Annotated in this window: 56 protein-coding genes and 2 tRNA genes (1 of these 58 cut by a window edge); 46 read left to right on the top strand and 12 right to left on the bottom strand. The window is 67.7% G+C overall.

What is annotated here, in order from left to right; all coding sequences use genetic code 11:
- The 6 genes from C3942_RS13460 to C3942_RS13435 form a co-directional block, all read left to right on the top strand.
- Nucleotides 1–44, top strand: the final stretch of a protein-coding gene (locus C3942_RS13460; protein WP_104230874.1) for a MotA/TolQ/ExbB proton channel family protein. 601 nt of this gene lie to the left of the window's left edge; only the last 44 of its 645 coding nucleotides appear in the window; the start codon falls outside the window, past its left edge; it ends in the stop codon at nt 42–44.
- A 10-nt stretch (nt 45–54) separates the two neighbouring features.
- The gene (locus tag C3942_RS13455; protein ID WP_104230873.1) at nt 55–597 is read left to right on the top strand and encodes an ExbD/TolR family protein; all 543 of its coding nucleotides are present in this window, start codon (nt 55–57) and stop codon (nt 595–597) included.
- Nucleotides 594–1,073 (top strand): ExbD/TolR family protein, encoded by a 480-nt coding sequence (locus C3942_RS13450; RefSeq protein ID WP_104230872.1) that lies wholly within the window; start codon nt 594–596, stop codon nt 1,071–1,073. The genes C3942_RS13455 and C3942_RS13450 overlap by 4 nt, the downstream gene beginning before the upstream one ends.
- Nucleotides 1,070–1,990 (top strand): TonB family protein, encoded by a 921-nt coding sequence (locus tag C3942_RS13445; protein ID WP_104230871.1) that lies wholly within the window; start codon nt 1,070–1,072, stop codon nt 1,988–1,990. The genes C3942_RS13450 and C3942_RS13445 overlap by 4 nt, the downstream gene beginning before the upstream one ends.
- Before the next feature lie 210 nt (nt 1,991–2,200).
- The gene (locus C3942_RS13440) at nt 2,201–3,241 is read left to right on the top strand and encodes a DUF3034 family protein (protein WP_104230870.1); all 1,041 of its coding nucleotides are present in this window, start codon (nt 2,201–2,203) and stop codon (nt 3,239–3,241) included.
- Nucleotides 3,242–3,266: 25 nt separating this feature from the next.
- Nucleotides 3,267–3,737, top strand: a complete 471-nt coding sequence (locus C3942_RS13435) for a group I truncated hemoglobin (RefSeq protein WP_104230869.1) — start codon at nt 3,267–3,269, stop codon at nt 3,735–3,737.
- Nucleotides 3,738–3,849: 112 nt separating this feature from the next.
- Here the strand turns inward: C3942_RS13435 and C3942_RS22330 are convergent, their stop codons facing one another.
- Nucleotides 3,850–4,284, bottom strand: a complete 435-nt coding sequence (locus C3942_RS22330; protein ID WP_165797451.1) for an RrF2 family transcriptional regulator — start codon at nt 4,282–4,284, stop codon at nt 3,850–3,852.
- 166 nt (nt 4,285–4,450) lie between these two features.
- Here C3942_RS22330 and C3942_RS13425 point away from each other — a divergent pair, with 166 nt between their 5' ends.
- From C3942_RS13425 to C3942_RS13410, 4 genes are all read left to right on the top strand, one after another.
- The gene (locus C3942_RS13425) at nt 4,451–5,059 is read left to right on the top strand and encodes an ANTAR domain-containing response regulator (protein WP_104230867.1); all 609 of its coding nucleotides are present in this window, start codon (nt 4,451–4,453) and stop codon (nt 5,057–5,059) included.
- A gap of 645 nt (nt 5,060–5,704) precedes the next feature.
- Nucleotides 5,705–6,298 (top strand): FMN-binding protein, encoded by a 594-nt coding sequence (locus C3942_RS13420; RefSeq protein WP_104230866.1) that lies wholly within the window; start codon nt 5,705–5,707, stop codon nt 6,296–6,298.
- Between the two features lie 5 nt (nt 6,299–6,303).
- On the top strand, nt 6,304–7,194 hold the full coding sequence (locus tag C3942_RS13415) for a PepSY domain-containing protein (protein ID WP_104230865.1): 891 nt from the start codon (nt 6,304–6,306) through the stop codon (nt 7,192–7,194).
- Nucleotides 7,195–7,225: 31 nt separating this feature from the next.
- Entirely contained in the window at nt 7,226–8,242 is a 1,017-nt protein-coding gene (locus tag C3942_RS13410; RefSeq protein WP_243393602.1) for an FAD:protein FMN transferase, read from the top strand.
- An 81-nt stretch (nt 8,243–8,323) separates the two neighbouring features.
- Here the strand turns inward: C3942_RS13410 and C3942_RS13405 are convergent, their stop codons facing one another.
- Both C3942_RS13405 and C3942_RS22325 read right to left on the bottom strand, forming a co-directional pair.
- Nucleotides 8,324–9,772: an OmpA family protein gene (locus tag C3942_RS13405; protein ID WP_104230864.1), complete on the bottom strand. Its 1,449-nt coding sequence runs from the start codon at nt 9,770–9,772 to the stop codon at nt 8,324–8,326.
- Nucleotides 9,773–9,813: 41 nt separating this feature from the next.
- Nucleotides 9,814–9,978 carry a hypothetical protein gene (locus C3942_RS22325; protein WP_165797450.1) on the bottom strand — a complete coding sequence of 55 codons (165 nt, stop codon included), beginning with the start codon at nt 9,976–9,978 and terminating at the stop codon, nt 9,814–9,816.
- Nucleotides 9,979–10,249: 271 nt separating this feature from the next.
- Between C3942_RS22325 and C3942_RS13400 the strand changes: the two genes are divergently transcribed.
- Nucleotides 10,250–10,525, top strand: coding sequence for a DUF2798 domain-containing protein (locus C3942_RS13400; protein ID WP_104230863.1), 276 nt, complete (start codon nt 10,250–10,252; stop codon nt 10,523–10,525).
- Nucleotides 10,526–10,578: 53 nt separating this feature from the next.
- On the opposite strand, the gene C3942_RS13395 is transcribed toward C3942_RS13400, so the two are convergent.
- On the bottom strand, nt 10,579–11,007 hold the full coding sequence (locus C3942_RS13395) for a MarR family winged helix-turn-helix transcriptional regulator (RefSeq protein WP_104230862.1): 429 nt from the start codon (nt 11,005–11,007) through the stop codon (nt 10,579–10,581).
- 76 nt (nt 11,008–11,083) lie between these two features.
- Between C3942_RS13395 and C3942_RS13390 the strand changes: the two genes are divergently transcribed.
- The 5 genes from C3942_RS13390 (at nt 11,084) to C3942_RS13370 (ending at nt 16,301) form a co-directional block, all read left to right on the top strand.
- Complete coding sequence (locus C3942_RS13390; RefSeq protein WP_104230861.1) at nt 11,084–12,259, top strand: HPP family protein; 1,176 nt, start codon at nt 11,084–11,086, stop codon at nt 12,257–12,259.
- 165 nt (nt 12,260–12,424) lie between these two features.
- Nucleotides 12,425–13,846 (top strand): hypothetical protein, encoded by a 1,422-nt coding sequence (locus C3942_RS13385; protein WP_104230860.1) that lies wholly within the window; start codon nt 12,425–12,427, stop codon nt 13,844–13,846.
- A 122-nt stretch (nt 13,847–13,968) separates the two neighbouring features.
- Nucleotides 13,969–14,472 (top strand): carboxymuconolactone decarboxylase family protein, encoded by a 504-nt coding sequence (locus C3942_RS13380; protein WP_104230859.1) that lies wholly within the window; start codon nt 13,969–13,971, stop codon nt 14,470–14,472.
- Between the two features lie 106 nt (nt 14,473–14,578).
- Nucleotides 14,579–14,821, top strand: coding sequence for a hypothetical protein (locus tag C3942_RS13375; RefSeq protein WP_104230858.1), 243 nt, complete (start codon nt 14,579–14,581; stop codon nt 14,819–14,821).
- Nucleotides 14,822–14,885: 64 nt separating this feature from the next.
- On the top strand, nt 14,886–16,301 hold the full coding sequence (locus C3942_RS13370) for an aminotransferase-like domain-containing protein (RefSeq protein ID WP_104230857.1): 1,416 nt from the start codon (nt 14,886–14,888) through the stop codon (nt 16,299–16,301).
- Between the two features lie 51 nt (nt 16,302–16,352).
- Here C3942_RS13370 and C3942_RS13365 read toward each other — a convergent pair whose 3' ends face one another.
- Together C3942_RS13365 and C3942_RS13360 are read right to left on the bottom strand one after the other, a co-directional pair.
- Nucleotides 16,353–16,568 (bottom strand): DUF2970 domain-containing protein, encoded by a 216-nt coding sequence (locus tag C3942_RS13365; RefSeq protein WP_104230856.1) that lies wholly within the window; start codon nt 16,566–16,568, stop codon nt 16,353–16,355.
- On the bottom strand, nt 16,565–17,053 hold the full coding sequence (locus tag C3942_RS13360; RefSeq protein ID WP_165797449.1) for a DUF934 domain-containing protein: 489 nt from the start codon (nt 17,051–17,053) through the stop codon (nt 16,565–16,567). The genes C3942_RS13365 and C3942_RS13360 overlap by 4 nt, the downstream gene beginning before the upstream one ends.
- Before the next feature lie 201 nt (nt 17,054–17,254).
- Between C3942_RS13360 and C3942_RS13355 the strand changes: the two genes are divergently transcribed.
- The 3 genes from C3942_RS13355 to C3942_RS22320 are packed head-to-tail and all read left to right on the top strand — an operon-like array spanning nt 17,255 to nt 19,475.
- Nucleotides 17,255–17,944: a c-type cytochrome gene (locus tag C3942_RS13355; RefSeq protein WP_104230854.1), complete on the top strand. Its 690-nt coding sequence runs from the start codon at nt 17,255–17,257 to the stop codon at nt 17,942–17,944.
- Nucleotides 17,941–19,206, top strand: a complete 1,266-nt coding sequence (locus C3942_RS13350; RefSeq protein ID WP_104230853.1) for a cytochrome c — start codon at nt 17,941–17,943, stop codon at nt 19,204–19,206. The genes C3942_RS13355 and C3942_RS13350 overlap by 4 nt, the downstream gene beginning before the upstream one ends.
- Before the next feature lie 59 nt (nt 19,207–19,265).
- The gene (locus tag C3942_RS22320) at nt 19,266–19,475 is read left to right on the top strand and encodes a hypothetical protein (RefSeq protein WP_165797448.1); all 210 of its coding nucleotides are present in this window, start codon (nt 19,266–19,268) and stop codon (nt 19,473–19,475) included.
- Nucleotides 19,476–19,679: 204 nt separating this feature from the next.
- Here the strand turns inward: C3942_RS22320 and C3942_RS13340 are convergent.
- The 3 genes from C3942_RS13340 to dapA all read right to left on the bottom strand — a co-directional run bounded on the left by C3942_RS13340 (nt 19,680) and on the right by dapA (nt 21,079).
- Nucleotides 19,680–19,772 (bottom strand) — tRNA-Ser (locus C3942_RS13340).
- A gap of 69 nt (nt 19,773–19,841) precedes the next feature.
- Nucleotides 19,842–20,204: a hypothetical protein gene (locus C3942_RS13335; protein WP_104230851.1), complete on the bottom strand. Its 363-nt coding sequence runs from the start codon at nt 20,202–20,204 to the stop codon at nt 19,842–19,844.
- Nucleotides 20,201–21,079, bottom strand: coding sequence for a 4-hydroxy-tetrahydrodipicolinate synthase (dapA, locus tag C3942_RS13330; protein ID WP_104230850.1), 879 nt, complete (start codon nt 21,077–21,079; stop codon nt 20,201–20,203). The genes C3942_RS13335 and dapA overlap by 4 nt, the downstream gene beginning before the upstream one ends.
- Nucleotides 21,080–21,235: 156 nt before the next feature.
- Here dapA and C3942_RS13325 point away from each other — a divergent pair, with 156 nt between their 5' ends.
- The 17 genes from C3942_RS13325 to C3942_RS13245 all read left to right on the top strand — a co-directional run bounded on the left by C3942_RS13325 (nt 21,236) and on the right by C3942_RS13245 (nt 36,688).
- Nucleotides 21,236–21,778: a glycine cleavage system transcriptional repressor gene (locus C3942_RS13325; protein ID WP_243393601.1), complete on the top strand. Its 543-nt coding sequence runs from the start codon at nt 21,236–21,238 to the stop codon at nt 21,776–21,778.
- A 10-nt stretch (nt 21,779–21,788) separates the two neighbouring features.
- The gene (locus tag C3942_RS13320; RefSeq protein WP_104230849.1) at nt 21,789–22,259 is read left to right on the top strand and encodes a peroxiredoxin; all 471 of its coding nucleotides are present in this window, start codon (nt 21,789–21,791) and stop codon (nt 22,257–22,259) included.
- Nucleotides 22,260–22,567: 308 nt separating this feature from the next.
- Nucleotides 22,568–23,992, top strand: a complete 1,425-nt coding sequence (locus C3942_RS13315) for a PhoH family protein (protein WP_104230848.1) — start codon at nt 22,568–22,570, stop codon at nt 23,990–23,992.
- 45 nt (nt 23,993–24,037) lie between these two features.
- Nucleotides 24,038–24,361 (top strand): hypothetical protein, encoded by a 324-nt coding sequence (locus C3942_RS13310; protein WP_243393600.1) that lies wholly within the window; start codon nt 24,038–24,040, stop codon nt 24,359–24,361.
- Between the two features lie 130 nt (nt 24,362–24,491).
- Complete coding sequence (locus C3942_RS13305; protein ID WP_104230846.1) at nt 24,492–25,283, top strand: sulfite exporter TauE/SafE family protein; 792 nt, start codon at nt 24,492–24,494, stop codon at nt 25,281–25,283.
- Between the two features lie 206 nt (nt 25,284–25,489).
- Entirely contained in the window at nt 25,490–25,834 is a 345-nt protein-coding gene (locus C3942_RS13300; RefSeq protein WP_165797447.1) for an ATP synthase subunit I, read from the top strand.
- 3 nt (nt 25,835–25,837) lie between these two features.
- The gene (atpB, locus tag C3942_RS13295) at nt 25,838–26,635 is read left to right on the top strand and encodes a F0F1 ATP synthase subunit A (RefSeq protein WP_104230844.1); all 798 of its coding nucleotides are present in this window, start codon (nt 25,838–25,840) and stop codon (nt 26,633–26,635) included.
- A gap of 84 nt (nt 26,636–26,719) precedes the next feature.
- A complete protein-coding gene (gene atpE, locus C3942_RS13290; protein WP_104230843.1) occupies nt 26,720–26,983 on the top strand; it encodes a F0F1 ATP synthase subunit C in 264 nt (87 codons plus the stop codon).
- Between the two features lie 34 nt (nt 26,984–27,017).
- A complete protein-coding gene (locus C3942_RS13285) occupies nt 27,018–27,491 on the top strand; it encodes a F0F1 ATP synthase subunit B (RefSeq protein WP_104230842.1) in 474 nt (157 codons plus the stop codon).
- A gap of 11 nt (nt 27,492–27,502) precedes the next feature.
- On the top strand, nt 27,503–28,039 hold the full coding sequence (locus C3942_RS13280) for a F0F1 ATP synthase subunit delta (protein ID WP_104230841.1): 537 nt from the start codon (nt 27,503–27,505) through the stop codon (nt 28,037–28,039).
- A 77-nt stretch (nt 28,040–28,116) separates the two neighbouring features.
- Nucleotides 28,117–29,655 (top strand): F0F1 ATP synthase subunit alpha, encoded by a 1,539-nt coding sequence (gene atpA, locus C3942_RS13275; RefSeq protein ID WP_104230840.1) that lies wholly within the window; start codon nt 28,117–28,119, stop codon nt 29,653–29,655.
- Between the two features lie 20 nt (nt 29,656–29,675).
- Nucleotides 29,676–30,536: a F0F1 ATP synthase subunit gamma gene (gene atpG / locus C3942_RS13270; protein ID WP_104230839.1), complete on the top strand. Its 861-nt coding sequence runs from the start codon at nt 29,676–29,678 to the stop codon at nt 30,534–30,536.
- Between the two features lie 30 nt (nt 30,537–30,566).
- Entirely contained in the window at nt 30,567–31,964 is a 1,398-nt protein-coding gene (gene atpD / locus C3942_RS13265) for a F0F1 ATP synthase subunit beta (protein WP_104230838.1), read from the top strand.
- 20 nt (nt 31,965–31,984) lie between these two features.
- The gene (locus C3942_RS13260) at nt 31,985–32,407 is read left to right on the top strand and encodes a F0F1 ATP synthase subunit epsilon (RefSeq protein ID WP_104230837.1); all 423 of its coding nucleotides are present in this window, start codon (nt 31,985–31,987) and stop codon (nt 32,405–32,407) included.
- A gap of 143 nt (nt 32,408–32,550) precedes the next feature.
- Complete coding sequence (gene glmU / locus C3942_RS13255) at nt 32,551–33,924, top strand: bifunctional UDP-N-acetylglucosamine diphosphorylase/glucosamine-1-phosphate N-acetyltransferase GlmU (protein WP_207766084.1); 1,374 nt, start codon at nt 32,551–32,553, stop codon at nt 33,922–33,924.
- Between the two features lie 32 nt (nt 33,925–33,956).
- On the top strand, nt 33,957–35,786 hold the full coding sequence (glmS, locus tag C3942_RS13250; RefSeq protein ID WP_104230836.1) for a glutamine--fructose-6-phosphate transaminase (isomerizing): 1,830 nt from the start codon (nt 33,957–33,959) through the stop codon (nt 35,784–35,786).
- A gap of 2 nt (nt 35,787–35,788) precedes the next feature.
- On the top strand, nt 35,789–36,688 hold the full coding sequence (locus C3942_RS13245) for an AEC family transporter (protein ID WP_207766083.1): 900 nt from the start codon (nt 35,789–35,791) through the stop codon (nt 36,686–36,688).
- A 34-nt stretch (nt 36,689–36,722) separates the two neighbouring features.
- Here C3942_RS13245 and rimO read toward each other — a convergent pair whose 3' ends face one another.
- Nucleotides 36,723–38,078: a 30S ribosomal protein S12 methylthiotransferase RimO gene (gene rimO, locus C3942_RS13240; protein ID WP_104230835.1), complete on the bottom strand. Its 1,356-nt coding sequence runs from the start codon at nt 38,076–38,078 to the stop codon at nt 36,723–36,725.
- 226 nt (nt 38,079–38,304) lie between these two features.
- Between rimO and ahpC the strand changes: the two genes are divergently transcribed.
- Nucleotides 38,305–38,868 carry an alkyl hydroperoxide reductase subunit C gene (ahpC, locus tag C3942_RS13235; RefSeq protein WP_104230834.1) on the top strand — a complete coding sequence of 188 codons (564 nt, stop codon included), beginning with the start codon at nt 38,305–38,307 and terminating at the stop codon, nt 38,866–38,868.
- A 111-nt stretch (nt 38,869–38,979) separates the two neighbouring features.
- Nucleotides 38,980–40,560 (top strand): alkyl hydroperoxide reductase subunit F, encoded by a 1,581-nt coding sequence (gene ahpF, locus C3942_RS13230; RefSeq protein WP_104230833.1) that lies wholly within the window; start codon nt 38,980–38,982, stop codon nt 40,558–40,560.
- A 42-nt stretch (nt 40,561–40,602) separates the two neighbouring features.
- Here the strand turns inward: ahpF and C3942_RS13225 are convergent, their stop codons facing one another.
- Nucleotides 40,603–42,036, bottom strand: coding sequence for a DNA recombination protein RmuC (locus C3942_RS13225; protein ID WP_104230832.1), 1,434 nt, complete (start codon nt 42,034–42,036; stop codon nt 40,603–40,605).
- A gap of 76 nt (nt 42,037–42,112) precedes the next feature.
- Here C3942_RS13225 and C3942_RS13220 point away from each other — a divergent pair.
- Together C3942_RS13220 and C3942_RS13215 are read left to right on the top strand one after the other, a co-directional pair.
- Nucleotides 42,113–42,189 (top strand) — tRNA-Arg (locus C3942_RS13220).
- Between the two features lie 297 nt (nt 42,190–42,486).
- Nucleotides 42,487–43,509 (top strand): NADP-dependent oxidoreductase, encoded by a 1,023-nt coding sequence (locus tag C3942_RS13215; RefSeq protein WP_104230831.1) that lies wholly within the window; start codon nt 42,487–42,489, stop codon nt 43,507–43,509.
- 54 nt (nt 43,510–43,563) lie between these two features.
- Here the strand turns inward: C3942_RS13215 and C3942_RS13210 are convergent, their stop codons facing one another.
- Nucleotides 43,564–44,751: a lipid-transfer protein gene (locus C3942_RS13210; protein ID WP_104230830.1), complete on the bottom strand. Its 1,188-nt coding sequence runs from the start codon at nt 44,749–44,751 to the stop codon at nt 43,564–43,566.
- Nucleotides 44,752–45,002: 251 nt separating this feature from the next.
- On the opposite strand from C3942_RS13210, the gene C3942_RS13205 reads away from it, so the two are divergent.
- From C3942_RS13205 to C3942_RS13180, 6 genes are all read left to right on the top strand, one after another.
- On the top strand, nt 45,003–47,675 hold the full coding sequence (locus tag C3942_RS13205) for a winged helix-turn-helix domain-containing protein (RefSeq protein WP_104230829.1): 2,673 nt from the start codon (nt 45,003–45,005) through the stop codon (nt 47,673–47,675).
- Between the two features lie 487 nt (nt 47,676–48,162).
- Nucleotides 48,163–48,612: an acetone carboxylase subunit gamma gene (locus tag C3942_RS13200; RefSeq protein ID WP_104230828.1), complete on the top strand. Its 450-nt coding sequence runs from the start codon at nt 48,163–48,165 to the stop codon at nt 48,610–48,612.
- On the top strand, nt 48,609–50,741 hold the full coding sequence (locus C3942_RS13195) for a hydantoinase/oxoprolinase family protein (protein WP_104230827.1): 2,133 nt from the start codon (nt 48,609–48,611) through the stop codon (nt 50,739–50,741). Before C3942_RS13200 ends, C3942_RS13195 begins: the two co-directional genes overlap by 4 nt.
- 24 nt (nt 50,742–50,765) lie before the next feature.
- Nucleotides 50,766–53,030, top strand: coding sequence for a hydantoinase B/oxoprolinase family protein (locus C3942_RS13190; RefSeq protein WP_104230826.1), 2,265 nt, complete (start codon nt 50,766–50,768; stop codon nt 53,028–53,030).
- Between the two features lie 12 nt (nt 53,031–53,042).
- Nucleotides 53,043–53,864, top strand: coding sequence for a glucose 1-dehydrogenase (locus C3942_RS13185; protein ID WP_104230825.1), 822 nt, complete (start codon nt 53,043–53,045; stop codon nt 53,862–53,864).
- Between the two features lie 296 nt (nt 53,865–54,160).
- The coding region (locus C3942_RS13180) for an RND transporter family protein (RefSeq protein WP_494546242.1) at nt 54,161–54,991 on the top strand (831 nt) is incomplete at its 3' end.

The raw sequence follows: 54,991 nt of genomic DNA, 5'->3' as shown, positions 1-54,991 counted from the left end.
GCTTCGTCAGCAGCATCTGCAATCCGGCACGGGCTACCTACTGAGGCTGCCGCCATGAGCTGGTCCCTCGCCGAAGACGAACCCTCCCGCGCCAGCCGCCGCCGCGACCGGCGGCAGCAGCGCCTGCTGCGCCAGGGCGAACAGGAAGAACTGAACCTGGTGTCGATGATCGATGTGTTCGCGGTGCTGGTGTTCTTCCTGCTGGTGAGCGCCTCGGTCGGCGCGCTGAAGCTCAAGGTCTTCGGCATGGACCTGCCGGCACCCGGCGCGGTCGCCGCCGTGGCGCCGGCTCCCCCCATCGTGCGCCTGCTGCCGGACGCGCTGCAGGTGGAGGCCGCCCCTGCACCGCCGCGGCGCCTGCCGCGCACCGGCAAGGGGCATGACCTGGCGGCACTGTCCGCCCTGCTGGTGCAGGCGAAGCAGGCGGCTCCCGGCCAGCAGCAGGTGACGCTGCTGGTGGACGCCGAGGTTTCCTACGACGAGGTGGTGCAGGTCATGGAGACGCTGCGCCGCACGCCCGCCGCCGCCGTCCGCATCGGCCTGCCGGCGGAGCTGTTCCCGCAGATCGCCATCGGCGACGCGGAGCGGCACACATGAACGCGCGCCAGCGTCAGCGGCGCCAGTCCCGCGAACTGCGGGCCCGCTCGCGCCGCGCGGTGATCAACCTGGTGTCGATGATCGACGTGTTCGCGGTGCTGGTGTTCTTCCTGCTGGTCAATGCGCTGGTGGTGCAGGTGATTCCGACGCCGCCGGCACTTCAGCTGCCGGCGGCCGCGATCTCGCCGGAGCCGCGTCCGGCCCTGGCGATCACCGTCGGCACCGAGGAAGTGCGTCTGGGCGACCGGGTGGTGCAGGGCACCGCGCAACTGCTGCGCGGCGACAGTGCAGGCCTGCGCGCGGCCCTGGCCGAGATGCCGATGGCTACGGACCGGGATCGGGGCGAGGTCAACATCCTGGCCGACAGGCGTGTGTCCTACCGCGCGCTGCGCGAGGTGATGAATGCCTGCAGCGACAACCGCTATGCGCAGGTGTCCCTGGCGGTGGCGGAGCGCGAGCCCGGAGATGGGGCATGAGCGCGGCGATGACGCTGCGGCTGGGAGACCAGTGGGGCATCACCGCCGCGGCCGATCGCCGCTTCCGGAATCTGTCGCTGCTGTGCATCGCCATGGTGCTGGCCGCCATGCTGGTGCTGCAGCTCTGGGAGTTCGCCGGGACCCAGCCAGAGCCGGAACCGGTCCGTGTCACCCTGCTGCCGCCACCACCGCCACCGCCAGCTCCGCCGCCGCGCGTGGAGCGCACCGTTGCGGAGCGGCCCATCCCCAAGCCGCTGCCGAAGCCGGTGCAGAAGCCCGCCGAACTCGCAACGAAGCCGGCGGCCCCGGCGCCGCGCGAGCTCGCGGCGAAGTCGGGCCTGATGGCCATGCGCAGCCAGCTGGCCTCGATGCGCGACAGCACGCCGGTCGCCGGGCCGCAGGCGCTGCTGCGCGAGTCGGCAGTGTCCAGCAGCGACCGCCGCAGCGGTGAAACGCTCGCCGCCACGGCCGGAACCGGTAGCCGCGGCATCGGCGACGGCGGGCGCGGCGTCACCGCGGTGCAGGGCACGGGCTCGCTCGGTGCGCGGCGCACCGCGGAAGTACAAAGCACGCTGGGTGCGGGCAAGGCCGATTCCGGCAGCAGCGGAGAAGAAGCGGGCGGCTCGCGTTCGCTGAAGGAACTGCAGCTCGCCTTCGACCGGAACAAGTCCTCGCTGTTCTCGATCTTCAGCCGCGCGGCACGCGAGAGCGCCGACCTGGGATCCGGCAAGATCGTCGTCAGTCTCACGATCGCGCCCGACGGCTCGGTGACCCGCTGCGACCTGGTCTCCAGCAGTTTCGGCAATCCCGATCTGGAGCAGAAGATCCTGCAGCGCGTGCGCATGCTCAACTTCGGGGCGAAGAACGTGCCGCCCTACACCTACTCCAACTATCCGATCAACTTCCTGCCCTCGTGATGCAATGCATCATAAGTGGCATGGCGTTTGCTTGATTTGAAGCAGTGAGCCCACAGGGCTCGCAAACAGGGAGCGGACAGAGTCGCCCGCCCCGAACGGACAGAGACGTCCACGTTGTCGGCACCGCAGCCGGCCAACGTGGACGTTTTTTTTTGGGCGGTTGGGACGCCGGAACGATTCCGGCGGTACCACAAACAAGGAGTTTCAAAGATGAATGGGTCACAAGGGAGCAAGCTTCGCCTCTGGTCCTGCGCCGCGATCTTCGGCGCGGCCGCGGCCATGCACAGCGGGTTGGCGTCTGCCGGCTACAACGACGGCAAGGTATTCCTCACGGGCGGTGTGTTCACGGTGGACGGTGCGGGCGGCGGCGGTGCCGTGCCCTGGGCGACGATCACGGGCTATGAAACCCGCGATGGCATCAACGGCGGCATCGGCTACACCTATGCCAACCTGCCGGCGCTGCAGTTGAACGTGTTCGGCGGCGCGATCGGCTTCTACGACCGCTTCGAGCTGTCCTATGCCACGCACAAGCTGTCGCTGAACCTGTCCAACCTCGACACGGTGGCACTCGTGGCCGAGGCCCTGGGCGGCCTGGATCTGGGAACCGACCCCTGGAATTCCACGCTGCAGATGGACGTCTACGGCGCCAAGCTGCGCCTGTTCGGCGACGCGGTCTACACCTCGGACAGCTGGATTCCGCAGGTGGCGATCGGCGGCCTGTACAAGGAGAACAAGACCGGTGACCTGGTCCGCACGCTGGGTGCGAACAAGGCCAAGGACTGGGAAGCCTACCTGGCCGCCACCAAGGTGTTCTTCCCGCTCAGCACGCTGGTCAACTTCACCGTGCGCTACACCTCGGCCAACCAGATCGGCCTGACCGGTTTCGGCGAGTGCAGCGCCGACGGCTGCACCAACGACAAGGAGTTCCGCTTCGAGGCGTCCGTTGCCCATCTCCTGAGCAAGAACACCGCGATCGGCTTCGAGTACCAGCAGCACGGCGACAACCTCGACGGCAAGAGCGTCAGTCTCGCCGGCCTGCCGCTGGAGGGCCTGACCGGCCTGCTGGGCAACCTGCTGCCGGGTGTCGAAGATGCCCTGACCCAGGAAAAGGAAAGCGACTGGATGGACGTCTTCTTCGCCTATGCGCCGAACAAGAACCTGTCCTTCGTCATCGCCTACCTGATGCTCGGCAACATCTCGGTGGCGCAGGACCAGAACGGCTTCTACATGTCGATGCACGCCACGTTCTGACCGGACATCACACAGGAGACACATCATGAAGCTTTCTAAGATCGGCCTCAGCCTTGTCACCGGCGCGGCGCTGCTGGCGGCCTCCGCCCAGCCCGCCTTCGCCGGCGAGCAGAAGACCAAGCCCATCCTCGGCATTCCCAAGAGCGCGCTCGACGATTTCGGCGGCGCGGCCGGCGTGCATGCCTGGGTGGAGAGCCTGTTCTACTACATCATGCTCGACAACCGCATCAGCCACATCTTCCGCGAGTTCGGCAACGTGGAGCGCCAGATCGCGCTCAACACCCAGCTCGAGCAGATGGTGCTGGGCGGCGCGGTCGAGTACCAGGGTGCCAGCATGAGCGCGGCGCATGCCGACCTCGGCATCACCATGACGCAGTTCAACGCGGTGGTGGAAGCGGCCTACAACGCCTGCGAGCGCAACAACGTTCCGTACAAGACCTGCAATCACCTGATCGCGGCGCTGGCGCCGTTCACTCGGGTCATTGTCACCCGGTAGGATGCGGAGCCTCGACCGGCGCTCCTCTCCTCGTCCGGTTCAGGCCTCGCAAACTGAAGAACCCCGTTGGGCTGGCCAACGGGGTTCTTTTTTTCCAGCGATGCGGATGGGATCAGGCCGCGCGCAGCAGGCGCTGCAGGCGCACCAAAGTGGGGCCCTGCACCACGTCGGCGAGCGTGTACTTCTTCAGTTCGTCCAGGAAGCCGCGCTCGGCGGCATCCAGCGCGGACTTGAGCAGGCAGGCGCCGTTGAGCGAGCAGGGGCCGCGCTTGCAGTCGGCCAGCCGGCCGCTGCCTTCCATGGCCTCGACCACGTCGCCGATGCGCAGCTGGTCCATCGGCGTCAGCAGGCGCAGGCCGCCGAGGCGGCCGCTGACGGTCTCGACGTATCCCAGCTTGCGCAGGCCCTGTGCGACCTTGTGGAGATGGTGCGTGGAAACGCGCAGCTGCTCCGAGATGCGCGCCGTACCGACCGGTTTTCCGTCGGTATTGCCGCCGAGATAAACCAGCAGTCGCAGGGACAAATCGGTGTAGAGGGAGAGGCGCACGCCCGGCTCCGATGCAATCAGGTAGCCGGATTCTATCCGTAAAAAGCTTGTCAAGGGGGCAGGAGGTGATTCTTCCCTACAAACATCTGATGAACGTCGCTTTCTGGCTGAAAAGTGGCATCTGCCTTGCAACATATTTGGCGGGGATCGGGAGAAGGAACTACCCATGGTTTCGGAGCACACAAAACTACGTGTGATGCTGGTCGACGACGACCAGGAAAGGCTGGCCTTGCTGGAAAAGGCCTTGGAAACGGAAGGACACCTGGTCGTGGCCCGGCTGGACACGCATGCCGACCTGACCATGGCGGTGGCGCTGCACAAGCCCGAGGTGGTGTTCATCGACGTCGGCGCCCCGGGACGGGACATCCTGCAGTCCCTGGGCGAGATGTACCGCGAGCATCCGCGGCCCATCGTGCTCTGGGCGGAGCAGAGCGACGCCCAGACCACGCGGCGTGCGCTGGACGCCGGCGTCAGCGCCTATGTCGTGGACGACCTGCAGCATCGGCGCAATTTCAGTGCATTGCTGGATCTGGCGATCGCACGCTTCGAGATGCAGCAGGCGCTGCGGCAGGAGCTGGATCGGGCCAAGACGCGCCTGGCGGACCTGCGCGACATCGAGAAGGCCAAGGGCCTGTTGATGAAGCGGCGCAACCTCGACGAGGCCGCCGCCTACAACCTGCTGCGCCGCATGGCGATGGATCGCAAGCAGCGCATCGGTGACTTCGCGCGGACGCTGCTGAGCGCGGCGGATGTGTGGAGTGAGCTCGGGGGATGATCGCTGCCCCTCGGCGATGACCCGGCGTCATCGCCTGCGGCGGATCACGGGGGCCGGCGAACGCCGGCCCCCGCCGAGACCGGGCGCGAAACCGGGCCGACGCAGGCACCCAGGGTCATTCAGGAGTCCCCATGGACGGCGCCGCCGCGGGCCTCCCTCATCCCGCCCGCGGAAAAGTGCCGGGACGGGGGAGGCGCGAGAGGCAAAGCCTTCATGCCTGCCCATGAAGGCGGGTCAGGAGGGCGCCGGATGAGCGCCTGCCGGTCTCCCGGAACCCTTCGAGGCCCGCATGCCGAGACGGGTGCTCTCCTCGTCGGCGGGCCCTGCCATGGCGCAATCCCGCACCAGCACCGCGCGGCCGCGCCCATCCGCAGCGCGCCGAGCCGCCAAACCGATCCGCGCGTGCCGATGATTCCGCCCCGAAAAAGCACACCATGTCAGTCGCTTAAACATGGCATCCAAAATACTGGCATAGCGATTGCTACTTTTATCCCGCGGGCAGCGACGAGGCCGCCCGCATTCGAGGACACCGACGTCCACGTCACCGGCCAGAACCGGGGCGTGGACGTTTTTTTTGGCCTGCCCTCGGGACGCTTCGGCGTACGAGGCAGGCCGGTTCGCCCACCCATGAACGATCCGATAACGATGACGACTTCACCTGACAAGCTTGAAACTCCTGTCCATCCGGCGCCGGCAGTGGCGGCTTCGCGGCGCTCCTTCCTGGGTGGCGCGCTGGCGCTGCTGGCATTGCCGGTGACCCGGGTGGCCGGAGCCTTCGAGCTGTTCAAGACCTTCCAGACCCCCGAGGCCTTCCTGACCGAGGCGTTTGGCGCCACGGTGCCGCCAGCCTCGACGCTGGACCTGGACGATGCCAAGCAGTCGCAACTGTCCGCCGTCTACGGCCGCCGCTACCCGCAGGCCCGCCTGCGCTACTGGCGCGCGCCCAATGGACGCACGGCCTGGATCTTCGACGACATCGGCAAGGAAGGCTATGTCCCCACCACCTCCGGTTTCGTGGTGCAGAACGGAGCGGTGGAGTTCGGACGCGTGCTGATCTACCGCGAGTCGCGCGGCGAGCAGATCGCGGAGCGCTCCTTCCTGCAGCAGCTGGTCGGGGCCCGCGCCTCCGGCAACGGCATCGACAAGAAGGTCGATAACGTCTCCGGGGCGACCTACTCGGTGAAGATGATGCAGCGCATGGCGCGTACCGCATTGGCGCTCGATGCCCTGGCGAGGTGATTCCCATGTCCGAAACCCAGACCATCGCGGCGGAGGTGCCGCCGCCCTCCCATGGCGAGCATGGCGCCCGCTGGCAGCGCTGGCGCCAGCGTGTGCGCCTCGTCGCGGCGCGGACCCAGGCTCCGGCCAGGCCCAAGCGCAACCTCAACGTGATCCTGCGCGACTGGCACAAGCGCGCCGGCCTGTTCGCCTTCATCTTCATGATCTGGCTGGGGTTCAGTGGCTTCCTGATCAACCAGAGCGCCAGCTGGGGCTATGACACCAAGCGTGTCGACTGGGACTGGGTCATGCGGCTCTACAGCCTGCATCCGGAGCCGCCGCAGGCGGGCTTCCGCGCCGGCGACTACTGGCTGGCCTCCACCAGCGACTACACGCTGATCGATGCCCGGCCGCTCGAAACCCCGATCCGTGAGCTGCGCGGCTTCGTGCAGGGCGGCAGCGCCGAAAAGCCGCTGCTGTTCGTCGCGGCGGCGGAAAGCCTGCTGTTGCTGACGCCCAAGGGCGAGCGCATCGACGAACTGACGCCGCCGATCCTGCCGGTATCGACCATCCGCCGCATCGGCAGCGTGAAGGGTCACCCGGGCAGCATCGCGGTGCAGGACCTCGACGCGTTCCAGAGCCTGGACGAGGGCAACACCTGGACCTCCGTCGCGTCCACCGCGGTGGACTGGTCCGAGGTGCAGCCGCTGCCCGAGGCGGAGCGCTCGCGCCTGATGCCCTACTCCCGCCCCAGTGTTTCGCTGGAGCACGTGCTGGTCGATGCGCACAGCGGCCGCCTGTTCGGCAACTACGGGGCCTGGGTGATCAACTTCGTCGGCATCGCCGCGATGCTGCTGGCGATCAGCGGCATCTGGATGATGTACCGCACCAGCAGCGCGCGCCGGAAGAGGCAATAGGCTTCCTCCATCCGCCGTCCGGAGGCTTGGCATGATGATGGTGCGGCCGTTGCTGGTGCGCGGCCTGCGGTTGCAGACGCCGGCGATCGTGCGGCGGCGCTTCCTGGCCATGGGCACGGAGGTGCTGGTGACCGTGGCCTGTCGCGGGCGGCGCCACGATGCCGAGGCGGCGGTGCTGGCGGTGCGCCGCCTGATCGAGGACTTCGGCCGCGATTGGTGGGCCTGGGGTCCCGGTGCCCTGGGCGGCATCAACCGCCGCCTCGCGGACGGTGAGGCAGTGGCGATCCCCGAGGCGATGCGGCCGCTGTTCCGCCGTGCCTGGGACATCCACCTGCAGACCGGCGGCGCCTACGAGCCCCGCATCGGTGCACTGGTGCGGCTCTGGGGCTTCGACGACGTGGCGCGCATCCGCAGTGCGCCGCCGCCGCCCGGCGAGATCGCCGCGGCGCATGCCGCGCTGCGGGCCGCGCCGGGCTACGAGGAGAGCGACCGCTATGGACCCGCGCCCGGCATCAGCTGGGACTTCGGCGGTATCGCCAAGGGCTGGATCGTCGATGCGGCGCTGGACCTGCTGGCGCAGCACGGCTTTCCCGACGCCACGGTCGATGCCGGCGGCAATCTCGCGGTGCGCGGCCAGCGTCATGAGCGCGCCTGGCGCATCGGCATCCGCGACCCGCGCGGTCCCGCGGAGCAACCCGGCCTGCTGGCGACCCTGGATGCCCGGGGCGAGGCGGTCAACACGCATGGCGACGACCAGCGTTGGTTCGAATACCAGGGGCGCCGCTACTCCCACCTGCTGGACCCGCGCAGCGGCTGGCCGGCGCAGGGGCTGCGTGCCCTGACGGTCGTGCATCCCGACGGCAGCTGGGCCGAAGCCGCCGGCGCGGCGCTGTTCGTTTCGGGACCGCAGGGCTGGCAGCCGCTGGCGCGGCGCCTGGGCCTGGCGCAGGTGCTGGTGGTGCACGACGATGGCCGCGTGCAGGCCAGCGCCGCGCTGGCGGCCCGGCTCGAACCGGAACCCGGCGTGGAGATCGAGCCGCTGGACTAAAGGGGCGGGCCGCGGGCAAAAAAATCCCGCGGCGGAAGGGGAGGCATCCGCCGCGGGAAAGCACACCCCATTCGGTTCAGTTCACTTGACGATGACCTTGCCGGACATCGAGGCACCGTGGATCGAGCACTGGTAGGGATGCTCGCCCGGCGTGGTGAATACGCGGCTCCAGCTGGCGCCCTTGCGCAGGCGGCCGCTCTGCTGGTCGCTGAAGGCGACGTTGTGGTTGGAGCCGTCGTCGTTGAGCCAGGTCACCGTGCTGCCGGCCGTGACCGTGATCTCCTTGGGCTCGAACACCATCATGCCGATCGTGACCTGGGCATTGCCCCCCGCGGCGGCGGGGGCCGGCGGCGGTTCGGGGGCCAGCACGGTTTCCGGCACCGGCTCTTCCGCATGCGCGTGCGGTGCGGCAGCCGGCGCGGGTGCCGGTTCGGCGATCTGCACCTCGGTGCCGCCCTCCGGCGTCGGGGCGTAGGTCACCACGGCGGCGCCGTTGATCTCCACCACCTTGAGTTCGACGCGGCGATTGATCTCGCGACCCTCGTCGGTTTCGTTGGTGGTGATCGGCTTGCTCTCGCCGAAGCCCACGGTGGCCATGCGCGTCAGGTCCACGCCGCGGCTGCCGAGGTAGTCCTTCACCGACTGGGCACGGCGTTCCGAGAGCTTCTGGTTGTAGGCGTCCGAGCCCTTGGCGTCGGTATGGCCGTCGATCTCGACCTTGATGTCGGTGCGCGCCAGCAGGGCGTCCGCCACCATGTCGAGCAGCGTCTTGGCATTGACCGTGAGCTTGGACTTGTCGAACTCGAAGTTGACCCCCCGCAGCACGATCACGTCCCCGGCCTTGCAGCCTTCCAGCGTCATCGGCTGGCCGGGACCCGGCAGCTCGCAGGGCGGGGCGGGCGGCGGCACCGGCTCGGCCGCGGTCTCCACCGGCGGGACCACCTGCACCGGCTCGACGACCTCTTTCGGTGCGGCACGGCTGCCCAGGGGAATGTGCAGGCCCAGGTTGAACTGGGTTTCCTCGTAGTCGCCCTCGTCGCTGTGGAACAGCGCTTCGGCACGCAGGCCCCAGCCGCCGTCGCTGCCCCCCAGGTGCAGGCCCAGGCCGGCGTTCATCAGCGTGCTGTCGCCGCCCATGACGTCGCCATGGAGGTAGAGGTTGCGGGTCAGGAACAGGTTGGCGGCGGCGCCGACGGCGTAGATCTCCACGTCGTCCGGCTCCGGACAGTTCACCAGGCCGCAGAGTATTTCGCCCAGCGGCCCGCGCTCGACATCGTCTGCCTTGTACTTCAGGTAGTTGCCGCGCAGTTCCAGTTCGAAGCGCGGCGTGATGCGCTTGCCGATGCCCAGGGTCGCGCCGTAGCCGTCGTCGGTGTGGCGCGCATCGTCGGCCAGCACGTAGGACGCCATCGGCAGCAGGTAGTAGCGGTCGTCGTAGTCGTCGTCGTCCGCCTGCGCGGCGCCGCAGAACATCGCGGCGGCCAGCAGGGGGATCAGGCGGGGCTTCAAGCGGAGGTGGAGGTGGTGCATGGCATCCCTTTTGTTTGTGTACGGAACTGAAGGCAGGGCCTTCAGCGGACCGGCGTGCGCGGCCTGTCGCCCCGCAGCCGGCCGGCGGCCGAGCGAAGTCCCTGGGCAAAGCGCGGAAGCTGCAGCAGCAGCGTGAGGCCGAGGCCCAGCAGGGCGATGACCTCGATGGCGGATCCGATGAAGGGGAAGAGAACAGGCTCTGACATGGCGACTCCCTGGCGAACAGCTCGGAACAGTCGCGGACGTCATCGGCCGCACAACACGGGGGCAGCAGTGCCCGGACTTAAATGAGCAAACCGTATGCCAAGATTTTGACGCGAGCCTGCACCGCGGCGGTGCGCGGGGCGGGGGAGGCTTGCGGGGCCGGACGGTCGCCGCTAGTCTGCGCGCCGCCGCCGGAGGCCCCGGCCGTCGTAAGCGTTCACGTCCGCCCTGCGGCAGCCATGGCGCCCGGCTGACCGGATCACGGAGACTGCAATGAACGCTTCACCCCAAGATCACACCATCGCCTTCGGCGTTCCCAAGCTGCCGGCGCGCTACGCCAGCCTGGTCATGCCCCTGCTGCTGTCCGTGATCATGACCTGCATCGTGTCGCTGATCAGCACGCTGCGCGGCATCGGCCTGGCGCCGCATTTCCTGCAGCTGTGGATGAGCGCCTGGGCGCTGTCCTGGATCGTCGCCTTCCCGGTGCTGCTGATGGTGCTGCCGCTGGTGCGCCGCGCCACCGCGCGCCTGGTACGCACGGAACCCTGAATGCCCAGCGCGGACAAGGAACGGGCCTTCGGGCCCGTTCTGCGTTGCGGCGTTCAGAGCCTGTCGTTGAAGGCCGAGATGTGCGCCACCCGGAAGACTCCGGACAGCGACTGCAGCTGGGCGCGGTGCAGCGCCGCCAGCCGCTTCAGGCAGGCCTCGCCCTTGGTCGTGAGCCGCACCTGCACCTGGCGCCGGTCGACCTCGCTGCGCTCGCGCTGCACCAGCCCCGCGGTCTCGCAGCGCGTCACCAGCGCCACGGTACCGTGCTGCTGGATCTGCAGCCGCTCCGCCAGTTCTCCCACCAGTGCCCAGTCGCGCTCCGGATTGCCCTTGATGTGCAGCAGCAGCTGGTACTGCAGGCCGGTGAGGCCCTCGGCCTGCGCCGCCTCCTCGCTGAAGCGCAGGAAGCGGCGCAGCTGGTAGCGGAACTCGGACAGGGCCTGGTAGTCCTGCGGCGTCGGGGCGGTGGGGGAGGAGGGCATGGGCGGAACTCGGACGGTGGCGCCGATATATCACAACATGATGTAATGGGCGGCTCTTCATTGTCCCTGAATCCCCATGGAAAATCTGTTGCCGGGCTGGCTGCGGAGCCTGTTGCCCTCCGCCGCCACGGTCAGCCAGGCGGAGCGCCTGCGCTCCGGCGCCGGTGCCTTGCTGGGTGTGCTGATCGCCGGCCTGGGCAGCGCGGCCGTCCTCGGCGCCACTCCGGGCGTCGCCTGGCTGATCGCGCCGATGGGTGCGTCCGCGGTGCTGCTGTTCGCGCTGCCGGCCAGCCCGCTGGCGCAGCCCTGGGCCCTGCTCGGCGGCAACCTGATCGCCGGGCTGATCGGCGTGAGCTGCGCGCGCTACGTCCCGGACCCTGTGCTGGCGGCGGCCGCGGCGATCTTCCTGGCGATCGGCGCCATGTTCGCGCTGCACTGCCTGCATCCGCCCAGCGGGGCGGTGGCGCTGACCGCGGTCCTGGGCGGCAGCCAGGTGCAGGAACTGGGCTACGGCTTCGTACTGGCGCCGGTGATGCTGAACAGCCTGCTGCTGGTGGCGGCGGCGGTGACCTACAACCGCGCCGTCGGGCGCCGCTACCCCCACGCCCAGCAGCCTCCGGTGCCGCATCCGCACCACACCGCCGACGAGCTGCCGACCGCGCGCCTGGGCTTCACCGGTGCCGACCTGCAGGCGGTGCTGAAGGCCCATGACCAGGTGCTCGACATCAGTGCCGACGATCTGGAAGACCTGTTCCTGCGCACCGAGCGCCATGCCCACCGCCGCCGCTTCGGCGAGACGCGCTGTGCCGACATCATGGCGCGCGACATCGTCACCGTGGAGTTCGGCAGCAAGCTGGCCGAAGCCTGGTCGCTGATGCGCGAGCACGCCGTGCAGGCCTTGCCGGTGATCGATCGCGGGCGGCATGTGATCGGCATCGTCACGCGCTCCGATTTCCTGCGTCATGTCGATCCGCTGGAACTGCGCGGGCTGGGATCGCGGCTGCGGGCCTTCCTGACCTATACCGCGCACACCCATACCGACAAGCAGGAAGTGGTGGGGCAGATCATGACGGCGCGCGTGCAGAGCGTGCGCGAAGACACGCCCATCGTCGAGCTGGTGCCGCTGATGTCCGACGCCGGCCTGCACCACGTCCCGGTGGTGAACGCCGAGCGCAAGCTGGTGGGCATGATCACGCAGACCGACTTCGTGGCGGCGCTGTACGAGACGGGCCTGGCGGAACTGCAGGGCTGAGGCCTGGAGGAACCCCCTGAATGGGGCGTGCTCCCGGGCAAGCGTGCGCTGGCGCACAGCCGGTGGATATCGCGGGGATGATACTGGCCGCGTGATCGTGCGCCGCTTCCAGGGACGGGATGGGTCGCGACACATCCATCAACGGGTTCCCCGGGGAGAGCGAACGTGAGCAAGATCCTGCGTGGCCTGCTGCTGCTGGGCCTGGCCTCGGTCGCGGCCTGCAGCGACAAGGACGACGGCGGTCCGGACACCACTCCGCCGCCGGCCCCGACCAAGACCGTGAGCGGCGTCGCCGCGGTCGGCGCGGCGATCTCCGGCGGCCGCATCAGCGTGCGCTGCGCCGACGGCGGTGCCTATGGCGTGGATGCCGCGGCCAACGGCAGCTGGAATGTCGCCGCCGTGCCCGAGGCCTCGCTGCCCTGCGCGATACGGATCACCGGCGGCAGCGCCGGCGGCCTGCCCAACACCAGCACCTTCTACTCACTGGCCACGACACGCGAAGGCGTGATCATCGTCAACATCACGCCGCTGACCGACCTGGCGCTGGCGCGTGCCGTCGGTGGCAATCTCGATACCTGGTTCGACGGCAGCGGCGCCAGCCGGCTGACCGACGCCGCGGCGGCCCTGCCCGGGGCCATCGCGGCCCTACGTGCCGATCTGGCGGGAGCCGGATATGCCGTACCGGCTCCCGCCGCCAGCTTCGATCCGTTCCTGTCGCCCCTGGAGCCCGGCACACCGACCGATCCCTACGACGCCCTGCTGGACCGCCTCGGCGAGGCGCTGCGCGACGAGGGACGCAGCTACGCGCAGCTGCGCGCCGACTTCACCGGGCCTGTCGAAGGCAATGTCCTGCCGCCTCCGACGGAAGACCCGGAGCCCGAGCCGGCCGGCCCGCTGGCGCAGCAGATCGGCGCGGTCTTCGCCGGCGACTACGTGCTGTCCTGCCCCAGCGAGGGCGGGCCTGTCACGAAGACGGTGGCGATCGCCGCCGACGGCAGCAGCAGGCTGGACGGCGCGGTCGCGGTGGGCGCCGGGCAAGGCGGCACGATCGAACTCAGCGGCAGCAACTTCGTCGCACCGGCCATCGTCATCCGGCGTGCCGACGGCTTGTCCATCCGCCTGCAGTTCAATGCCGACGGCGACCTGGCCAGCGGGCAAGCCTCGACATCCGGGCAGGGTCCCGGCTGCACCGCCGTCAGCGGCGAAGCCAGCCTGGGCAGCCTCAGCGTGTCGGCGCTGATCGGCAGCCTGGCACGTACGCAGACGCTGAACTGCGGCGCCGCGGCGACGGGAACGCCGGTCCTGAACGGCGCCACCGGTTACACCCTGGCGGCCAACGGGGCGATGACGCTCGGCAGCCTGGCGATCTCGGAAGCGCAGTACCAGGACGGCGGCTACACCATCAAGGACGGCGCGAGCTTCCCGGGGGCCGCGCCGGGCAACGAGATCGAGCTCTTCAGCGCCAACTCCGGCCCGGGCGGCAGCGTCCTCTACATGACGCTCTTCACCGATGCGGACGGCGACACCGCCAAGGTCAGCTACCGCAACTTCGGGTCCGACCGCGGCGAGTGCCTGCCGCCGGCCTGAAGCGAGGGTGGGGAGCGGGCTTCGGTCCGTTCCCTGTCTTGCCGCAGCGCAAACGGATGAGGCGGCGTGCCGGGGCGCAGTGCTGCAATGTCCCCGGGATCCCTTCAGCGAGGAGCCGGCCCATGAGCAGCACCGCCAGCAGGCGCGAGGAACTCAGCCTCCGTATCCAGGCCTTCAGCGCCGAACTCCGGCAGGGCACGCAGCTGCGGCCGCGCCTGGTCGAGCTCCTGCGCCTGCGCATCGCCTTCCACAACCAGTGCCGGCCCTGCATGTCGATCCGCTACGGTGCCGCGCTGGACGACGGGCTCAGCGGGGCCGCAGTCTGTTCGCTGGAGAGGCCCGAGGAGGCTCCGGACCTGAGCGCCGCCGAAAAGGCCGTGCTCGCCTTCGCCGACCGCTTCGCCACCGATCACCTCTCCATCGACGCCACGCTGATCGACCGCCTGCGGGAACATCTGGGCGAGGCGGAGCTGGCCGAGCTCGGTGCGCTGGCCGCCTGCTTCGTGGGCTTCGGGCGCATGGGCGCGGTGTTCGACGGCGGCGAGGACTGGCCGGTGGGGCCGCGCAAGGCGGACGGCTCGCGGCTGGCTCCCTGGGAGGTCGCCGCCCCGCTGGTGCTGCGCTGAAGCTGTGCGGCGCGTCTCAGTGCACTGCAGAAGCGTGAGGCAGCGCACGGCACCCGGACGATGCCGGCGGAATACTTGCCGCCCACTGGGGTATTGCGGGGCGTCCATGAACAACAACAGCAGCATTCTTTGCCTGGCCCTGGCGCTGGGTTTCGGCGTCACGGCGGCGCAGGCGCAGAACGAGCCCGCACCCGGCGTCGTGGGCGAGGTGGGCCAGGTGGTGACGGAGAAGGCCGAGCGCCAGCAGAACCGCGTGGAGAACGCCGTGGACTACCGGATCGACCAGACCACGGACCGTGCCGTCGACAAGGTCCTGAACAAGGCGCTGGACAAGGTCTTCGGCCGCTGACGCCGGGGTCCATCCGCTAGACTGGGGGCTTGGCGGCTGACAGCGGGGCCCGACCCCGGAGCGGATGACTCTCTACAAGGCCTACGCCGAAGACCTGGCGGAGATGATCGAGCGCGGCGCCCTCAAGGCCGGGCAGCGCATGCCCTCCGTGCGCGAGGCTTCGCGCCACCGCGGCCTGAGCGTCGTCACCGTGCTGAAGGCCTATCACTGGCTCGAGGCCCGCGGCCTGATCGTGGCTCGCGAGCGTTCCGGCTACTACGTCGGCAGCCGGCCGCAGGCGTATCCGCCGCAGCCTGCGGCGTCGCGTTCCGCCACGGTGTCCACCGCGGTGAAGAAGGGCGACCTCATCTTCGAGGTGCTCGACGCCGTGCAGAAGCGCGTCGTCGTGCCCCTGGGGTCCGCCTTTCCCAGTCCGCTGCTGTTTCCCCTGCAGAGCCTGTACCGCTCGCTCAACCGCAGCGTGCGGCACCTGGACCCCTGGCGCACCGTGACCGACCTGGCCCCCGGCAACTGGGAGCTGCGCCGGCAGATCTCGCTGCGCTACCACATCGACGGCATGGAGATCGCCCCGGACGAACTGGTGATCACCGATGGCGCCATGGAGGGCCTGAACCTCTGCCTGCAGGCGGTGACGCGCCCGGGCGATGCCGTGGTGATCGAATCGCCGACCTTCTACGTCGCCCTGCAGGCGCTGGAGCGGCTGGGGCTGCGGGCCATCGAGGTGGCGACGCACCCGGGCGAGGGCATCGACCTGGCGGAACTCGAAGCCGTGCTGCGCCAGCAGCGCCCGGCGGCCTGCTGGCTGATGCCCAATTTCCAGAATCCCACCGGTGCCCTGATGCCGGATGCGCGCAAGGAGCAGCTGGTGTCGCTGCTGGAGCGCTACCGCGTGCCGATGATCGAGGACGACGTCTACGGCGAACTGTACTACGCCTCCACCCGGCCCAAGCCGGCCAAGGCCTTCGACCGCAGCGGCAACGTGCTGCATTGCTCCTCGTTCTCCAAGTGCCTGGCCCCCGGCTACCGCATCGGCTGGACCGCTCCGGGGCGCCATGCCGCCGCGGTGCGCCGGCTCAAGCTCGGCACCACGCTGTCCGCCGCCATTCCCTCGCAGCTGGCCCTGGCCAACTACCTGGAAGGGGCCGGCTACGACCGCCACCTGCGCCGCCTGCGCGATGCGCTGTTCGTGGAGCGCGATGCCATGATCAACGCCATCCGCGAATTCTTTCCACGGGGCACGCGCGTGACGCGCCCGGAGGGCGGTTACTTCCTCTGGGTGGAACTGCCGCGCGGCACCGACAGCCTGGAACTGCACCGCCGGGCGCTCCGGCAGGGCATCAGCATCGCCCCCGGAGCGATCTTCTCCGCGCGCGACCGCTACGCGCACTGCCTGCGCCTGAACTACGGCCACCCGCAGGACCGGCGCGTGCTGCGCGCGCTGAGGACCCTGGGCCAGCTCGCGCTGGACTGCGGGCCCTAGGGCCTGCCAGCGCTACCGCGATCGCAGCGATGGCGGCCGCGTCGACAGGCCCTAGGCCGCCAGCCGCAGCGCCAGCCGCACCGCGCCGTAGAAGATCAGCGCGACGATGCCGGTCATCACGAAGCCCAGCAGGATGAAATGCCAGGGGTTGCCGCGGGTGAAGTCACGCTCGCGGTTTCGCGAGCTCTGCACGCCGAAGAACGAGGCGGCGACGCTGGCGAAGGTCTGCATCAGCGTCGGTGCGGTGGCGGGGTCTTGCTTGCTCATGGGGTACTCCTTTGCGGGGAATGGGGGCGGCCTCGCGCTGCCAGGGCCTTGAGGGCTGCTTCCGGAACCTGCCCGGCGGCCAGGGCAAAGCTGTCGAAACCGCAGCGCCGCATCTGGCGCAACTGGCCGCACAGCACATCGCCCACCGCGCGCAATTCGCCGCCCCAGCCGTGCTGGCGGCGCAGCCGGTGGGCCACCGACAGGCCGCGCGCGTCGCGGAAGCTCGGGAAGCGCACGGCGACCAGCGCGGCCTCGTCGAGGCAGCCGGCTGCGGCTTCGACATCGTCGTCGGGCTCCATCCAGAGGCCGCAGGCGCGGCCGCGCGGCCGCAGTGCCCAGCTCGCCAGATGCAGGATCGGGTGCCGCGAGCCGGCGGAGGCTCCCGGCGCCAGCAGCTCCCAGTCGTCCGCCGCCAGGCAGGGCTGGCCGTCGACCAGCCGGATCAGGCGCCCGTCGGCGCGTGGGCGGTGAAGCTGGCGAGGCATGGGGTTCTCCGGCATGGCGCCAGAGTGACCTCCAGCACGCGGAGCGAACAGCACCAGATGCCCCGATAAAACGCATAACAGCCAGTAGAACAGTGGCCATCTGTTATAGGTTTTTTCTCCGCTTCTGCCGACTCATGCCTGGGCCCGGGCGCCCGACAATTCCGGCGGGCCCCACTGGGGTGAATGCGGGAGAGAAGGCAGATGAAGAACAGACACCGGGCGCGATGGCTGCCGGCACTGCTGCTGGCCTGTGCCGGTGCCGCCGGCGCAGCGACGGCGGACCCGATGGCCGAGCGCGTGCGGGCCTGCGCCGGCTGCCACGGCGAAGAGGGCCGCAGCGCCATTGAGTCCTACGCCCCCTCGATCGCCGGCAAGCCCGAAGGCTACCTGCTGCAGCAACTGACCGGCTTCCGCGACGGCCGCCGCTCGCACGCCGTGATGCAGCAGATGCTGGCCTGGCTTTCGGACGACTACCTGCGCGACATGGCGCGCTACTACAGCACACGCGAGCCGGCGAAGCTGCCGCGCCCGCCCCAGGCAGCGCCGGCCGTGCTGGCGCAGGGGCGGCGCCTGGTGGAACAGGGCGACGCCGCCCGCAAGCTGCCGGCCTGCGCGGCCTGTCATGGCCAGAGCCTGCTGGGCCTTCAGCCCGCGATCCCCGGCCTGCTCAACCTGCGTGCCGAATACCTCCAGGCCCAGCTCGGCGCCTGGCGCAGCGGTACCCGGCACGCTCCGGCGCCCGATTGCATGGCCGACATCGCGGGCCGTCTCAGCGGCGAGGAGATCGCCGCCATCACCGCCTGGATCGCGAGCCGCGAACTGCCGCGGGATCACCGGCCGGCGGTCCGACGTGAACAGCCCCTGCCGATCGATTGTGGAGGTGTGCCGTGAAGACCGCACTGAAGCTTCTGGTGCTGCTGCTGGTTCCCGCGCTCGCGGGCTTGCTCTGGCTGGCCTGGCCGGACCTGCGCGAGGCGCCCGTCGAGCAAAGCCGCGCGGCGCCCGCCGGCGCGGCACAGATCGAGCGCGGCGCCTACCTTGCCCGCGCCGGAAACTGCGTCGCCTGCCACACGCAGGCCGGACAGGCGCCCTATGCGGGCGGGCGGCCCATCGGGACGCCCTTCGGCGAGGTGTTCAGCACCAACCTGACCCCGGACCCCGAAACCGGACTCGGGAGCTGGACCCCGGGCGAGTTCTGGCGCGCGATGCACCACGGCCGCTCGCGCGACGGCCGCCTGCTGTATCCCGCCTTTCCCTACACCAGCTATACCCGGGTGAGCCGCCAGGACAGCGATGCGATCTTCGCCTACCTGCAATCGCTGGCGCCGGTGCAGGCGCCGCGGCGCGAGCCGGCCCTGCGCTTCCCCTACAACACGCAGTTCGCCCTGCGCGCCTGGCGCGCGCTGTACTTCCGTCCGGGCGAGTATCGCCAGGACACGCAGCGCACGCCGGAGTGGAACCGCGGGGCCTACCTGGTGGAGGGGCTGGGGCATTGCAATGCCTGCCACACCGCGCGCAATGCCCTGGGCGGTATCGAGCTGGACCGCAACTACGGCGGAGGGCCGATCCCGAGCCTGGGATGGGAGGCGCCGCCGCTGGCTCCTGCCGGGCTGATGTCGGACGCACAGGCGGCGGAGATGGTGGAACTGCTGCAGGCCGGCACCTCGCGCCACGGCGTCGCCACCGGCCCGATGGCCGAGGTGGTCCTCCATAGCCTGCAGCACCTGCAGACCACGGACCTCGCCGCCATGGTGAGCTACATCCGCTCGCTGCCGCCCGCGGCCGGGGCGCCGGCACCGCGCCGGCCGCGAGTGTCGGAAGCGCGGCGCCAGGAACTGATGCGCCAGGGCGAGACGGTCTACCGCGAGCATTGCGCCGACTGCCATGGCGACCGCGGACAAGGGCGCGACTACGTCTATCCGGCATTGGCCGGCAACCGGATGCTCACCGGCGCCTCGGCCGGCAATGCCATCCGCAGCGTGCTGATGGGCGGCTACGGCCCGAGCACCGCCACGCATCCACAGCCGCATGGCATGCCCTCGTTCGCGCAGCGGCTCACGCCGGAGGAGATCGCCGCGGTACTCACCTATGCGCGCGGCAGCTGGGGCAACCAGGCCACCGCGGTCTCGCCGGTGGAGGTGGAGCGGCGGTAGGAGACCCGGGGGCGGCAGTCGCGCGGGCACAGTTCAGGGCTGTTGAGACCTGACGGGGCTTGCGGCTGTTCGATTCGGGAATGCGGCAAGTCTCGGCCGTCCTCGATCGAGTGCTTCACGACGCAGTTGCTGCGGATAAATTCCTGAACTCCAGTTTCAAGCTGATCGTTGTCCTGGTGCATGAGTTTGATCAGAGTGCGGAGCAGCGTGTCGAGAACGCCTGGGAAAGCGGCATCACGGCTGTCCGGCAAATGCGGAGCTGCGCATGATTGACCATCGCGACCTGAATGCTTGACGAGGCAAATTGAGACGCATTCCATGGTGGTCGTCCAGTCGCGTCGATCCGCACGCGCTTACGCGATGACCAGTGGGGGATCCCCTAGAGGGCCGGGCACTGCCGCGCCTTCGAATCCCGTTTTCCAATCCGATCCTGAAAAACAAAAAAGCCGACATTGAGTCGGCTTTTCCGTTTTTGGCGGAGAGAGCGGGATTCGAACCCGCGATACGGTTATAAACCGTATACACGCTTTCCAGGCGTGCTCCTTCAACCACTCGGACACCTCTCCTGGTTGACGGATTCGCCGTGGCCGGGGCCGCGACGGGGCGCGCATTATACCGATTCCGGCCCGGATTTCTCAGTGAGACGGCAGCTTGCTGCCAAGGCCGTCCTTCTGGAGGCGCTCCTTGGTCATCTTCTTGCGCTCCTCCGCCTTGCTCGGCGGGGCGACCTCCACTTCCTTGCCCGGCTTGTCCAGGGCCACTTCGGGCATGGCGGGAGGGGTCTGCAGGCAGGTGCCTTCCGGCACCGGCTGGGCGCCGGCCGGGACGGGCGGGATGCGCAGGGCGGAGGCCGATTCCGGGATTTTCAGGCCGTCCACCGTGGCCGGCGGGGGCATGGAGACGGCCTGCTGGTATTCGGTGTCGCCCACGCAGGCATTGCGCGAGGCGCAGCCGGCCAGCAGGGCGGCGGCAAGGACGAGGACAAGGGTACGGCTCATGAAACGGCTCCTGCAGCGCGCAACGCGGCGCGCACGGTGTCCTCGGCGGCGCTCGACAGGGGCACCAGCGGCAGGCGCAGGCCTGCCGGGATGCGGCCCATCTGGACCAGCGCCCACTTGACCGGGATCGGGTTCGGTTCGACAAACAGATCGCGATGAAGTGCCGCCAGCGTTTCATCGATTCGCGCGGCGGTGTCGGCATCGCCGGCCAGCGCGGCTGCACACATGCGGTGCATGGCGCCCGGCGCGACGTTGGCCGTCACGGAGATGTCGCCGGCGCAGCCCAGCAGGATGGACTCGCGGGCGGTGGCGTCGTCGCCGGAATACAGGGCGAAGTCCTTCGGCACCAGGGCCAGCAGTTCGCGGATGCGCGACAGCTCGCCCTTGGCTTCCTTCAGGCCGACGATGTTCGGAATCTGCGCCAGGCGCGCCACGGTGGCGGGCAGCAGGTCCACGCCGGTACGGCCGGGGACGTTGTACAGGATGATCGGCAGGTCCACCGCCTCGGCCACCGCCTTGTAGTGGCGGTACATGCCTTCCTGCGGGGGCTTGTTGTAGTAGGGAGTGACCAGCAGGGCGGCATCGGCGCCCGCGGCCTTGGCGGCGGCGGTCAGCTCGATGGCTTCCTTGGTGGAGTTGGCCCCCGTCCCGGCGATCACCGGCACGCGCTTGGCGGCCAGCTTGACCACGCGGCGGATCACCTCGATGTGTTCGTCCACCTCCAGGGTGGCCGACTCGCCGGTGGTGCCCACGGCGACGATGGCGTCCGTGCCTTCCGAGATGTGCCACTGGACCAGCGCGTCCAGGCTGGTCCAGTCCACGGCGCCATCCGGCAGCATGGGCGTGATGATGGCAACGATGCTGCCCTTGATCATGCGAGGGATTTGGTTCGAAAAAAGAGCGGCGATTATATCGCCGGAGGCCGGAATTCCGACAGGGCGGGGCGCCGGGCGGGCGCCCCCGGCGCCCCGGCCGGGTTTGCGGGCGGGGGCGGGGGCATTAAACTCTGCGCCCTGAATGCGGTGCCCCCAATGATGCCTCCCAACGACAACCTCCTCACCATTTCCGTCATCGGCAAGCCCAAGGGCAACGTGCCGCTGGAGCTGTTCAAGGCCATCCGCGAGCGCGGGGGCGAGGTGGAGGACTGCCGGATCGCCCAGATCGGCGACCGGCTCAGCGCCAACCTGCTGGTGTCGGGCAACTGGAGCACCCTGGGCCGGCTGGAAACCGCCCTGCCGGGCATCGCCGAGAAGCTGGACCTCCAGGTGCGCTACGAGCGCTGCGAGGCACGGCCCTTCAATCCGGACTTCCGCCCCTATGCGGCGGAGGTCATCGCCCCGCAGGAGCCCAACCTGCTGGTCAACATCCTGGAGTTCTTCCAGCACCAGGACGTGGTGGTGATGGAAATCTCCACCCAGAAGTACGCATCCACCTATACCGGCGCCGAGATGGTGAGCGTGCAGATGGTGCTGCACGTGCCGGTCAGCCAGCATCCGCAGGCGCTGCGCGAGTCCTTCATGGACCTCTGCGACGACCTCAACGCCGACGGCATGCTCGATCCGATCAAGACCTGAGGGGCATCCGATGGCCTTCGCCGTGGGGGACAAGATTCCGGACCTGAAGCTGGCCGCCACCGGCGGCCGCGACGTGGCCCTGCGCGCCCTGCGCGGCAAGCCGCTGGTGGTCTACTTCTACCCCAAGGACAACACGCCGGGCTGCACGCAGGAGGGCCAGGATTTCCGCGACCTCTACGAGCAGTTCACGGCGCTGGGCGCCGAAGTGCTGGGCATCTCCAAGGACAGCGTGCGTTCGCACGAGAACTTCGCCGCCAAGTACGAGTTTCCCTTCCCCCTGCTGTCCGATCCGGACGAGGCGGCCTGCCAGGCCTTCGACGTGATCCGCGAAAAGAGCATGTACGGCCGCAAGTACCTGGGCGTGGACCGCAGCAGCTTCCTGTTCGACGCCAAGGGCGTGCTGCTGCGCGAATGGCGCAGCGTGAAGGTCAAGGGCCATGCCGCCGAGGTCCTGGCGGCGCTCCGGTCCGCCGTCGCCTGATCCCGCAAAACGCCCGGATCCGGCTTCGCCGCTCGGCTTTCGCCCACGGTTTTTTTGGGCTAGTCTCCGACACAGGTACATCGGCTCGGTCAGGAGTCGGTGGAGTGTCAAACCGTCAAACGGTAGTCACAAATTACGATAAATAATCACATCCATGAATGTGAACGGCCCCACGGGCCGGGGATTCTGACCGTCACCATTGGTTTCCCAGCCGTGGTTGCCCACGCTGTCGTCCTGCCCTGCTTTGCCGCGGTTCCCGCTGGCGCGCCCCGCGCGCCTACCTCTCCTGCTGCCCAAAAACAGGCCTAATGAGCAAGCGCAAGATCTTCGTTCTCGACACCAACGTGCTGATGCACGACCCGACCAGCCTGTTCCGCTTCGAGGAACATGACCTGTTCATTCCCATGGTCGTACTGGAGGAGCTGGACGGCCTGAAGAAAGGCACCACCGAAACCGCCCGCAGCGCGCGTCAGGTCAGCCGCATGTTCGACGACCTGGTCGCCGGCAAGAACCACGCGCAGATCGAGAAGGGCATTCCGGTGCCCAGCGCGCTGTCCAAGAAGAACGGCAACGGCGGCCGCCACAACCAGCCGGCCACCGGCAAGCTGTTCTTCCAGACCAAGCCCACCGAGGCCTCGCTGCCGGGCATCCTGCCGGGCAACAAGCCCGACAACAGCATCCTGCTCAGTGCACTGGCGGTGCAGGAGCAGAACGGCGCCCGCCAGGTCACCCTGGTGTCCAAGGACATCAACCTGCGCATCAAGGCCGCCATCGTCGGCGTCCATACCGAGGACTACCACAACGACCAGGTCCTGGACGACACCGACCTGCTCTACAGCGGCTACGTCGAGCTGCCGGCGGACTTCTGGGCCACCCATGGCGACAAGATGGAGAGCTGGCAGGACAGCGTCGGCCGCGCCTGCTACCGAATCAAGGGACCGCTGGTGACCAAGTGGCACGTCAACCAGTTCCTGTTCCTGCCCGACGGCGCGGAAAAGGGCCTGGAACTGATGGTGCAGAAGATCGAGGGCAACGTCGCCGAACTGCGCGTCGTGCGCGACTACCGCAGCGGCAAGTCCAGCGTCTGGGGCATCCATGCCAAGAACCGCGAGCAGAACTTCGCCCTCAACCTGCTGCTGGACCCGGACATCGATTTCGTCACCGTGCTCGGCACCGCCGGCACCGGCAAGACCCTGCTGACCCTGGCCGCGGGCCTGGCGCAGGTGCTGGACGAGCCGCGCTACCGCGAGATCATCATGACCCGCGTCACCGTGCCGCTGGGCGAGGACATCGGCTTCCTGCCCGGCACCGAAGAGGAAAAGATGACCCCCTGGATGGGCGCCATCATGGACAACCTCGAGGTACTCACGCAGAACGGCAATGCCGGCGACTGGGAGCGCGCCGCCACCAACGACCTGCTCAGCAAGCGCATCAAGATCCGCTCGCTCAACTTCATGCGCGGCCGGACTTTCCTCAACCGCCTGGTGATCATCGACGAGGCGCAGAACCTCACCGCCAAGCAGATGAAGACGCTGATCACGCGCTGCGGCCCCGGATCCAAGATGATCTGCCTGGGCAATCTCGCGCAGATCGACACGCCGTATCTCAGCGAGACCACCTCCGGCCTCACCTACGTCGTCGACCGCTTCCAGGGTTGGCCGCACGGCGGCCACGTGACCCTGGCGCGCGGCGAGCGTTCGCGCCTGGCGGCCCACGCCTCCGACATCCTGTGAGCCTGTATCCTGTGAGCCTGGCGGAGCACACATAGGAAAAGAAAGATGCTGGGAAGAATGAAGGCCGGCGCCGTCGCAATGGCCCTGAAGGCGTTCATCGGCGATCGCTTCAAGGAATACGGCGAAGTCGAAGACCTCACGGTCGATCTCGACGCGGCGCGACTGACCCTGCGCGCCATGCTGCGCGGCGAGCGGCAGTCGGTCACCGTGTCGGTGGAGCAGTATGAGCTGCAGCAGGAGGGCGGGGACGTCTTCATCGTCCTGCGCGGCTTCTCCAGCTCGCGCGAGTGGCTGACGCTGCTGCTGACCAAGCTGTTCCGCGACAAGCGCTACAAGATTCCCGCCGCGGCCGCCAAGCTGCTGAAGTAGGCCGGCGTCCCCGGGAGCCCGCTCGTGCCGAGCCTGTCGAAGCGCGGGCGGACTCTCCGGCGGGCAGCGGGCCCGTGGCCGCCCTGCGGCAGTCAGGGGACGGACGGGCTCCCCGCCGGGAATGCCTGAGATGCTGGAATACCTCCCCGACCTCACGCCGCAGCTGCTCGCCCTCTGCGCCTTCGCCCTGCTCGCCGGCTTCATCGACTCGGTGGTGGGCGGCGGCGGCCTGATCCAGGTGCCGGCGCTGTTCGTGCTGATGCCCGGCGTGCCTCCGGCCACGCTGCTGGGCACCAACAAGCTCTGCAGCATCTGGGGCACCTCCGCGGCGGCCTGGCAGTATCTCCGCCGCGTGCCGGTCGAATGGCGCGCCACGCTGCCGGCTTGCGCGCTCGCGTTCGCCTGCTCCCTGCTGGGGGCCCGCACCGCCACCCTGATCCCGCCGGGCCAGCTGCGGCCCCTGGTGCTGGTGCTCCTGCTGGCGGTGCTGGCCCATACCCTCTGGAAGAAGGACCTGGGCAGCCTGCATGCCCCGCGCCTCGCCGGCCGCCCCGAACTGGCCGCGGCACTGTCGCTGGGCGGCATCATCGGCTTCTACGACGGGTTCTTCGGTCCCGGCACCGGCAGCTTCCTGATCTTCGCCTTCGCCGGACTGTTCGGCTTCAGCTTCCTGGCCGCCTCGGCCTCGGCCAAGCTGGTCAACGTGGTCACCAACGCGGCGGCCGTGCTCTGGTTCGGCAGCGCCGGCCATATCCTCTATGGCGTGGCCCTGTGCATGGCCGTGTTCAACGTCGCCGGGGCCCTGGTCGGGGCCCGCATGGCCATCCGCCACGGCAGCGGATTCATTAGGACGCTATACATTGCCGTGGTCGGCTTGCTCATCCTGAAGTTCTGCGCAGACCTGCTGCAGGGGCGGGGGTAGGACAATCTGTCCAAGGGGCGCCGCCGCCCCGCGCCGCTATGCTGGGAGCATGGTGTCATCCGCCCATCACGAGCCTGCGCTAAACCCTGCCCATGGCCGGTTCCGTTGCCACTGAACGGGCCTTGCAAGGTTGCCCGGGGATTCCCGGAGCCGCTATACTCTCTGTGATTGATGCGGTGCATCATGAGTTCATAAGTCGGCCGACCATGAAAGTCGCCACGAGAATTGCACTGCTCCAATTACTGATCGCGGTCGCCGGGGCTGTCCTGTGGGGTTCTTTCCAGGGCTGGATGGCGGCAGCGGCAGGTTTCTGCGGCGGATTGATCTGCGCCGTACTGACGTACTACACGGCAGTCAAGGCCCTGGGGATGGAAACATCCGACCCCAGGACCATGGTCACCAATTTATACCGCGCCGAGTCGCGCAAGTGGGTGCTGGCGATCGTCCTGTTCGGATTCGCCATCATCGTGTTCAAGGGCGCCCTGGCGCCACTGGCCACCACTTTCGCTGCCGGGCACCTCGTCTACTGGTTTGCGTTGCTCTGGAAATAGCGAATGGCAGCTTCTCCTGCAGAATACGTCACGCACCATCTGAAGCACCTGTCTTCGGGTCACGATGACGCGTTCATCACGATGTCCGCCTGGCACATCGACACGCTGATCATCTCGACCCTGCTGGGCCTGGCCTTCCTGACCCTGTTCCGCATCGCCGCCGTGCGTGCCACCGAGGGCGTGCCGGGCAAGCTGCAGAACTTCGTCGAGATCCTGGTCGAGTTCGTCGACAACTCCGTCAAGGACAGCTTCCACGGCAACCGTGCGTTCATCGCCCCGCTGGCGCTGACGATCTTCTGCTGGGTGTTCCTCTGGAACTGCATGGACCTGCTGCCGGTGGACGGCATCCCGCTGCTCTGGGCGCAGATCTACGGCGCCATGGGCCACGATCCGGCCCACGCCTACATCCGCGTCGTTCCCTCCGCGGACATGAGCGCCACCTTCGCCCTGTCGATCTCGGTCTTCATCCTGATCTTCGTCTACAGCTTCAAGGGCAAGGGCGTCAAAGGCTTCACCGTCGAGTTCCTGACGCACCCGTTCGGCGCCAAGCTGCTCCCCGCCAACGTCATCCTCAACACCGTCGAATACCTCGCCAAGCCCATGTCGCTGGCGCTGCGACTGTTCGGCAACCTGTACGCCGGCGAGCTGATCTTCATCCTGATCGCCCTGCTGCCCTGGTGGGCCCAGATCATCCCGGGTCTCGGCTGGGCCATCTTCCATATCCTCGTGGTGACGCTGCAGTCGTTCATCTTCATGACGCTGACCATCGTCTACCTGAGCATGGCCTACGAGCATCACTGATTCAGTTTTAGCGGCACGCGGTACCTGTAAAAAAGTTTTGTAGAAGCAAGTTTTTTCAACCAACACATCGCACGGAGTTACATCATGGAGCTCATCGCTCAGATCCAGGCCAGCACCGCCCTGACCATCGGCCTCATCTTCGGCCTCGCTGCCCTCGGCACCGCCATCGGCTTCGGTCTGCTCGGCGGCAAGTTCCTGGAAGGCGCTGCCCGCCAGCCGGAAATGGCCAACATGCTGCAGACCAAGATGTTCATCATCGCCGGCCTGCTGGACGCCGTGTCGATCATCGGCGTCGCCATGGGCCTGCTGATGATGTTTGCCAACCCGCTGCTCGCGGCGCTGAAGTAAGCATCGTTCTTCCCACCCTGATCCGGAGCTAGCCATGCAGGCGAGCATTCCCTCCATCGTCGGCCAGATGATCGTGTTCATCGCGTTCGTCCTGTTCACGATGAAGTTCGTGTGGCCGCCGATCACGGCGGCAATGGAAGCCCGTCGCCAGCGCATCGCCGACGGCCTCGCGGCCGCCGAGCGCGGCGCCAAGGCGCTGCAGGACGCGTCGTCCAAGAGCGACCAGGCGCTGGCCGAGGCCCGTACGCAGGCCCAGGACATCCTGAGCGCCGCCAACAAGCAGGCTTCGCAGATCGTGGAGCAGGCCAAGGGCACCGCGCAGCAGGAGGCCGACCGCATCGTGGCCAAGGCGCAGGACGACGTCGGCCGTGAAGTGGCCCGTGCCCGCGAAGAGCTGCGCAAGCAGGTCGGCGAGCTGGCCGTCATCGGCGCCTCGAAGATCCTGAAGCGCGAGATCGACGCCAAGGCTCACGCCGACGTGCTGAGCGACCTGGCGGCCCGCGTCTAAGGATCCAGACCATGGCGGACATCACCACCCTGGCTCGTCCCTACGCCAAAGCGGTCTTCGAGCTTGCCCGCGACAGCGGCAAGTTCGCCGACTGGAGCGGCGTGCTCAAGACGATCGCCGACGCCGTTACCGCGCCGCAGGTTGCCGCGCTGCTGGGCCACCCGGCCCTGACCCGCGCCGACCTGGCCGCCGCGCTGACGCAGACCATCGGTCCCAAGCTGGGCGCCGAGGGCACCGCGCTGCTGAAGCTGCTGGTCGAGAACGGCCGCCTCGTGGCCGCCGCCTCGATCGCCCAGCAGTACGAGGCGCTGCGCGCCGAGGCCGAGTCCCGCGCCGATGTCGAGATCACCACCGCCGTGCCGGTGGCCGATTCTCAGCAGCAGCTGCTGGCCGGTGCGGTCAAGAAGCGTCTGGGCCGTGATGTCGTGATCGCCTGGGGTGTTGACGAGAAGCTGATCGCAGGGGCCGTGATCCGTGCCGGCGACCTGGTGATCGACGGCTCCGTCAAGAGCGAACTCGAGCGTCTGGAAACGGCGCTCGCGCATTGAAAGTAAAGGTCCGCGAAGTGCGCGCAAGCGAGCTTCGCGTGTTTTGCGGACAACCTAATTGTTAAAGAGACGAAGCAATGCAGCTTAATCCTTCGGAAATCAGCGACCTGATCAAGGCGCGCATCAAGAACTTCGACGGTGCCGCCGAAGCGCGCAACACCGGCACGATCGTGTCGCTGCAGGACGGTATCGTCCGCGTGCACGGCCTGTCCGACGCGCTGCAGGGCGAAATGCTCGAGTTCCCGGGCAACGTCTTCGGCCTGGCGCTGAACCTGGAGCGTGACTCCGTGGGCGCCGTGGTCCTGGGCGACTACAAGCACCTCGCCGAAGGCGACACGGTGAAGACCACCGGCCGCATTCTCGAAGTGCCCGTCGGCGAGGCCCTGCTGGGCCGCGTCGTCAACGCGCTGGGCCAGCCGATCGACGGCAAGGGCCCGATCGCCGCCGCCGCCACCTCGCCGATCGAGAAGGTCGCCCCGGGCGTCATCGCGCGCCAGTCGGTGAGCCAGCCGGTGCAGACCGGCTACAAGGCCGTCGACTCGATGGTTCCCATCGGCCGCGGCCAGCGCGAGCTGATCATCGGCGACCGCCAGACCGGCAAGACCGCGATGGCCATCGACGCCATCATCAACCAGAAGGGCACCGGCATTAAGTGCGTGTACGTCGCGATCGGCCAGAAGGCCTCCTCGATCGCCAACGTCGTGCGCAAGCTGGAAGAGAACGGCGCCATGGGTCACACCATCGTCGTCGCCGCTTCGGCCTCCGAGTCCGCCGCCCTGCAGTTCATCGCGCCGTACTCCGGCTGCTCGATGGGCGAATACTTCCGCGACAAGGGCGAAGACGCGCTGATCATCTATGACGACCTGTCCAAGCAGGCCGTTGCCTACCGCCAGGTGTCGCTGCTGCTGAAGCGCCCGCCGGGCCGCGAAGCCTACCCGGGCGACGTGTTCTATCTACACAGCCGCCTCCTCGAGCGCGCCGCCCGCGTCAACGCCGACTACGTCGAGAAGATGACCAACGGCGCGGTCAAGGGCAAGACCGGCTCGCTGACCGCGCTGCCGATCATCGAGACCCAGGCCGGCGACGTGTCCGCGTTCGTTCCGACCAACGTGATCTCGATCACCGACGGCCAGATCTTCCTCGAGACCGACCTGTTCAACGCCGGCATCCGTCCGGCCATGAACGCCGGCATCTCCGTGTCCCGCGTCGGCGGCGCCGCGCAGACCAAGGTGATCAAGAAGCTCTCCGGCGGCATCCGTATCGCCCTGGCGCAGTACCGCGAACTCGCGGCCTTCGCCCAGTTCGCCTCGGACCTGGACGAAGCCACCCGCAAGCAGCTCGAGCGCGGCCAGCGCGTCACCGAGCTGATGAAGCAGAAGCAGTACCAGCCGCTGTCGGTCGGCGCCATGGCCGGCACGCTGTACGCGGTGGAGAAGGGCTACATCGACGCCGTTCCGGTCAGCAAGATCCTGGCCTGGGAAGCCGGCCTGCACCAGTTCCTGGGCAACAGCCACGGCGAACTGCTGGGCAAGCTGAACACCGGTGACTGGAACGACGCGCTCGAGGCCGGCCTCAAGGCCGCGCTCGACGCCTACGTCAAGCAGTCCGCCATCTAAGTACCGACCAGGGACACGCCGTGCCGGGCTCCAAAGAAATCCGCACCAAGATCAAGAGCGTAAAGAATACGCAGAAGATCACGCGCGCGATGGAAAAGGTCGCCATGTCGAAAATGCGCAAGGCGCAGGATCGCATGGCCCAGGCCCGTCCGTACGCGGAGAAGATCCGCCGTACGCTGGGCCACATCGCGCAGGCCAACGCCGAGTACGTCCACCCGTTCATGGTGGAGCGTCCGGCCAAGCGCGTCGGTCTGATCATCGTCACCTCCGACCGCGGCCTGGCCGGCGGCCTCAACGTCAACACCTTCCGCGTCGCGCTCAAGGCGCTGCGCGAGTACAAGGAGAAGAACGTCGAGGTCGAGCTGGCCCTGATCGGCAACAAGGCGGTCTCGTACTTCAAGCGCCTGGGCGGCAACGTCACGGCCACGCAGACCCACCTCGGCGACCGTCCGCACCTGGACCAGCTGCTGGGCGTGATCAAGGTGATGACCGACGCCTACCGCGAAGGCCGCATCGACCGCCTGATGCTGGTGTCCAGCACCTTCGTCAACACCATGACCCAGCGTCCGCAGCTGCGCCAGCTGCTGCCGGTGGAGCCGGTGAAGGACGAGAAGCTGCTGGCCCATTGGGACTACATCTATGAGCCCAGCCCGGCGGGCCTGCTCGACTTCGTGCTGCAGCGCTACATCGAGTCGCAGGTCTACCAGGCGGTGATCGAGAACGCGGCCTGCGAACAGTCCGCGCGCATGGTGGCGATGAAGTCGGCGACGGATAACGCCGGCAAGATCATCACCAACCTGCAGCTGGTCTACAACAAGGCCCGCCAGGCAGCGATCACCAAGGAAATTTCTGAAATCGTCGGCGGCGCCGCCGCGGTTTAACGCAACAGTATTCGGTTAAAGGAAACTCAAATGAGCTCCGGCAAGATTGTTCAGGTCATCGGCGCGGTCGTCGACGTGGAATTCCCGCGTGACGCCATCCCCAAGGTCTACGACGCCCTCAAGATCGGCGGCACCGACCTGACCCTCGAAGTGCAGCAGCAGCTGGGTGACGGCACCGTCCGCACCATCGCCCTGGGCGCTTCCGAAGGCCTCAAGCGTGGCCTGACCGTGACCAACACCGGCGCGCCGATCTCCGTGCCCGTCGGCCCGGCGACCCTCGGCCGCATCATGAACGTGCTGGGCGAGCCGATCGACGAAGTCGGTCCGGTCGCGTCCAAGGACCTGTGGGCGATCCACCGCGCGGCCCCGACGTACGAAGACCAGGCGGGCTCCACCGAGCTGCTGGAAACCGGCATCAAGGTCATCGACCTGCTGTGCCCGTTCGCCAAGGGCGGCAAGGTCGGCCTGTTCGGCGGCGCCGGCGTGGGCAAGACCGTCAACATGATGGAGCTCATCAACAACATCGCCAAGGCGCACTCGGGCCTGTCCGTGTTCGCCGGCGTGGGTGAGCGTACCCGTGAAGGCAACGACTTCTATCACGAAATGATGGAATCGGGCGTCGTCGACGCCAAGAACCTCGGCAACTCCAAGGTGGCGATGGTGTACGGCCAGATGAACGAGCCGCCGGGCAACCGTCTGCGCGTCGCCCTGACCGGCCTGACCATGGCCGAGTACTTCCGCGACGAAGGCCGCGACGTGCTGTTCTTCGTCGACAACATCTATCGCTACACCCTGGCCGGCACCGAAGTGTCCGCGCTGCTCGGCCGTATGCCGTCGGCGGTGGGCTACCAGCCGACCCTGGCCGAGGAAATGGGCGTCCTGCAGGAGCGCATCACCTCCACGAAGAAGGGCTCGATCACGTCGATCCAGGCCGTCTACGTTCCGGCCGACGACCTCACCGACCCGTCCCCGGCGACCACCTTCGCGCATCTGGACTCCACCGTCGTGCTGTCGCGTGACATCGCCAGCCTGGGTATCTACCCGGCCGTCGACCCGCTGGACTCCACCAGCCGCCAGCTCGACCCGAACGTCATCGGCGCGGAGCACTACAACACCGCCCGCGACGTGCAGGGCGTGCTGCAGCGCTACAAGGAACTGAAGGACATCATCGCGATCCTGGGCATGGACGAACTGTCGGAAGACGACAAGCGCGCCGTGGCCCGCGCCCGCAAGATCCAGCGCTTCCTGTCGCAGCCGTTCCACGTGGCCGAAATCTTCACCGGCTCGCCGGGCAAGTACGTCTCGCTGAAGGAAACCATCCGCGGCTTCCGCGGCCTGGTGGACGGCGAGTTCGACCACATGCCGGAGCAGGCCTTCTACATGGTCGGCACGATCGACGAGGCCGTCGAGAAGGCCAAGAAGCTCTAAGCTTCGCGCACGGGACAGTCATGGCATCCATTCACGTTGACATCGTTTCCGCCGAAGGGCAGATCCATACGGGCGAAGCCCAGATGGTGTTCGCCCCGGCCGAGATGGGCGAGGTCGGCATCGCGCCGCGCCACACCCCGCTGCTGACCAAGCTGGTGCCGGGTGCGGTGCGCGTGCAGCAGGCCGACGGTTCCGAGCTGTCCTTCTTCGTCGGCGGCGGCATCCTCGAGGTGCAGCCGCACCTCGTGACGGTGCTGGCCGACAGCGCCCTGCGCGCCAAGGACGCGGACGAAGCCGCCGCCCTCAAGGCCAAGCAGGACGCCGAGGAGAAGCTGGCCGGCGCCAAGGGCGACATCGACCTGGCCAAGGCCCAGGCCGAGCTGATCGAGGCCGCCGCCCGCCTGCAGTTCGTGCAGAAGCTGAAGAACGCCTCCCACCGCTAAAAAAGCGGTGCCGGATGCGCGAGGAAGCCCGCCGATAGGCGGGTTTTTTCGTTTCCGGGCCCCCTGGCGCGGAAATGGGGGCTCAACGGCGCGGCGCCCGGCTCATGTAAAATCACGGCTCGTCTGTTGCGGATAGACCCTGCATGCAAGATTTGTCGGTAGTGGTGCTGGCGGCGGGCAAGGGCACGCGCATGAAGTCGCGCCTGCCCAAGGTCCTGCAGCCCCTGGCCGGGCGGCCCCTGCTGGCGCATGTCCTGGACGCGGCCGTGGCCCTGGAGGCCACCGGCGTCACGGTGGTCTATGGACATGGGGGCGAGGAGGTTCGCGCCCGCTTCGCCGCCGCCGCCGTGGAGTGGGTGGAACAGGCGGAGCAGCGGGGGACCGGCCATGCCGTTCAGGTCGCCCTGCCGCGGCTGCCTGCGCAGGGCCGCACCCTGATCCTCTACGGCGACGTGCCCCTGATCCGCCCGCAGACCCTGCGCCAGCTGGTGGACGTCGTCGGGGACGGCCGCAGCCTGGCGCTGCTGACCCTGGAACTGGCCGACCCCACGGGCTATGGCCGCATCCTGCGGGACGCGCGGGGCCGCGTGCAGCGCATCGTCGAGCAGAAGGACGGCAGCGCCGAGGAACTGGCGGTGCGGGAGGTCAACACCGGCATCTTCTGCGTCCCCAATGCGCTGCTGCATGAGTGGCTGCCGAAGCTGCGCAACGACAACAAGCAGGGCGAGTACTACCTGACCGACATCGTCGGCCTGGCCGCGGCCGAAGGCGTGGCGATCCACACCCTCGCCGTGCGGCAGGCCTGGGAAGTGGAAGGCGTCAACGACAAGCTCCAGCTGGCCGCGCTGGAGCGCCAGCACCAGCGCAACAACGCCGAGGCCCTGATGCGAGGCGGCGTGACCTTGCTGGATCCCGCCCGCTTCGACCTGCGCGGGACGCTGGAGCATGGGCAGGACGTGGAGATCGACATCAACGTCGTCATCGAAGGGCAGGTGCGCCTCGGGCACGGCGTGAAGATCGGTCCCAACGTGCTGCTGCGCAATGCCGTGCTCGGCGACGGCGTGGTGATCAAGGCCAACACCGTGATCGAGGACAGCGAGATCGGCGCCGGCTCCGACCTGGGGCCCTTCGCGCGCCTGCGCCCCGGCTCGGTCCTGGGCGAGGGCGTGCATGTCGGCAACTTCGTGGAGCTGAAGAAGGCACGCCTGGGCAAGGGCGCCAAGGCCGGCCACCTGGCCTATCTCGGCGACGCGGAGATCGGCGAGCGCGTCAATGTCTCGGCCGGCGTCATCACCTGCAACTACGACGGCGCCAACAAGCACGTCACCACCATCGGCGACGACGCCTTCATCGGCACCGATTCGCAGCTGGTGGCGCCGGTGACGATCGAGCGCGGCGCCTATGTCGCAGCCGGCTCGACCATCACCAGGACGGCCCCGGCCGACGCCCTGACGATCTGCCGTGCGCGCGACCAGAAGAGCATTCCGGGCTGGAAGCGCCCGGTGAAGAAAAAGTAGGGCGGGCACGGTTCGCCGAAGAAGGGGTTCCCATGTGCGGCATAGTCGGCGCGGTAGCGCAGCGTAACGTCACCCCCATCCTGATCGAGGGCCTGCGGCGCCTGGAGTACCGCGGCTACGACTCGGCCGGCGTCGCCGTGGTCGGCGCGCAGGGCGAACTGCAGCTGACCCGGGCGGTCGGCAAGGTGGCGCAGCTCGACGAAAGCCTGGAGCAGCAGCCCAACGAGGGCCGCACCGGCATCGCCCATACCCGCTGGGCCACGCATGGCGTGCCGGCCGAGCGCAACTCGCACCCGCATGTCTCCGGGGACATCGCGGTGGTGCACAACGGCATCATTGAGAACCACGAGGAACTGCGCGCGGAGTTGCAGGCCAAGGGCTATGTCTTTGCCTCGGAGACCGACACCGAGGTGGTGGCCCACCTGGTGTTCGAGCAGATGAAGGACGGCGCCGGCCTGCGCGCCGCGATGCTGGCCGTGCTGCCGCGCCTGCATGGTGCCTACGCGCTGGCCGTGGTCGCCGGCCGCGAGTCGCAGCGCATGCTGCTGGCGCGCAAGGGGAGCCCGCTGGTCATAGGCGTCGGCATCGGCGAGCACTTCGCCGCCTCCGACGCGCTGGCCCTGCTGCCGGTGACCAACCGCTTCGTGTATCTGGAAGAAGGCGACATCGCCGAGATCCGTACCGGGGGCTACCAGATCGTCGACGCCCAGGGCCAGGTCGCGCAGCGCCGCCTGCATGTTTCCAGCCTGAGCGCCGATGCGGTGGACAAGGGCACCTACCGGCACTTCATGCAGAAGGAAATCTTCGAGCAGCCGACCGCCCTGGCCAACACCCTGGAAGGCCGCCTGGCCGGCGAGCGGGTGCTGGAAGCCTGCCTGGGCCCCAAGGCCGCCGACCTGCTGGCGCGGGTCAAGCGCGTCCGCCTGGTCGCCTGCGGCACCTCCTCGCACGCCGGCATGGTGGCGCGCTACTGGTTCGAGCAGATCGCCAAGGTGCCCTGCCAGGTCGAGCTGGCCAGCGAGTTCCGCTACCGCGATCCGGTGATCGAGCCCGACACCCTGTTCATCACCATCTCCCAGTCCGGCGAGACCGCCGATACGCTGGAGGCACTGCGCCATGCCAAGGGCAAGGACATCGCCGCCTCCCTGGTGATCTGCAATGCGCCGGAGTCCTCGCTGGTGCGCGAGTCCGACATCGCGCTGATGACGCATGCCGGTCCCGAGCGCAGCGTGGCCAGCACCAAGGCCTTCACCACCCAGCTGATGGCCCTGGCCCTGGTGATGCTGCTGCTGGCGCGCCGCAACGGCCTGTCGGCCGAGGAAGAGCGCCGCCACGTGAAATCGCTGGAGTCCGTCGCGCGCGTGGTCGAGGCCGTGCTGCAGCAGGACCGCCAGTTGCAGAAGCTGGCCGAGCGCCTGATGCACAAGAACCATGCCCTGTTCCTGGGCCGCGGCGCCATGTCGCCGGTTGCCATGGAAGGCGCGCTCAAGCTCAAGGAAATCTCCTATATCCACGCCGAGGCCTATGCCGCCGGCGAGCTCAAGCACGGCCCGCTGGCGCTGGTCGACGAGCACATGCCGGTGATCGCGGTGGCGCCCAACGACGAGCTGCTCGAGAAGGTGAAATCCAACCTGCAGGAAGTCGCCGCGCGCGGCGGTGAACTCATCGTATTCGCCGATCGCGAGGCCGGTTTCAAGGACGCACCGGGCGTCACGGTCATCGGCATGCCGCACGCCGACGAACTGATCGACCCGATCGTCTACACCATCCCGATGCAGTTGCTGGCCTACCATGTCGCCGTGCTCAGGGGCACGGACGTGGACCAGCCGCGCAACCTGGCCAAGTCGGTCACCGTCGAGTAGCCGTGACGCCGATCCTGCTGCTGCTGGTCTGCCTGACGCTGGGGGTGCTGGTCGCACGCTTCGCGCACCCTCCGATGGGCCTGGCACAGGGGCTCAACTGGTGGGTGATCAACATCGCGCTGCCGGCGCTGGTGCTGGAGCTGATTCCGCGCCTGCATTTCGATCCGCAGCTGTGGTTCCTGGTGATCACCCAGTGGCTGGTGTTCATCGGCGCGGCAGTGGCCTTCCGCCTGCTGGGCAATGCCTGGGGCTGGAGCCGTGCGCGCATCGGCTGCATGACACTGATGGCCGGCCTCGGCAACACCTCCTTCGTCGGCTACCCGCTGCTGGAAGCCCTGCGCGGCCGCGAAGGCCTCGCGCTGGGCGTGGTGGCGGACCAGCTCGGCTGCTTCGTGGCGCTGGCGGTCGGCGGCGTGCTGGTGTCGGCGATCTACTCCGGCAAGACCCCCAGGCCGCGCGAGGTGGTGTTGCGGGTCATCACGTTCCCGGCCTTCATCGCGCTCGCCGCAGGAGCGATGGTGGGCGCGCTGGGCGGCTGGCCGGGGCCGGCGGAAGCGATCCTCGAACGCCTGGGCGCCACGCTGGTGCCGCTCGCCCTGTTCTCGGTGGGCCTGCGCCTGAAGCTGCAATTCGGCGGCGGCCAGGCCGCCCCGCTGGCCCTGGCGCTGGGCTGGAAGCTGCTGGCGGCGCCGCTGCTGATGCTCGGGCTGGGGCTGCTGGCCGGCGTCGGCGGCATGGTGCTGACCATCGGCGTGCTGCAGGCGGCCATGGCACCGATGATCTCGGCGGCCATCCTCTGCGACCAGCACCACCTGGAGCCGCCGCTGGCCAACACCATCCTCGGCAGCGGCATCCTGCTGTCGCTGGTCACCGTGCCGCTTTGGAGCTACATGCTCGGATAACCAGGAAGCCGCCTTCCTGCGGCGGCTTCCTGGTCTACAGCACCTCGGCGTTGAGGTCGTACTCGCTGGCCTGAATGACCCGCGCCGTGACGATCTGTCCCGCGCGCAGCGGCTGGTCGGTGGAGAGGTAGACCTTGCCGTCGATCTCCGGCGCATCGGCCTTGCTGCGGCCTACCATCACGCCGCTTTCCTCGTCGAGGCCGTCCACCAGCACCTCGATGTCGTCGCCGATCTTCTTGCGCAGCTTGGCGCGGCTGATCTTCTGCTGCAGCTCCATGAAGCGCGCATGGCGTTCACGCTTGACCTCGTCCGGCACCGCGCCGGGCAGGGCGTTGGCGGTGGCGCCTTCCACCGGCGAATACTCGAAGCAGCCCACGCGGTCGAGCTGCGCTTCCTTCAGCCAGGACAGCAGTTCCTCGAAGTCCTTCTCCGTCTCGCCCGGGAAGCCGACGATGAAGGTGCTGCGCACGGTCAGGTCCGGGCAGATCCTGCGCCAGGCGGCGAGGCGTTCCAGCGTGTCCTCGGCGGCGGCCGGGCGCTTCATCGCCTTGAGCACGCTGCGCGAGGCATGCTGGAAGGGAATGTCGAGGTAGGGGAGGATCCGGCCTTCCGCCATCAGCGGGATGATCTCGTCGACGTGCGGGTAGGGATAGACGTAGTGCAGGCGCGTCCACAGGCCCAGCTCGCCCAGGCCCTTGCACAGGTCCAGCAGCGAGGTCTGGTACGGCTTGCCGCGCCATTCCCCGCCGGCATACTTGCGGTCCACGCCGTAGGCGCTGGTGTCCTGCGAGATCACCAGCAGTTCCTTCACGCCGGCCTTGGCCAGCTTCTCGGCCTCCACCAGCACCTCGTTTACCGGCCGCGAGTTCAGGCGGCCGCGCATGGAGGGAATGATGCAGAAGCTGCACTTGTGGTTGCAGCCCTCGGAAATCTTCAGGTACGCATAGTGCCGCGGGGTCAGCTTGATGCCCTGCGGCGGCAGCAGGTCGAAGAAGGGGTCGTGCGCCGGCGGCACCGCGGCATGCACCGCCTTCATGACGCTGCCGTAATCCTGCGGGCCGCTGATGGACAGCAGGTCCGGGAAACGTTCCTTCACCATCTGGCCCTTGGGGCCCGTACCCATGCAGCCGGTGACGATCACCTTGCCGTTTTCCGCCATGGCCTCGCCGATGGCGTCCAGCGATTCCTCCACTGCCGAGTCGATGAAGCCGCAGGTGTTGACCACCACCACGTCGGCGGCGTCGTAGCTGGGGACGGTCTCGTAGCCCTCGGCCCGCAGCTGGGTCAGGATGCGCTCGGAATCGACCAGGGCCTTGGGGCAGCCCAGCGAGACGAAACCGACCTTGGGACTCTTTGCCTTCGCGCGGGCAGACGGACGCGGGGTGGACATGCGGACTGAAACTCCAATGAGCCCAATAGTTTAAGGTATCGGGCCGGTGGCGGGGGCACCGCGCGTCGGCGGGGCGGTCCAAGAGACTCCCCGGCGGGGCCTGGCCATAGGTTCAAACAATCGACATCATGCCGATAAACAATTTCCTTTATCGAGCCAGCCCCCCTAGGATGCTCGTCACCCCGGTACAGCCAAGCCTTACCCACTCCCAACAGAGGAAACAGAGATGTCCCTGATCAACACGACGGTGCAGCCCTTCAAGACCCAGGCCTTCCACAACGGCAAGTTCGTGGAAGTCTCCGACGCCAGCCTGAAGGGCAAGTGGTCGGTCCTGATCTTCATGCCGGCCGCCTTCACCTTCAACTGCCCGACCGAGGTCGAGGACGCCGCCAAGAACTACGCCGAGTTCCAGAAGGCCAACGCCGAGGTCTACATCGTCACCACCGACACGCATTTCTCGCACAAGGTGTGGCACGAGACCTCCCCGGCCGTGGGCCAGGCCAAGTTCCCGCTCGTCGGCGACCCCACCCACACGCTGACCCGCGCCTTCGGCGTGCACATCGACGAGGAAGGCCTGGCCCTGCGCGGCACCTTCATCATCAACCCGGAAGGCGTCATCAAGACGCTGGAAATCCACGACAACGCCATCGCGCGTGACGTGACGGAGACCCTGCGCAAGCTCAAGGCTGCCCAGTACGTCGCCGCCAACCCGGGCCAGGTCTGCCCGGCCAAGTGGAAGGAAGGCGAGAAGACCCTGAAGCCCTCGCTGGACCTGGTCGGCAAGATCTGACCTGCGGTCGCGGGCCGGCCCTGGCGCCGGCCCGCGACACCCCAAGAATCCGCATCACCCCGGCGCATGGGCGCCGGGCGGGGACCTGCGTCCCCAAGACAGGAGAAAGCCATGCTGGATACCGATCTGAAGGAACAATTGCAGACCTATCTCGAACGGGTCACGCGTCCCATCGAGATCGAGGCCAGCCTCGACGGCAGCGAGGCCTCGCAGGAAATGCGCGGCCTGCTGCAGGACCTCGCGGCGCTGTCGCCGCAGATCCGTGTCGACGAGAACGGCGATGACCCCCGCAAGCCCTCCTTCACCCTGGGCACGCCGGGGCAGGACATCTCGATCCGCTTCGCCGGCATCCCGCTGGGCCACGAGTTCACCTCGCTGGTGCTGGCCCTGCTGCAGGTCGGCGGCCACCCGTCGAAGCTGGCGCAGGACGTGATCGAGCAGGTCCGCGGCCTGGACGGCGATTTCCTGTTCGAGACCTACTTCTCCCTGTCCTGCCAGAACTGCCCGGACGTGGTCCAGGCGCTGAACCTGATGGCGGTGCTCAATCCGCGCATCCGGCACATCGCCATCGACGGCGCCCTGTTCCAGGACGAGGTCGAGTCGCGCCAGGTGATGTCGGTGCCCAAGATCTTCCTGAACGGCGAGGTCTTCAGCTCCGGCCGCATGGGCGTGGAAGAGATCCTGGCCAAGATCGACACCGGCGCCGCTGCGCGCGACGCCGAGAAGCTCAAGGCCAAGGCGCCCTACGAGGTGCTGGTGGTCGGCGGCGGACCCGCCGGCGCCGCCGCGGCGATCTACGCCGCGCGCAAGGGCATCCGCACGGGCGTTGCCGCCGAGCGCTTCGGCGGCCAGGTGCTGGACACCATGGGCATCGAGAACTTCATCTCGGTCAAGGAAACCGAGGGGCCCAAGCTGGCCGCCGCACTGGAGCAGCACGTCAAGGCCTACGAGGTCGACGTGATGAACCTGCAGCGCGCCGAGAAGCTGCTGCCCGCGGGCGCCGACGGACTGATCGAAGTGCAGCTCGCCAACGGCGCGGCGCTCAAGGCCAGGACCGTGGTGATCTCCACCGGCGCGCGCTGGAGGCAGATGAACGTGCCCGGCGAGAACGAGTACCGCAACAAGGGCGTGGCCTACTGCCCGCACTGCGACGGTCCGCTGTTCAAGGGCAAGCGCGTCGCCGTGATCGGCGGCGGCAACTCCGGCGTGGAGGCGGCCATCGACCTCGCCGGAATCGTCAGCCACGTCACGCTGATCGAGTTCGACGGCAAGCTGCGCGCCGACGAAGTGCTGCAGCGCAAGCTGCGCAGCCTGCCCAACGTCAAGGTCATCGTCTCCGCCCAGACCACCGAGGTCACCGGCGATGGCGCCAAGGTCAACGGCCTGGTCTATAAGGACCGCGGCACCGGCGAGACGCACACGGTCGAGCTGGAAGGCATCTTCGTGCAGATCGGCCTGCTGCCCAACAGCGAATGGCTCAAGGGCACCCTGGCGCTGTCGCCGCGCGGCGAGATCGAGGTGGACGCGCATGGACGCACCTCGCTGCCCGGCGTGTTCGCGGCGGGCGACGTCACCACCGTGCCCTACAAGCAGATCGTGATCGCCATGGGCGAGGGCTCCAAGGCCGCGCTCAGCGCCTTCGACCACCTGATCCGCACGTCCGCGCCGGCCGAGCAGCAGCAGGCGGCCTGAGGCGGCAGCGGAGGCCTGGGGCGCATCGGCGCCCCGGGCCTTCTAGTTCTCGCCGTCCTGCAGCTCGGACGGCGGCAGGATCTGCTCGCTCTCGCTGCCGGGCAGCGCCTGCACCTCGCGCAGCCGGCGCGTGATGGCGCGGCTGCGCACGCCGGTCTGCTCGATCTGCGTGCTGGCCTCGTCGAGCTTCTTCTTGACCTTGTCCAGCACCTCGCCGAACTTTCCGAATTCGGTCTTCACCGCGCCCAGCACCTGCCAGACCTCGCTGGAACGCTTCTCGATCGCCAGCGTGCGGAAGCCCATCTGCAGGCTGTTGAGCAGGGCCAGCAGCGTGGTGGGGCCGGCCAGCGTCACGCGATGCTCGCGCTGCAGGGCCTCGAACAGGCCCGGCCGCCGCAGCGCCTCGGCGTAGAGCCCCTCGGTGGGCAGGAACAGGATCGCGAAGTCGGTGGTGTGCGGCGGCTCCACGTACTTGGCGCTGATCGTCCTGGCTTCCTCGCGCAGCCGGCGCTCCAGTGCCAGGGCGGCGATCTCCGCCGCGGCGGGATCGGCGCGCTCCTGGGCCTCCAGCAGGCGCTCGTAGTCCTCGCGCGGGAACTTGGCATCCACCGGCAGCCACACCGGCTGGTCCTCGCTGCCGCGGCCGGGCAGGCGGATGGCGAACTCCACGCGTTCGCTGCTGGCCGGGCGGGTGGCGACGTTGGCCGCGTACTGGTCCACCGTCAGCACCTGCTCCAGCAGCGCCGCCAGCTGCGTCTCGCCGAAGATGCCGCGGGTCTTGACGTTGCTCAGCACGCGCTTGAGATCGCCCACGCCGGTGGCCAGGGTCTGCATCTCGCCCAGGCCCTTGTGGACCTGCTCCAGCCGGTCGCTGACCAGCTTGAAGGATTCGCCCAGGCGCTTCTCCAGCGTCTCGTGCAGCTTCTCGTCCACCGTGCGCCGCATCTGCTCCAGCTTCTCCGCGTTCTCGCTGCGCAGCGCCTGCAGGCCGGCTTCGACCACGCCCCGGAGGGTCTCGGCCTGGCGCGTCTGCGTCTCCACCAGCTGCGCCAGCGCCGCGCGCTGGGTCTCGCCGAAGCGCAGCAGCCCCTGGGCCTGCTCTTCGCGGGTGCTGCGGGCCTGCGCGATGAACTGCTGCTGCGCCTCGGCCAGGCGCTGGTTCTGCAGCCGCAGTTCCGCCGCGAAACCCTCCAGGCGCTCGGCAACGACGTTGCGCAGGCTGTCCTGCTGGGCGTGCAGCTGCTGGCCGAGTCCGCCCAGCAGGCCCGTGATCTCGCCGCGCTGCGCCCGCGCCAGTTCCGCGGCCTCGCGCCGGGTGCCGGCGGCTTCCTCGCGCACGGCGCGCTCGCTGCGCTCGAACAGGGGCTCCAGTGCGCCGCGGTCCTGTCCCGGGCGGCGGCGGGTCAGGAACACGGCCATGAAGGCGCCCAGGAGGGCGCCGGCGAGGCTCAGCAGGGGGATCAGCCAGGAATTCATCCTGGAATTCTAGCGATTGCAGCGAGGCCCAGGGCCGGCGCATGGCATCATATGCGCGCTTCCCAAGCCGGGACACGCGCCTGTAGCTCAGTTGGATAGAGCAACGGCCTTCTAAGCCGTGGGTCGGGGGTTCGACTCCCTCCAGGCGCGCCATATCCGATGAGCCTTTTCCTCTGGCGTCTTGCCGCCGCCCCCCATGGGCGAGGGTTGTTCGGCGGAGTCCTGGGCCCGCCTTTCGCGCGGGTAATGCTTGAACCCTTCCTGCGGAATTGTCGTTTCAATTAATCATTGAAAGTCAATGGCTTGTATGCTTCCAGCCGGCGGCGATTCATCGGCGGGCCCGCCCGGATCCCTGCTCTGCATTCAGTTCATGCCCGCCCGATCGGGTGGGGTGGCGGCAGGGTGGGTTGCCGACACTCGCGACGATAGAACAATCAGATGAGGAGATACATGACCACGACCCGGCGCTGGTACTTCAATCGCAAGCCGTCCCGAGACCTCGAAGCCGACACGCTGCAACTGCGCGAGGATCGCCTGCCGGAGCCGCAGCAGGGCGAGGTCCTGCTGCGCTCGATCTACCTGTCGATGGATGCGACCAACCGGCTGTGGCTGGGCGACTGGGACCTGTACATGGACCCGATCCGCGAGGGCGAGCCGATGAAGGGCTTCACCCTGGCGGAGGTCATGGTCTCGCGCCATCCCGGCTTCCCCAAGGGCAGCCTGGTGGCGGGGCTGCTGCCCTGGTCGGAGTTCGCCATCAGCGACGGCAGCGGCCTGTCGATCGTGCCGCGCATCCCCGGATTGAAGCTTGCGGACGCCTTCGGCGTGCTGGCCATCGCCGGCCCCACGGCGCTGGTCGGCCTGATGGAGATCGGCCGGCCCAAGGCCGGCGACACGGTGGTGGTCACGGCGGCGGCCGGCGCGGTCGGCATGCTGGTGGGGCAGATCGCCCGGATCCACGGCTGCAGGACGATCGGCATCGCGGGTGGTGCCGAGAAGTGCGGCTGGCTGACCAGCGAATTCGGCTACGACCATGCCATCGACTACAAGCGGGAGAACGTGGTGGAGCGGTTGCGCCAGCTCGCGCCGCAGGGCGTGGACGTGCACTTCGAGAACGTGGGCGGCGAGATGCTCGACGCAGGCCTTACCGTGATGAAGGACTTCGGCTCGGTGGTGATCTGCGGCCTGATCTCCACCTATAACAGCAATGCCGGCGACCGCATTCCGGGGCCTTACATGTTCCGCAACCTGATCATGCGCCGCCTGCGTGTGCAGGGCTTCGTGATCCTGGATTACGCCGAACGCTATCCGGAATACCAGCAGCAGCTCGCCCAGTGGATGCTCGAAGGGCGCCTCAACTTCCGCCTGGACGTGACACAGGGCATCGACACGGCGCTGGATGCGCTGAAGATGCTCTATACCGGCGCCAACAAGGGCAAGGTGCTGGTGCAGATCGGCGCCGATCCGTCCTGACCCGATTTCCTGCCCGCGCCGCCGTCTGGGTCGCGGCGCGGGCAGGGGAATGGCTCAGTCGAGACGGTACAGCGTGACGACGCAGGCGCCGCCGAGGCCCAGGTTGTGCTGCAGGCCCACGCGCGCGCCCTCGACCTGGCGCAGCCCGGCCTGGCCGCGCAGCTGGGTCACCAGCTCGGTGCATTGGGCCAGGCCGGTGGCGCCGAGCGGATGTCCCTTCGAGAGCAGGCCGCCGGATGGATTCGTCACGTGGCTGCCGCCGTAGGTGTTGTTGCCGTCCGCGACGAACTTCTCGGCCCCGCCGTCCTCGCACAGCCGGAGTGCCTCGTAGCTCAGCACCTCGTTCTGGGCGAAGCAGTCGTGCAGCTCCACCACGTCCACGTCCTCGGGACCGATGCCGGCCTCGGCGTAGACCTTGTCCGCTGCGGCGCGGGCCATGCCCGAGCCGACGAGCTTCATCATGCTGCGGTCGTCGAAGCTGTCCGGCGTGTCCGTGGTCATGGCCTGCGCGATGATCGAGACGCGTCGATCCAGCCCGCGCTTCCTGGCGAAATCCTCGGATACCAGCACCGCCGCGGCCGCGCCGCAGGTCGGCGGGCAGGCCATCAGGCGGGTCAGTTTCGCGGCCGGGAAGACGATGGGTGATTGCAGCACCTCCTCCTCGCTCACCACCTTGCGGAACAGCGCCATCGGGTTGTGCTCGGCGTGGCGGCTGGCCTTGGCGCGCACCTTGGCGAAAATCTCCGGGCCCACGCCGTAGGTGTCCATGTATTCCTTGCCAGCCCCGCCGAAGTAGCGCAGCGCCAGCGGCACCTCGGGGTAGGGGTTGATCTCGTCGCAGAGCGAGTCGAAGCGATGGAAGGGCGAAACCCGGTCGTCCCAGTGGGACTTCAGCGCGCCGGGCTGCATCTGCTCGAAACCCAGGGCCAGGACGCAGTCCGCCATGCCGGAGGCAACCATCTGGCGCGCCAGGAACAGCGCGGACGAGCCGGTCGAGCAGTTGTTGTTGACGTTGAAGATCGGGATGCCGCTCATGCCCGCCCGGTACAGGGCGGTCTGGCCGCTGGTGGAGTCGCCATAGACGTAGCCGGCAACCGCCTGCTGGATGTCACGATACGCAAGCCCGGCATCCTGCAGTGCCAGCAAGGTCGCTTCCGCACCCATCTCATCGTAGGACTTGCTGTTGCCCGGCTTGGCGAACGGGATCATGCCGACGCCGGCAACGATGACTTTCTGGCTCATGGGGTCTCCTGGGGATGTCGCGGGTACGTTAGCCCCGACCCTCACCGAAATCCCCACCCCCCAGGGTGGCTTTGCCGGCGGATTCCCGCCCAAAAGGGTGGGGCGGGCGGGTTCGCCGGGGCAAACACTCCCCCTCCAGCACGGCGGGGGCTAACATGCCTCCAACGCGACCGGGTGAGCCCCTGCGAGTCTCATGTCCGGCGAGGTAGTGGCAGCTTGCAGAGACAAGACAAGAAGCCGGCAATGAGCTCATGACTGCCACTCAGTTCCCCTCCCTCCGGACCAACTCGGTCGTGCTGCGCAAGCGTGTGTTGGCGCTGTTGCGGGAGTACGGCGACCGCAAGCTCGTGGTCCTCCAGGCTCCGGCGGGCTTCGGCAAGACCACCCTGCTGCGGCAGTACTGCGACCTCTGCTCGGCCCTGGGCGGACGGGTGGCCTGGGCCCGCATGGACGTACGCGCCGCGGATCCCTCCCAGTTCATCCGGACCTTCGTGGAAGCGGCCGGCGCTCTGGTGGATCACGTCGGCGACAGCAGTGCCGAGCGCCCCTTCCTGTCGATAGACGAAGTCGGCCAGATGCTGCAGGGGGTCAAGGCCCCGGCGGTCATCGTCGTCGACAATTTCGAGGTGGCGGCCGGGGGAGCGCTGGAGAGCATCTTCGGGCAGATCATCCGTCTGCTGCCCAACGGCGTGCAGCTCTGCGTGGGTAGCCGGGTCATCCCCACCTCGCGCCTCTCGCGCATGCTGATCGAGGAGATCAGCGTCGTTCTCTCCGAGCAGGACCTGCGCTTCACGCACAGTGAAACAGTGGAGTTCTTCCGGGAGTACTCCTGGCTCACGGCGAGCCAGATCCAGCTGCTGCATGAGCGTACCGACGGCTGGCCCGCCGCGCTGCAGTGCTTCCGCCTGCGCCTTCAGCGCAACCACTCGCACCAGGCCATGATCGGCCCGGGCGAGGGCATTACCCCGGAACTGATCGACTTCCTGGCTTCCGAGGTGTTCGAGGGCCTGGACGATGCGCTGCAGCAATTGCTGCTCAAACTGGGCTTGCCCGAAAAGCTGTCGTCGGAACTGGTTCAGCACATCACCGGGATCGAGGACGGTGCCGGCTGCCTGGCAGAGATCGAACGCAAGGGCCTGTTCCTGACGCCGGTCGATCTCGAGCGCAAGTGGTACCGCTTCCACAACCTGTTCCGGCATGTGCTGCTGGCGCGTGCGCGTTCCATCGAGTCGACCGGCGACATCCAGAAGAGGCACCTGCAGATCGCGAACTGGTACGTGTCCCGCGACATGCGCGAGGAAGCCATCCCGCATTTCATCGAGGCGGGAGATGTTGCCGCGGCAGCATCGGTCCTGAACGACGTCATAGAGCGCCTCATAGCGGACGAGCGGCTGGGCCTGGCGCAGCAGTACATCCAGCAGATTCCGCTGGCGACCATGCTCAAGTACGAAAGCCTGCTGCCGTCGGCCATCATCACCTATGGATTCCGGCGGGTCTTCGAGAAGGCCAACCGCCTGCTCGACGAGGGCTTCCGGCTCTACCAGGGCAATGCCCGGGTGCGTGCCGACCTGAACTACGCGAAGCTGTTCGTGCTGGCAGCGCAGGACAGCATCGAGGACATGGGGGCGGCAGCCCTCAGCGCCATGGATGAGTTGAGTCCGCGGGATGGCCACAAGTACGCGGTGGTCTGCAATGCGCGGGCGATGTTCCTCGTGGGTCACAGCCGCCATGACGAGGCGCGTGACCTGCTGCTGCGTGCGCGGCCGCTACATGACAAGGACGACCATCGCTTCGGTCAGGCTTACCAGGAAGCCATCTTCGGCATGGTGCTGAGCGAGCAGGGCCGGGTCGGGGATGCGCTGCGCAGCCTGTCTTCTGCCCTGCAGCGGACCGGCGGCGACATGGCGGGAAGCCTCACGGCGGGTTCCGTCATCGCAGCCTATCTGGCGGAAGCCCTGTATGAGCAGAACCGCATCTCGGACGCCGAGGCACTGATCCATGACTACCGGCAGCTGGCGGAGGACCAGGCGATCGTGGATCCGCTGGCCGTCATGCTGCTGACCATGGCGCGCATCGCCCATCTGCGAGGAGACGAGGGTGAGGCCGAGGAAGTCCTGGAAAGGATGCTGTATCTGGGCTACCGCCACTCCTTCCAGCGCCTGGTCTGCTACGCGAAAGCCGAGTTCGTTCGCCTGGCGACGCTGAGCGGGGATGCGGACAAGGCCGAAAGACGCTTCCGGGAGTTCGATCCGGAGAACGAAAGCGTCCTGCGCGAAGAGCTGATGTTCCACGCGGCGGAAAACGAGGCGCGCTCCATCACCGAGGCCCGGTACCTGATCCAGACGGGCCGTCATGCGGCGGCGCGCAACCTGCTGCAGGCCAAGCTGCGGGAGGCAAGAAGCAAGCGTCGCCGGCGCCGCGAAATGAAGCTGACCCTGATGCTGGCCCTGTCGTACCACGCCGAGGGACAGGTGGTCTCGGCGCGGCGCACCTGCCTGGAGGCGCTGCGCCTGGGCGGCGAGCAGGAGTTCATACGGTCGTTCCTGGATGAGAAGCACCAGGCCTTGCGCCTGCTGAAAGACCTGCGGATTTCGCTGCGGCAGACACCGGGAGAACAGGACGGCGACTCGATGAGTGCCTACGTGGACAGGCTGCTCAAGGAGGCAGGCGAAGCGCCGCTGAGCCAGCCCGCGGGAGAGGAGCGCGCCGTGATCCCGGCCGAGCTGGTGGAGCGCCTCACGGCCCGCGAGCGCGTGCTGCTTGGCCATGTGGCGCGCGGCATGTCCAACAAGGAGCTCGCCGAGCGGCTCGCCGTGTCGTCCAATACGGTGAAGTATCACCTGCGCAACATCTTCGACAAGCTGCAGATCCACAACCGCGTGCAAGCCGTGAGGGTTGCTCGCCAGCTCGGCCTGCTGGACTAGGCCCTGCCGACGTCCTCAAGGGACATCAGCGGGGCGGGACAACGCCCTGTGCCAGAACGGTCCCGCCCTCCGGTTGCCTCCGGGGTTTTCCGCCATGCCGGCCATCGGCCTGCTGCGAAGCGGCATTGAGTCGCTTCGCAGCCGTTGCCAATGGCTCGTCGGTTGCTTCGTCGCCGTAAGCATCCTCCTCGCGTCTGTGCTGCCGGAAAATCCGCAGTCATCACAGCGATGTCCATGGCATCGACAGGCCATGGCCCCGGCACGGATTCCTGCCTTCTGAAGCGTGGTCACGCTGCACGGCCTGGCTTCCGGCGCGCCTGCACGCTCTTTCCTTGAAACGCCGAGCCGCTCCGCGGACAGCATGGATCCGTGGGGCAAGCTCGTGTGCCCACCAGCCCTTTTGGGTGGGGACGATGTGCCGGGCATCCATAGACTTCTCCGAACCAATAGACGCGTCCCTGTCAGGCGCCCAGGTGAGGAGCGGCAGATGAAAGTCCTGATTACCGAAAACCTAAGAATCGATCTGGAGAAAGAGCTCTGGGAGTGCCGTCACTGCGCAGCTGCCCTGATCGGGGCTCGCGACAACTACAAGCGCGGCTTGCTGGTGTACGACCGCGATCCTCGGGAAATCCACAAGCCGCTGCTCGATCCCTCCAAGTACCCGTTCACCTACTCCCCCGATCCGCGGTGGTGCCGGATCCTGGAGTACTACTGCCCGCAGTGCGGCAGTATGATCGAGACCGAGTACCTGCCGCCGGGCCATCCGCCGGTGCGCGACATCGAACTGGACATCGACGCGCTGAAGGGGCAATGGAGCAGCCGCGATGAAGTGACCGAAGCGCCGGTGGGCACCGATCCTCCGCGCCGCCTGCACAGCCACGATCACGGTCATGGCCATGGGCATGGTCACGATCATGGCCGCGGAGCGCGGAAATGAAGCGCGTCTCCGTCGATATCGGTGGCACCTTCACGGATTGCTTCGTGGCCTGGGGCGATCGCTACATCGAGAGCAAGGCGCTCACGACGCATCACAACCTGGCGCTGGGCTTCAACGAGGCCCTGTCCAATGCCTGCCGCGAGCTGTGCATCACCGAGCGCGACCTGCTGTCGCAGCTGGACTCGGTGCGCTATGCCACCACCCTGGGCACCAATGCGCTGATCGAGCGCAAGGGACCGCGGGTGGCCCTGCTCACCACGGCGGGCTTCCGCTCCTCGGTGCCGCTGGCGCGCGCCAAGGGCTACGGCGTGGGGCTGGATCACAAGCGCCAGATGGACGTGCCCAACGCACAGCGCCCGGACCCCATCGTGCCGATCCCCATGATCGCCGAGGTGCGCGAGCGCATCGACTTCGACGGCGACATCGTGCTGGAGCTGGACGAGGCCGATCTCCGGCACAAGCTCCGCGACCTGGTCAATCGTGGCGCGGAGGCGATCGTCGTGGTCTGCGCCAACAGCGTGGTCAACCCGGTTCACGAACTGCGCATCCGCGAGATCTTCCTGGAGGACTATCCCTCCCACCTGCTGGGTGCCATTCCGATGCTGCTCAGCCACCAGGTGGCCGGGCGCAAGGGCGAGTACGTCCGCGCCATGTCCACCATCATCGACGCCTACCTCCACCAGGTGATGTACCACGGCTTGGGAACCCTGGAACTCAATCTGCGCGAGGCGGGCTACGACAAGCCGATGCTGGTGAACCACAACTCCGGCGGCATGGCCCAGCTCAACTCCACGGATGCGCTGCAGACCGTCCACTCCGGGCCGGTGTCCGGCATCGCCGCGAGCGAGCACCTGGCCCTGCAGGCGGAACTGGGCAACATCGTCGCCACCGACATGGGCGGCACCAGCTTCGACATCGGCATCGTCGTGGAAGGCGGAGTCAAGCATTACGACTTCAACCCGGTCATCGAGCGCTGGATGGTCTCCGTGCCGATGGTGCACCTGGTGACCCTGGGCGCCGGCGGCGGCTCCATCTGCCGCTACGACCGCATGTTCCGCACCGTCCAGGTCGGGCCGGAAAGCGCCGGTTCCGATCCGGGGCCTGCCTGCTACGACCGCGGCGGCCTCAAGCCCACGGTGACCGATGCCGACATGCTGCTGGGCTACCTGGACCCGGCCAACTACGCCGGGGGGCGCATCAGGCTCAATGCACGGCGTTCGAAGCAGGCCTTCGAGGACCATCTCTGCGATGAGCTGGGGATTTCGCCGATCGAGGCCGCCAAGCTGGTGAAGCAGACCGTCGACACCAACATGGCCAACGGTATCGCGCGCGAACTGCGCACGCGCGGATACGAGCCGGAGAACTTCACGACGCTGGCCTACGGCGGCAACGGCCCTCTGCACGCCTGCGGCATCGCCCGCGCGCTGGGCGTCAGGACCATCCTGGCGCCGCCGTTCGCCTCGGTGTTTTCGGCCGTGGGCGCAGGCAACATGAACCAGATGCACATCCACGAGATGAGCACCTGGACCCAGCTGTTCGACGCCAACCGCGCCAGCTTCCTCAGCGACTACGCGCGCTTCAACGGCATCGTCGGCGAACTGGAGCGCCGTGGCCGGGAGGATCTGCTGCGACAGGGCTTCGCCTCCGAGCAGATCGACTACCGGCTGGAACTGGACATGCGCTATGGGAACCAGCGCGTCGAAACCGCGGTCGTCGCAGACCTGAACCGCATCGACAGCCCGCAGGACGTGCTGCGGCTGATCGACCTGTTCCATACACGCTACGGCGAGCGCTTCGGCAAGGGCAGCCAGACGCCGGAGGCCGGTGTGCGCATCAACACCATCCGTGTCTGCTCCTACGTGAAGCACCCCGGCATCCGCTTCCGCGGCGTGCGCCCGGAAGGAGCCGCGCTGCCGCCGCCGCCGGCCACCGGCGAGCGCAGCTGCCACTTCGTGGGACACCCTCAGCCGATGCCGACGCCGATCTACGGCGAGGCGGCCCTGACGCCGGGGACCCAGATCGACGGGCCTGCCATCGTCGTCACGCGGGCCACCACCTACCTGATCGAACCCGGCTGGCGCTACCGGGCGGCGCAACAGAACGCCGTCTGGTTTACCCGTATCGACTGAGCGTCTCGCGCCAAGGACCCCAACATGAACGAAATGACCGTCACGCCCGAGCAGAAGGCCCTGCTGGACCGCTTCCTCGCCGACAACAAGCTGTTCTACGCCCCCGACCCCGAGATCATGGAGGATCACCGGATCGGCCCCCGCAGCGCCCAGGAGGAAGCCCTGCTGTCGCAACCGCAGGACCCGCACAAGATCAACGAGGTCCGCGGCCTGGTGGTGGCGGCGCTCGACGAGAGCAACACCATGATCGAGCAGATGGGTGCCGCCCCGGGCGCGAAGTGGGGCGACATGACCACGGCGATCTTCACCGCGGCGGGTGATCTTTCCATGATCGCGCCGCACGGCGTGGGGGGCTTCGCCGCCGCCGTGTTCTATCCCATCAAGTTCGTCATCAAGCACTGGACCGACGAGCCCACCGTGGGGATCCGCGACGGCGACGGCTTCATCCACAACGATGCCCGCTACGGCGGCATCCACAATACCGACCAGTCGATGATGATGCCGGTGTTCTGGAGGGGGCGGGTGGTCTGCTGGATATCGGCCACCATCCACGAGGGCGAGAACGGCTCCTGCGAGCCCGGCGGCATGCCGGCCGCGGCCGAAAGCAAGTTCGACGAGGGCCTGAAGATGCCGCCCTTCCGGGTGGTCGAGAACTTCGAGCTCAAGCGCGACCTGGTGACCTTCCTGCAGAACTCGGTACGCGACCCCAAGCTGCAACTGGAAGACATGAAGGTGCGCCTGCATTCAGTGCTGCGCCTGCGCGAACGCATCATTGCTGTGCTCGAGGAGCACGGCGAGGACGCGTTGGTCGTGACCCTGCGCCAGCATATCGAGGACGTGGTCCAGGAGGTTCACCGTCGTATCCGCGAACTGCCGGACGGCACCATGAGGACGGTGAGCTTCGCGGACTCCACGCTGCGCGAGAGCGCACTGCTCAAGCTGAACATGGCGCTGACGGTCAAGGGCGACCGCATGATCGTCGATATGCGCGGCAGCTCGCCGGAGCTGCTGAACCGTTCCATCAATGCCTGCCAGGCCTCGTTCAAGACCATGCTGTTCACCGGCTTCATGCAGAACATCTGGCCGGACCTGCCCTTCACCATGGCGGTGTTCACGCCGTTCGACTTCATCTTCGACAAGAATTCGCTGATCAACGGCTCCTTCGATACGCCGCAGGCCATGAGCCTGATCCCGCTGTTCAAGACCATGACCCTGGCCTGCATTCCCATGGCCAAGTTCAACTACGGCCTGCCGAACCGCTACACCGCCATCGTCGCTCCGCAGTACGACCAGCCGGCCACGCTGATCTACGGCGGCCTGACCCAGCACAGCGAGTACACCGGGAACTTCTGCGCCGACATCAACGGCATGGGCCAGGGCGGTCGCGCGCACCGCGACGGCGAGCACTCGGTATCGCCGCCCTTTGCCGCGCACTGCGACCTGGGCGAGATCGAGCTGATGGAGGAAGACCTGCCGATGGTGCGGCTCGGCGCCTTCACCCTGGCGCGGGATCGCGTCGGTTTCGGCAAGCACCGCAGCGGCCTGGGCTACGAGCAGATCCACACCTACCGGCGCTCCGGCCTGTGGGGCTTCATGACCGGCTGCTCCGGCTCGCTGTTCTCCTCCTCGCAGCCCCTGTTCGGCGGCTATGCCTCGCCGGCATACCCGCTGTGCAAGATCAAGAACATCAACATCTTCGACGAGCTGAAGAAGAACCCGGAGAAGTTCAGCTTCGACATGATCGAGCTGATGAACACGCAGCCTTTCGAGGGCGCCAGCTACTCCACGCACAGCATGGGCATGACCTTCGAGCTGGCGGCTCCGGGCGAGTTGTACATGATGTGCCAGGGGGCGGGTGGCGGTTATGGCGACGTACTGCAGCGCGACCCTGGCCTGGTGATCAAGGACCTGGAGGAGAATCTCATCTCCAACGACACGGCCCGCGACATCTACAAGGTCGTGTTCGATGCCGACACCCAGGTGGTGGACGAGGCAGCGACGCAGCGCCTGCGTGCCGAAGAGCGCGCCGCGCGCAAGGCGCGCGGCGTCCCCTACGATGACTTCGTGAAGACCTGGGTGACCGCGGAGCCGCCGGCCCATCTGCCCTACATGGGCTGCTGGGACAATGCAGAGGAGGTCTACGGGATCAACGCGGGGCAGCGGGTGAAGATGCCGGGCACGGCGCTCCAGAGCCAGTTCATGCTCAACCCCAAGGACCTGCGCATCGCCGAGCTGGAGGCCGAACTCGCCGCCTGCCGGAAGGCCCAGGCCTCCGGCCGGCAAGCCTGAGCGGACTGCGCCATGTCCGCCATATCCAGGGATGAATTCCGGCTGGAAGGAAAGGTGGCCTTGATCACCGGTGCCGCGCAGGGCATCGGCGCCGAGTGCGCGCGGGTCTTTGCCGCCGCCGGCGCCACCGTGATGCTCAGCGATCGCCAGGGTGACGCCGGACGCGCGATGACGGCGTCCATCACGGCGGCCGGAGGCAGGGCCGCCTACCGCGATCTCGATGTCACCCGCGAGCAGGACTGGATCGACACCATCGGCGCGACGGTCACGGCCTTCGGCGGGCTGGACATCCTGGTCAACAATGCCGGCATCGAGATCATGGGGCCGATCACGGACATCCCGCAGTCCGAGTTCCAGCGTCTTGCCGCCGTCAACATCGAGGGCGTCTTTCTCGGCTGCAAGCATGCGGTCATCGCGATGCGTCCCGGCGGCCCCGCCGGACGGGGCGGCTCCATCGTCAACCTGTCGTCCGTGGCGGGCTTGATCGGTGTTCCCTGGCTGTCCGCCTACGGTGCCAGCAAAGGCGCCGTTCGCCTGCTGACCAAGGACGTAGCCGTCGAGTGCGGCCGCCTCGGCTACGGCATCCGCTGCAACTCGATCCATCCGGGCGTGGTGGAGACGGAAATGGCCGACTCCTTCCTGCGCAAGAACCAGTTCCTGGCGAACGCCTCATCTATCGAAGAGATCCGGGCGGCCTTCCTCCAGGCTCACCCCATCGGCCGCCTGGGACGTCCGTCCGACGTGGCCAACGCGGCGCGCTTCCTGGCGTCCGATGCGGCGTCGTGGATCACAGGCGTCGAGTTGCCGGTGGACGGCGGTTGGACCGCGTCCTGATTCCGTCGAGCTGAGGCAGTAGACATTGCGAAGGTCTCCGCCGACAGGCGGAGCCTGGGGAGCGTGCGTCCGCATGACGCGCTGCATGAAAAGCCGAGAGCATTCGTCGCGGCATTAACCAGGCCTTGAAACTGCTCCTCGACTGCCCTTTTGGGTGGGGTTTTTCTTCCTCGGGAAACTAGGCTTGCTTGAACAAAAGCCGTGGCCTCAGCAGCGGCGCATAACGATCAGAGAGGAGAGTGAGATGGCAGTGTCGGTCATCAGACCCAGCACAGGTTCCCGCTTCCGGAGTGTCCATGGATAACCTGCGCTTCCGCATCGCCAAGGCCGTGATCCGCAACAGCGGCATCTCGTGGGCGATCTTCATCGCCATCACGGTGTTCTTCGCCATTGGCATGAAGGACATCGAGCTGAAGACGATCTTCTCGGACCTGCTGCCGAAGGACGATCCCTTCGTGCAGGTCTACAAGGACCACCCGAACTTCGGCAATCCGCTGACCGTGACGCTGATGGTCAAGCGCAAGGACGGCGACATCTACAACCCGGAGACGCTGCAGAAGGTCTGGGACCTGACGCGCGACATCGACCTGGCGCCGGGCGTGGACCACGACCAGATCCTGTCGATCTCCACCGAGAAGGCGCGGTATGCGGAGGCCACGCCCTACGGCATCGACGTCAAGCCGCTGATGGAAGACCACGTGCCCAAGACGCCGGAGGAGATCGCCGAGTTCCGCGGCCGCGTCGACAAGAGCCCGGCGGCGCGCAACTTCCTGATCTCCGGCGACCAGTCGGCCACGCTGATCAACGCCACCTTCATCGAGCAGCGCCTGGACTACGGCGAGGTGTTCAAGTACGCGCAGGGCCTGGTGGAGAAGGCGCGGGACGCCAACCACGAGGTCTACATGGCCGGCCAGCCGGCACTGACCGGCTGGGTCTACCAGTACCAGAAGCAGATGGTCTGGATCGCCGTCATGACCGTGGGCGCGCTGATCCTGTCGCTGGTGCTGTACATGCGCAACGTCGTGGGCGTGGTCACGCCCATCGTCACCAGCGCCGTGGCTGCGATCTGGGGCTTCGGCTTCGTCGGCTGGCTCAAGTCGCCGATCGAGCCGCTGCTGATGGTGGTG

The organism is Solimonas fluminis (assembly GCF_002930645.1).
GTDB lineage: Bacteria > Pseudomonadota > Gammaproteobacteria > Nevskiales > Nevskiaceae > Solimonas_A > Solimonas_A fluminis.
This window is presented reverse-complemented; position numbering and strand designations above follow the sequence as displayed.

Excerpts from the sequence above, each read along its gene's own strand:
- C3942_RS13410 (WP_243393602.1), top strand. The coding sequence starts at position 7,226 with ATGATGATGGTGCGGCCGTTGCTGGTGCGCGGCCTGCGGTTGCAGACG.
- C3942_RS13260 (WP_104230837.1), top strand. The coding sequence starts at position 31,985 with ATGGCATCCATTCACGTTGACATCGTTTCCGCCGAAGGGCAGATCCAT.
- C3942_RS13300 (WP_165797447.1), top strand. The coding sequence starts at position 25,490 with ATGAAAGTCGCCACGAGAATTGCACTGCTCCAATTACTGATCGCGGTC.
- C3942_RS13215 (WP_104230831.1), top strand. The coding sequence starts at position 42,487 with ATGACCACGACCCGGCGCTGGTACTTCAATCGCAAGCCGTCCCGAGAC.
- C3942_RS13365 (WP_104230856.1), bottom strand. The coding sequence starts at position 16,568 with ATGAGCAAGCAAGACCCCGCCACCGCACCGACGCTGATGCAGACCTTC.
- C3942_RS13310 (WP_243393600.1), top strand. The coding sequence starts at position 24,038 with ATGCTGGGAAGAATGAAGGCCGGCGCCGTCGCAATGGCCCTGAAGGCG.
- C3942_RS13400 (WP_104230863.1), top strand. The coding sequence starts at position 10,250 with ATGAACGCTTCACCCCAAGATCACACCATCGCCTTCGGCGTTCCCAAG.
- C3942_RS13445 (WP_104230871.1), top strand. The coding sequence starts at position 1,070 with ATGAGCGCGGCGATGACGCTGCGGCTGGGAGACCAGTGGGGCATCACC.
- ahpF (WP_104230833.1), top strand. The coding sequence starts at position 38,980 with ATGCTGGATACCGATCTGAAGGAACAATTGCAGACCTATCTCGAACGG.
- dapA (WP_104230850.1), bottom strand. The coding sequence starts at position 21,079 with ATGATCAAGGGCAGCATCGTTGCCATCATCACGCCCATGCTGCCGGAT.
- atpE (WP_104230843.1), top strand. The coding sequence starts at position 26,720 with ATGGAGCTCATCGCTCAGATCCAGGCCAGCACCGCCCTGACCATCGGC.
- C3942_RS13190 (WP_104230826.1), top strand. The coding sequence starts at position 50,766 with ATGAACGAAATGACCGTCACGCCCGAGCAGAAGGCCCTGCTGGACCGC.
- ahpC (WP_104230834.1), top strand. The coding sequence starts at position 38,305 with ATGTCCCTGATCAACACGACGGTGCAGCCCTTCAAGACCCAGGCCTTC.
- C3942_RS13440 (WP_104230870.1), top strand. The coding sequence starts at position 2,201 with ATGAATGGGTCACAAGGGAGCAAGCTTCGCCTCTGGTCCTGCGCCGCG.
- C3942_RS13455 (WP_104230873.1), top strand. The coding sequence starts at position 55 with ATGAGCTGGTCCCTCGCCGAAGACGAACCCTCCCGCGCCAGCCGCCGC.
- C3942_RS13415 (WP_104230865.1), top strand. The coding sequence starts at position 6,304 with ATGTCCGAAACCCAGACCATCGCGGCGGAGGTGCCGCCGCCCTCCCAT.
- C3942_RS13425 (WP_104230867.1), top strand. The coding sequence starts at position 4,451 with ATGGTTTCGGAGCACACAAAACTACGTGTGATGCTGGTCGACGACGAC.
- C3942_RS13285 (WP_104230842.1), top strand. The coding sequence starts at position 27,018 with ATGCAGGCGAGCATTCCCTCCATCGTCGGCCAGATGATCGTGTTCATC.
- C3942_RS13210 (WP_104230830.1), bottom strand. The coding sequence starts at position 44,751 with ATGAGCCAGAAAGTCATCGTTGCCGGCGTCGGCATGATCCCGTTCGCC.
- C3942_RS13405 (WP_104230864.1), bottom strand. The coding sequence starts at position 9,772 with ATGCACCACCTCCACCTCCGCTTGAAGCCCCGCCTGATCCCCCTGCTG.
- C3942_RS13360 (WP_165797449.1), bottom strand. The coding sequence starts at position 17,053 with ATGCCTCGCCAGCTTCACCGCCCACGCGCCGACGGGCGCCTGATCCGG.
- C3942_RS13380 (WP_104230859.1), top strand. The coding sequence starts at position 13,969 with ATGAGCAGCACCGCCAGCAGGCGCGAGGAACTCAGCCTCCGTATCCAG.
- C3942_RS13195 (WP_104230827.1), top strand. The coding sequence starts at position 48,609 with ATGAAGCGCGTCTCCGTCGATATCGGTGGCACCTTCACGGATTGCTTC.
- glmS (WP_104230836.1), top strand. The coding sequence starts at position 33,957 with ATGTGCGGCATAGTCGGCGCGGTAGCGCAGCGTAACGTCACCCCCATC.
- C3942_RS13370 (WP_104230857.1), top strand. The coding sequence starts at position 14,886 with ATGACTCTCTACAAGGCCTACGCCGAAGACCTGGCGGAGATGATCGAG.
- C3942_RS13335 (WP_104230851.1), bottom strand. The coding sequence starts at position 20,204 with ATGAGCCGTACCCTTGTCCTCGTCCTTGCCGCCGCCCTGCTGGCCGGC.
- rimO (WP_104230835.1), bottom strand. The coding sequence starts at position 38,078 with ATGTCCACCCCGCGTCCGTCTGCCCGCGCGAAGGCAAAGAGTCCCAAG.
- C3942_RS13225 (WP_104230832.1), bottom strand. The coding sequence starts at position 42,036 with ATGAATTCCTGGCTGATCCCCCTGCTGAGCCTCGCCGGCGCCCTCCTG.
- C3942_RS22325 (WP_165797450.1), bottom strand. The coding sequence starts at position 9,978 with ATGTCAGAGCCTGTTCTCTTCCCCTTCATCGGATCCGCCATCGAGGTC.
- C3942_RS13305 (WP_104230846.1), top strand. The coding sequence starts at position 24,492 with ATGCTGGAATACCTCCCCGACCTCACGCCGCAGCTGCTCGCCCTCTGC.
- C3942_RS13315 (WP_104230848.1), top strand. The coding sequence starts at position 22,568 with ATGAGCAAGCGCAAGATCTTCGTTCTCGACACCAACGTGCTGATGCAC.
- glmU (WP_207766084.1), top strand. The coding sequence starts at position 32,551 with ATGCAAGATTTGTCGGTAGTGGTGCTGGCGGCGGGCAAGGGCACGCGC.
- C3942_RS13320 (WP_104230849.1), top strand. The coding sequence starts at position 21,789 with ATGGCCTTCGCCGTGGGGGACAAGATTCCGGACCTGAAGCTGGCCGCC.
- C3942_RS13450 (WP_104230872.1), top strand. The coding sequence starts at position 594 with ATGAACGCGCGCCAGCGTCAGCGGCGCCAGTCCCGCGAACTGCGGGCC.
- C3942_RS13280 (WP_104230841.1), top strand. The coding sequence starts at position 27,503 with ATGGCGGACATCACCACCCTGGCTCGTCCCTACGCCAAAGCGGTCTTC.
- atpD (WP_104230838.1), top strand. The coding sequence starts at position 30,567 with ATGAGCTCCGGCAAGATTGTTCAGGTCATCGGCGCGGTCGTCGACGTG.
- atpB (WP_104230844.1), top strand. The coding sequence starts at position 25,838 with ATGGCAGCTTCTCCTGCAGAATACGTCACGCACCATCTGAAGCACCTG.
- C3942_RS13325 (WP_243393601.1), top strand. The coding sequence starts at position 21,236 with ATGATGCCTCCCAACGACAACCTCCTCACCATTTCCGTCATCGGCAAG.
- C3942_RS13200 (WP_104230828.1), top strand. The coding sequence starts at position 48,163 with ATGAAAGTCCTGATTACCGAAAACCTAAGAATCGATCTGGAGAAAGAG.
- C3942_RS13205 (WP_104230829.1), top strand. The coding sequence starts at position 45,003 with ATGACTGCCACTCAGTTCCCCTCCCTCCGGACCAACTCGGTCGTGCTG.
- C3942_RS13395 (WP_104230862.1), bottom strand. The coding sequence starts at position 11,007 with ATGCCCTCCTCCCCCACCGCCCCGACGCCGCAGGACTACCAGGCCCTG.
- C3942_RS13390 (WP_104230861.1), top strand. The coding sequence starts at position 11,084 with ATGGAAAATCTGTTGCCGGGCTGGCTGCGGAGCCTGTTGCCCTCCGCC.
- C3942_RS13375 (WP_104230858.1), top strand. The coding sequence starts at position 14,579 with ATGAACAACAACAGCAGCATTCTTTGCCTGGCCCTGGCGCTGGGTTTC.
- atpA (WP_104230840.1), top strand. The coding sequence starts at position 28,117 with ATGCAGCTTAATCCTTCGGAAATCAGCGACCTGATCAAGGCGCGCATC.
- C3942_RS13435 (WP_104230869.1), top strand. The coding sequence starts at position 3,267 with ATGAAGCTTTCTAAGATCGGCCTCAGCCTTGTCACCGGCGCGGCGCTG.
- C3942_RS13185 (WP_104230825.1), top strand. The coding sequence starts at position 53,043 with ATGTCCGCCATATCCAGGGATGAATTCCGGCTGGAAGGAAAGGTGGCC.
- C3942_RS13355 (WP_104230854.1), top strand. The coding sequence starts at position 17,255 with ATGAAGAACAGACACCGGGCGCGATGGCTGCCGGCACTGCTGCTGGCC.
- C3942_RS13420 (WP_104230866.1), top strand. The coding sequence starts at position 5,705 with ATGACGACTTCACCTGACAAGCTTGAAACTCCTGTCCATCCGGCGCCG.